The following is a 55,566-nucleotide window of genomic DNA, read 5'->3' as shown; positions in this document are numbered from 1 at the left end:
ATCAGCACAAATCTATTTTCTCACAGAGCGGATCAGATTAACAGCCCTCCAGCCATCAAAAACACCGGAAACTCAACGAACCCGAAAACCCATCACCCCACCATGACCGGAGCCCTGAGCACCCGGCTGGCGGCGATGTCGACGGCGGTGACCGAGGCCAGGATCTCCCACAGGAAGCCGGTTCTGCCCTCCCCCGGCCCGGGCGCCGCCTCCGCCACCGCCTTGGCCAGATCCAGCAGCGCCGGGACATCGCCGACGGCGGCATGGGCGGCTTCCAGGGTCGGGCCGATCGCGGCGAGGTCCGCCGTCGAGGAGCTGATCCTGACGGCCCGTGGTGGGTGGGCGTTGTGGTTCCCGTTCATGCGGAGGCCTGTTTTCCTTCGGGAAGTGCGTCTGGGTCCGTGCGCGTCAGCGGCCGCCGTCCGGCCGCGTTAGCAATCCAAGCATACTTAGCACTTCCCGCCGTGCGGCTTCCGCCGCCCGTACGGGCCTACCGCACGAGCGCCAGGGCGAACCCGTCCCAGCCCTTGGTGCCCACCGTCTGGATCACGGTCGCGTCCAGCCGCGGGTCCTCGCCCATCATCCGCAGCGCACTGACGATGCCGGGCGCGTTGACGGTGTCCAGGGACGGATCCAGCACGGCGCCTTCCCACACCACGTTGTCCATCACCACGGTGGTGCCGGGCCGGCCCAGCCGGATGGCCCAGTCCAGGTAGTGGGCGTCGTTTTCCTTGTCCGCATCGATGAAGACGAAATCGAAGGGCTCCGCGCCTTCCGCCTCAAGGGCGCCCAGGGTGTCCAGGGCGGCGCCGACCCGGATTTCCACCCTGGCGCCCAGGCCGGCCGCATCGACGTTGGCGCGGGCCACCCCGGCATGCTTGGGGAGGTATTCGCAGGTGACGAGCCGGCCGCCGTCGGGCAGTCCCTGGGCCATCCAGATGGTGCTGAATCCTGCCAGCGTTCCGATTTCCAGCACGCGGCGGGCGCCGGAGAGCTGGACCAGCAGCTTCAGCAGCTTGCCCGCATTGGGCGCCACCTCGATGGGTGGCATGCCCGCCTCGAGGGCGGCAGTCACGGCATTCTTAAGGGCACTGTCCGGGCGGACCACGACGTCGGACAGGAAGTCCTCGACGGCGGTCCAGCCGGGGGTGGTCTGGTGCTCGATCATGCCCCCAGTCTCGCAGTTGCCCGGGCCTGGCGGTAGCTTCCGGGGGAGGCTTAGCCCAGGTCCGGATCCGGGGATCCGCCGATGGCCTGCTCCAGCCGGTCCAGCTTGCCGGTGAGTTCCCCGGAGTAGCCGGGACGGATGTCCGCCTTGATCACCAGCGAGACCCGGCTGCCGTAGCGTCCCACGGCCTCCGTGGCCTGCCTGACCACCGCGAACACCTCGTCCCAGTCGCCCTCGATCGTGGTGAACATGGAATCCGTGTGGTTGGGCAGCCCGGATTCGCGGACGATCCGCACTGCCTCGGCGACGGCATCGTGGACGGAGGCGTCGTCCGCCGGGCCGTGGCCGGAATCAGGTCCTGCGGCCGGGGGCCGTCCCGAGGGTGCGACAGAGAATGCAAGCAACATGGCTCCAGTCTTTCATGTGCGGGCAGTACTGTTCCGTTCCGGCGGGGTGTCGGCGCGGGATGCGGATAGCGCGGGAGGCAAACACCCGGCTGCGGCGGCGGAGACCGTCATCCGGAGCTCGACGGCTGAATGACAAGGTGGGCCGCAGGTCCCGTTGCTACGCTAGGCAAATGGACCGCGCACTAGACCGCAGGCCGCTCCGCGCCGATGCTGCGCGGAACGTGGACAAGATCATCACCGCTGCCCGCCAATGCTTCCGCGAGTACGGACCGGAGGTGCCGCTACAGACCATCGCCGTCACGGCGGGGGTGGGCCCGGCGACCCTTTTCAGGAACTTCGCGGACAAGGAAGAGCTGGTACTTGCGGCGTTGAACCGGCAGCTCCGGCGCCTGGTGGATCCCGTCATCGATGAGGCTCTCGCCGGCCCGGATGCAGCCGAGGGACTCTTCCGCGTGATCGATGCCGTGATGGGGGTGGCCAGTGAGGAGGCCAACCTGCTGGACGCCGTGGCAGGCCGGCGGGGGCTGCTGACCGGCATCACCGGCGGCCTGATCGAATCCGTGGCTGTACTGCTGGGCCGCGGCCAGGGCCAGGGATCCCTCCGCGGTGACATTTCGATGACGGACCTGATCCGGCTACTGGCCATGCTGATCGGCGTCGTGGACACGATGGAGGCCGGTTCGGATGCCTGGCGGCGACCCGTCGCCCTCGTCGAGGACGCCATCCGCACGGAACGGCCCCACCGGCCGTTGCCGCTGCAGGCGCCGCTGCCCGGCACCTCGTTCGGCGCAGTGCTCGGCTAGCGCCGGCTCCCTCCAGGCTCAGTCCCAGCCCAGCAGCCGCAGCCCGGCGGCAGCGCCGGCGCCGGCGAGGACCACCACGAGGAACGGCGCACGGAACCACAGGGCGACGCCGGCCGCGGCCAGTGCTCCCAGCCGCGCGTCCAGCGTCAACGATTGGCCCGAGGCGGCAGTGTTGACGATCGTCAGCGACGCCAGCAGCCCGATGGTCATGGTTCCCGCGATCCTGGACATCCGGGGGTCGCGGAGCAGGCTGGCCGGTACCAGGTAGCCCAGCAGTTTCCAGGCGTAGGCCAGCAGGCAGGCGAGCAGCAGCCACATCCACAGGTTCATTCGGCACCCCCCGGGGGACGATCCGGGGGACGATCCGAGGGACGATTGGAATCAGGGCCGGAGTGATGGCCCGGGTGATGACCGGAGGGGTTCCCGGCGTAGGGTTCCACATCCGGTTCCAGGCCTTCGTCGCTGCGGCCGTGGCTGAACCAGCCGATCAGGGCCGCCACCACTGCCGCCACCAGGATGGGCACGCCGGCGGGCACGAACGGCACGGCCAGCACGGTGGCCAGTGCGCACACGACGGCGATCGCCATGGGTTCGCGGCCTTTGAGCCTCGGCCACAGCAGCCCAAGGAAGGCCGCCACCGCGGCGCCGTCGAGCCCCCATTGCTTGGGATCGCCCAGCGCACCGCCCGCCAGGGCGCCCACCGCGGTGAAGACGTTCCACAGCACGAAGATGCCGATCCCTGCGGTCCAGAAGCCGCGCTTCTGCTCGCCCGGGTCCGTCTGCCCGGTGCTGGTGGCGGTGGACTCGTCGATGGTCACCTGCGCGGCGGCGAACCTCAACCAGCCGCGTGGCCGCAGCAGGGCGTTGACCTGCATGCCGTAGATCCCGTTGCGCATGCCCAGCAGCGTGGCCGCCCCCATGGCGGCGACGCCGGAACCGCCCCCGGCCACCACCCCGATGAACGCGAACTGCGAACCGCCGCTGAACAGCAGCAGGCTCAAGGCCATGGTCTGCCAGAAGTCCAGCCCGGAGGTGACGGACAGGGCACCGAAGGATACGCCGTAGAGGCCGGTGGCGATGCTGATCGACAGCCCGACCCGCACGGCCGGGGACTGCAGGAGTTTCACGGCTGCGGCCTCATGCCGGGATCCCCGCGGCGGCCTTTCCGGGAGCCCGCAGGCTCCAGGCCCACGCGATGAGCGGGGCCTGCAGCGGCAGGCGCAGGGTGTGCACCGTGCGCCGGCGGGGGGATCCGTCCGGGCCATAGGCCTTGCGCAGGGCGTCGGCGTGCCCGGCGAGGAAGAGGGTAAACATGACGGCGACGCAACCCGCGGCGGCCCGGCGCGTGGCCGGGATCAGGAGCCCGACGGCGGCGCCCGCTTCCAGCAGCCCGCTTACCGCCACCCATTCCTCGCGGGACAGCACGGCGAGGGGTCCGTTTGCCCTGCCGCCGGAATCATCGCGGCAGAGAATGTCCGGAACCACCTGGTCATAAAACCCGGGATCCCGGAAGTGCTTCCCGGCGCTGGCCAGCAGCAGCGCGCTCAGGGCAGCCGCGGAGAGAGTCTGGGTGGCCCGGCTGGACCTGCTAAATGGCATGGAACCACTCAATCACAGCCGCCGGGAAGGCCGTAATCCCAGTCGTTCGCGTTAGCGTCTGAGCGGGTTGGCCTGCGGGCTCACCGCCGCTGCGCTCACCGCCGCCGGGGTTGGCCTGTGGGCAGATCAGGGCGGATCGACGGCGCCCATCCGCCCTGATCTGCCCATACCCGCCGCGGATCCGCGGCGGGTCCGCGGCCAACTGCGCACCGGCGGCAGCCGGCCCCTCAGCTGACCGGCTGGCTGCCTGCCGTGAGCTGGGCGAGGACCTCGGCCGGCCGGTTCGTGGTGATCTCCTGGATACCCAGGCCCTGGCACAGGGCCACGTCGTTTACCGAGTCCACGGTCCACACCCGGAAGCGCCGGCCGGACTCGAGCCAGCGCTGGACCGCACGCGCATGCTGGCGGACGTAATCGATGCCGGGTCCGGCCAGGCCTACCTCGCAGTCGTCCAGGATCCGTTCCGCCTCCGTCTGTGCCGCCTTCATGACGTTTGCCAGCGCCCCACCCGTGAGGGCCCCGAGGCCGAGTTCCTCACGGATTTCCGCCACGGTGACGTCGTCCACGAGCTGGCAGACGGCCTCCGCGGGAACCGACCGGAGCAGGTGCTGCACGGCGTCCGGGCTGAAGCTCATGAAGGACACCCGGATGTTGTCCAGCATCGACGTGGCGGGATTCCAGCCCTCGGCCGCCAGGACCTCGAGGACCCGGTCTTCAAGCTTGAGCTGGAAGGGGCTGGGGTGCTTGAGTTCGATCGCCAGGCCGATCTCACGGCCGGCCAGGCGCAGGAGGTCCAGCAGCTCGGGCAGCGTCAGCAGCTGCCCGGACCTGGCGCCGTACGCGTCCGGGATCCTCGCCCCCTTCCACGAGGAGAAGTCCAGCAGCCGGAGCTCCTCGAGGGTCCTCTCCGCCACGGGCCCGGTGCCGTCCGAGGTGCGGTCCAGGGTGGCATCGTGCAGCAGCACGGCGTGCTGGTCCCGGGTGAGGCGGATATCGCACTCGACGCCGTCGGCGCCGTCGGCGATCGCCTGCAGGTAGGCGGCGCGGGTGTGCTCGGCGAAGACCCCGCTGGAGCCCCGATGGGCGTAAACCAGCGGACGGGCGGGGAGGGACATGTCAATCGTCATCCTGACACGGTAGCGGACTGGCATTGCGCCCGCGGGACTAGGCTGGGCACATGCAGGTGAACACTGAGCCAAGTACCCGCCCGGAAGGCGCCAGCGGCACTGCAGGTGCGCCCGGCGCCCAGTCCGGCGTTCAGCCCGGCGCCCCGGCCCGCCGCTCCCCCGCGTCGAGCGACGCCGAAAAAGCTGCGGCACTGCGGAAAATGAAGCTGCTGGCGGTTTCGCTGCTGGTCGTGATGGCCGCCATCTTCGTTCTCGCCTTCGCGTTGCAGAAGCAGTATCCATGGCTCGAGTACGTCCGGGCCGCGGCCGAGGGCGGCATGGTGGGCGCCCTGGCCGACTGGTTCGCCGTCACGGCCCTGTTCAAGCACCCGATGGGCATCAAGATCCCGCATACCGCCATCATCCCGCACCGCAAGGACCAGATCGGCGCTTCGCTGGGCGAGTTCGTGGAGACCAACTTCCTCTCCGAGCAGGTGGTCCAGCAGAAACTGGCCAGCGTCGACATCGCCCGGAAGGCAGGCGCCTGGCTGTCCGGGCCCGGCGGCCCGGAGCGCGTCGCCAGGGAGGGCGCCGCCGTCATCCGCGGCGCGTTCAAGGTCCTGAACGACGACGACGTCCAGTCCGTGATCGAGGGCATGGTCCGCAAGCATCTGCTGGCTCCGCCGTGGGGGCCTCCGGTGGGCCGGCTGGCCGAGCGGATCTTCGCCGACGGCCACCACCACGCGCTCGTGGACCTGCTCGTGGACCGGTCGGTGGACTGGGTGCGGGACAACCATGAGACGGTCAGCAGGCTGGTCTCGGACCGCTCCCCGCAGTGGGTTCCGCAGTTCGTGGACGGCCTGGTGGGTGACCGGGTCTACGTTGAGGTCCTGAAGTTCACCAAGGCCGTGCAGTCCGATCCGCAGCACCAGGTCCGCCAGTCCATCGACAAGTACCTCAAGGAACTGGCGCAGGACCTCCAGCACGATCCCGTGATGATCGCCCGGGCCGAAGGCATCAAGGCGCAGGTCCTCGGCGACCCGGAGGTCCGCGAACTGGCGTCCCGCACGTGGGGCACCATCAAGGCGGCGCTGCTGGGCGCCGTCGACGATCCCCACAGCGAACTGACCGTCAAGTTCAAGGCGGCCGTGCACGACTTCGGCACCCGCCTGGTGGTCGATCCCGAGCTGGCCGGCAAGGTGAACACCTGGATCGGCGACGCCGCCGGCTACCTCGTGAAGACCTACCGCTCGGACATCGCCGGCGTGATCACCGAGACGGTGGCCCGCTGGGACGCGGAGGAGACGTCGCGGAAGATCGAACTCCAGATCGGCAAGGACCTGCAGTTCATCCGGATCAACGGCACCGTGGTGGGAGCCCTGGCCGGGCTGGCCATCTTCACGCTGGCACACCTGGTGTTCGGCTGACCACCTGCCAGGCGCGAACGGACACTTGAGGCCCCCTCCGGCCGCGTTTTGCGGGCCGGATCTGTCCGTTCGCGCTTCAGGCTGACGGGGTTCGGCTGCCCGGCCGCCGCCGGTCAGGCGAAGGGCTCCAGTTCCACCCCGGCGTCCGCGAGTGACTTGCGCACGACGGCGGCTACGGCCGCGGATCCGGGGGTGTCCGCCTGCAGGCACAGCGAATCCGGCCTGACGCGGATCACGGTGCCGTCGACCGCCTCGACTTCGCCCTTCGTGGCGAGCCGGACCGCCCGCCCGGCGATCTCGCCGGCGTCCTGCAGCAGGGCTCCTTCCTGCGGACGCGACACCAGGGTGCCGTCAGGCTGGTAGGCCCGGCCCGGGTAGGCCTCCCCGAACACGGGGTGCCCCGCCTCCCGTGCGGTTTCCAGCAGGGCGGAGCCGGGAAAACCGAGGACCGGCAGTCCTGGGTCGTAGGCCTGGATGGCGGAGATGACGGCGGCGGCGTGCTCGGCGTCGCGCACCGTGCGATCGTAGAGCGCCCCGTGCATCTTGACGTAGTCCACCGAGGCGCCCACCGCGTGGGCCACGCCGTCCAGCGCGCCGAGCTGGTACAGCACCGCGCCGAAAAGATCGTCGAAGGTCATGTCCAGGGAACGGAGGCCGAAGCCAGCCAGGTCCGGGTAGCCCAGATGCGCACCCACCCGGACGTCGAGTTCATAGGCGGCACGGCAGGTGTCCAGCATGGTCACGGGGTCTCCGGCGTGCAGACCGCAGGCCACGCTGGCGCTCGTGACCAGCGGGAACATGGCGGCGTCGTCCCCCATGGTCCAGGTGCCGAAGGACTCCCCCAGGTCAGCGTTCAGATCCAATGAATCAGCCTTTCGTAGGGGTGTCGGGAGACTGCGGTCCGGCGGAATGATCGCCGGGATCGGCAGGGGCTGGACCTGCGCCGGGACCGGGGCCGGTCCCGGGACCTGCGCCGGCGACGAGTTCGCCGGGAATGGTGTCCGGCATGGGGCCGAAAGCCTCCTTGGCGTTGGCGACGACGGCGCGCCCCATGACGCGGTTGCCGACCCCGCCCACCACGGCGCCGACGCCGAAGGGCAGCGCCCGCCCCAGGAGCGCCGTGCCCTGCCGCCGCAGCAGGCTGCGGAGGAAGGCCTTCTGGAGGTGGTCCCGCACGGAGCCGAACCCCGGGACGGATGTCTTGCGGGCGAACGCGGAGCCCCAGGCATCCGGGAGGCCCTTGCCCCTGCCCGCAGCCTGGCCGCTGAGGCTGCCCAGCAGGGCGGTGCCTTCCTCGCCCAGCATGATGGCCATCACCAGGGTGCTGGCCTTTTCCGGATCGACCAGGCGCACGCCGTGAAGTTCGGCCAGGGAGGTGGCGTAGAGGGCCGTGGCCTCCAGGAACGCCACGGTAGCCAGGGCGGAGAGGCCCAGGGCAGCGACGGTGCCGACACCCGGGATGACCGCGGATCCCCCGACCAGCGCGCCGCCGCCGGTGACGGCGGCCAGGTAGTCGCGTTCGAGCCTGTCGGCCAACTGGGCGGCTGTGGCCCGGGGATACCGGCGCTGCAGCCGGCGGATGTTGGCGAGCACCAGCGGCCGCTGGATTTCGATGGCCCGGAGGATCATGTTGTGGACGCCTGGTTTCGGATTTCCTTGCGCGTCGAAGACCGCTTTCTGGGCCGTCTTCTGGGCGATCTTCAGCGCGGGGTTCTTTCGCATGGCCATCTTCACCTCTCCTGGGAACGGGAACAGCGGGTCGCGGCACCTGGCCCGGACAGCTCTTGACTGTCACTCACCCTTAACACTAAGCCACCACACCCGTGGGCTACCGCCGGGTAGCGGCGGCGGTGCCGGCCCGGGTTCGACGTCGGACCTGCCCGGGGTGGGGCGAGCCAAAGGACGCGCCTAGACTGGATCCATGCGCGCGCTGAGGGCCCTGCGACCGTTCGCGCACCGGGAATACCGGGTGCTGATTCTGGCGCTGGCGATCTCCATCTTCGGCTCCGGAATGTGGGCCGTGGCGATGGTCTATGAGGTGATCCACCTCGGCGGCGGCCCGCTGGAGCTTTCCCTGGTGGCGACGGCCGGCAGCGCGGGGCTGGTGGCCTTTGTGCTCGCGGGCGGCATCGCGGCGGACCGGTTTCCGCAGCGGCTCCTGATCATCGGGGTTGAGGGCGCCAACCTGGCAGTCATTGCAAGCATCAGCGGGCTGGCCCTGCTCGGCTTGCTGCAGCTTTGGCACCTGGCACTCGGAACCTTCGTGCTGGGCGTCGGGGCGGCGTTCTTCTTCCCGGCCTACTCCGCAATCCTGCCCCGGATCCTGCCGCCGGAGGACCTGCTGGCAGCCAACGGCATGGAGGGGACCATCCGGCCGGTCCTGCAGCAGGCGGCCGGCCCGGCGGTTGCGGGCCTCCTGGTGGCGGCGCTGTCCCCCTCCCATGCGGTGACCGGGGTGGCGGCCTGCCATCTGCTGGCCTTCGGAATCCTGAACTTCCTCGGCCGCGACCTCGGACGGGCGCAGCAGGACCCCGGGCCCGGCGTGGACCGCGCCAGGACCTCGCTGCTCCAGGACCTCCGCGAGGGGGTGGGCTACACGGTCCGGACGCCCTGGCTCATGTGGACCCTGCTCTGGGCCTGCATCTCCGTGCTGTTCCTCATCGGCCCCATCGAAGTCCTGCTCCCCTTCGTGGTCCGGGACCAGCTCGGCGGCGATTCGCGCATGTTCGGCTTCGTGCTGGCGGTCATGGGCGTGGGAGGCGCCGCCGCCTCGCTGGCCACCGCCTGGTTCCCGCTGCCGCGCCGCTACCTCACGGTCATGATGGCTTGCTGGGGAGCGGGCAGCCTGCCGATCGCCGCCGTGGGAATCATGGACAGTTTCTGGTTGCTGGCCCTCGCCCTGCTCATTTTCGGCGCCACCGAAGGCGTGGGCATGGTCATCTGGGGGACGCTGCTGCAGCGCCGCGTGCCGCCGCAGCTGCTGGGACGGGTGTCCAGCCTGGATTTCTTCGTGTCCCTGGCCCTCATGCCGGTCTCGATGGCCCTGGCCGGCCCCGCCGCCGAAGTCGTGCCGCTGTGGCTCATTTTCCTGGCGGCCGGAGGCGTCTGCCCGGTCCTGGCCGTGGCGGCCATGGTGGTCGCCCGGATGCGCGACGACGAGCTCGCCCACCCGCTGGACCGGGGAGTGGACCGGGCCGGGGCGCGGCGCGGGTAGGCAGATCAGGGCGGATCGGCGCCGTCGATCCGCCCTGATCTGCCCACAGGCCAATCCCGGCGGCGGTCACCCGCGCCTCAGGCGCTGGCGCGCACAATCGGGATCGACGCCGTCGGAAGTCCGCTCGGGAAGACCGTAGGCTCGGGGGCCGCGACGGTTGCCAGCGGGACCTGCACCGGCTCGCTGCCGACGGTGACCAGTTCGCCCCGCACGTCGACGTCGAGCGGGCCACCCTCCCGGACGGCCAGGCTGAGGGAGCCCTGGTCCAGTTCGACGTGCAGCAGCCGGCCCCGGATCTTCAGGTGGAAAGCCAGCCCGTCCCAGTCCGCGGGCAGCCGCGGATCGAAATACGGCACGGCGGCCTGGTCGCGCAGGCCGGCGAAACCGCTGACAAGCGAACTCCACACCCCGCCGGTGGAGGCGATGTGCACGCCGTCGATCGTGTTGCCGTGCGTGTCGTCCAGGTCGATGAACAGCGCGTGGGTGAAGTGGTCAAGCGCGGCCTGCCCGTAGCCCACCTCCGCCGCCATGATGCCCTGGACGCAGGCGGACAGCGTGGAGTCGCCCGTGGTGATCGGGTCGTAGAAGTCGAAGGCCCGGCGCTTCTCCTCGGCCGTGAAGTCCTGCCACTGCAGGAACATCGCCAGCACGCTGTCGGCCTGCTTGAGGACCTGGTGCCGGTAGATCACGAGCGGGTGGAAGTTCAGCAGCAGCGGATACTTGGACCGGGGCGTGGACCAGTCCCACGGCTCCAGGGCCATGAAGTCGTTGTCCTGCGAGTGGACCTGGAGGTCCACGTCGTAGGGCATGTGCATCCGGTTGGCGGCCTGTTCCCAGCGCTGGCGTTCGGCGTCGTCGATCTCCGGGTGATCCAGCGCCGCCGCGGCGCGCAGGTTGAAGCGCGCCATGACGTTGGTGTACAGGTTGTCGTTGACGACGGCGGTGTACTCGTCGGGGCCCGTGACGCCGTGGATGTGGAACAGCCCGTGCTTGCCGAAGAAGCCCAGCGAGACCCACATCCGTGCGGTTTCGATCAGCAGTTCGGCGCCCAGGGTGTCCCGGAACTCCTCGTCCCCGCTGGCCCAGATGTAGCGGTTGGCCGCGAAGGCGATCGCGGCGGCGATGTGGAACTGGGCCGTGCCGGCGGCGTAGTAGGCGCTGGCCTCCAGCCCGTTGATGGTGCGCCACGGGAACAGGGCGCCGTCCACGCTCAGCTCCTTGGCGCGGATCTTCGCCTCGGGCAGCATCCCGTGGCGGAACTCGAGGACCTGGCGGGCGTTGCCCGGGCTGGTGTACGTCAGGTACGGCATCAGGTACACCTCCTGGTCCCAGAAGTAGTGGCCGTCGTAGCCCGAGCCGCTGACGCCCTTGGCCGGGATGCCGGCGACGTCGGCGCAGGCCGTGGCCTGCGCCAGCTGGAAGAGGTTCCAGCGGACGGCCTGCTGGAGTTCGGTCTGGCCGGCCAGGACGATGTCGCTCGTGGTCCAGTAGCCGCGGTAGTGCGCCGCGCTTTCGGCGAAGATCTCGCCGAGCTGCCTGAGCCCGGCTTCGGCGGCGCCGGCCAGGTCCTCGACGTTCTGCCCGACGGCGTAGCTGACGGTCTTCTCCAGCACGAACGGCACATCGGGGCCGACCGCCAGCACATAGCGGACGCTGCTTTCGTCCTGATCCACCAGGGTGTCGAAGGGCTGGACGCCGGCGGAGGTCCAGTGGTCCACGGCCATGCCGAGCCGCTGCCTGGATTCCGCGGCCTCCCAGGACAGCCGCAGGGAGCCGTCGCCGCCGTCGAGCCGCACGGGCAGCAGCACGCGCCCGGCGTGGCGGCCGGCGCGGCGCGGGTCATGCTCCGAGGGGTCGTCGACCGGCTGGTCCTGGCGGTTGATCACGGCGGACGTGACGTCGGCGGAGATGTCCCGGTCCGCTTCCAGCTCCAGCGAGATGCCCAGCGCGCCGCGGGACTCGTAGCCGACGGCGCGCCGTTCCGTGGTGGTGACCGTGGCACCGGAACGGCACCGCCAGGTGATCCGGCATTCGTAGATTCCGGTGGCGAAGTCAACCGAGCGCCGGTAGTCCAGGACGGTGGATTCGTCCAGGCTGAGCGTCTCGCCGTCGATAATCACGGTGAAGTTGTTGGCGTCGGGGATGTAGAGGATCCGCTGGCCGGTCCGGGCGAAGCCGTAGGCGTTTTCCGCGTGCTTGATGTCCCAGGTCTCGTGGAAGCCGTTGATGAAGCTGCCCGGAAGGTCGGCGTCGGCGGCCGCCCAGTGCGCGCCGCGGATGCCCAGGTGGCCGTTGCCGAGGCTGAAGAGGGTTTCCAGCGTGCCGGCGTTTCCGGGCACATGGACGGTTTCGACGAGCTGCCAGGGGTCGTTGGGGAACCGTGTGCGGTCCGAGGTGACGAGAGCCATGGTTGGGTTCCTTTGGCGGGTATCTGCTGCGGGTGACGGGGGTGCGGGCGGTGCGGGGGGCTGTGCGGGGGCTAGAGCAGTTCGGCGAGGTCGTTGACCACGAGGGTGGCGCCGGCGTCCAGCAGGGTCTGCCGGCCGGCTCCCCGGTCCACCCCGATCACGGAATGGAAGTTCCCCGCACTTCCGGCCTGGACGCCGGAGACGGCATCCTCTACGACGGCGCATTCCTCGCTGGGCAGGCCCAGCAGCCGCGCGGCGTACTCGTACGTGGCCGGGCTCGGCTTGCCGGCCAGCCCTTCGGCCACGGCGACGACGCCGTCCACCACCACCGGGAAGCAGCCGGACAGCCCCGCGGCCTTGAGCACGGCCGGGGCGTTGCGGGAGGAGGAGACGACGGCGAGCTTGAGTCCGCGGGTCCGCGCGGCTTCGATGAACCGCACCGAGCCCTTGTAGGGCGTGACGCCGCCGGCCGCGACGATGTCGTTGAACACCTTGTTCTTGCGGTTTCCCAGGCCGTGCACGGTGTCGTTCGCCGGATCGTCGTGCAGCGGGCCCTCGGCCAGGGCGATGTTGCGCGAGGCCAGGAAGTCGCGGACGCCGTCGAAACGGGGCTTGCCGTCGATGTGCTCGAAGTAGTCGCTTTCGCGGTAGCCGGCCGCCCCGGGGACAGAGCGGAGGAAGCCGTCGAAGAGTTCCTGCCAGGCGCGTTCGTGCACCACCGCAGTCGGCGTCAGGACGCCGTCGAGGTCGAAGAGGATGGCGGAGGCGCCGGTCCAGTTCGAGGCGGCGGTGTCGGGGAGCTCAGTCACGATTCGGTGTCCTTCCAGACGGTGGTCAAGGCAGGTCGGTGGTCAAGGCACGTTGGTGGTCGGGCAGGTCGGCGGTGATACGGGTCGGTGGTCATACGTGCGGCGGGGAAGCCGGCCGGCATCAACAGCGATGGGCCAGGACGCTCGCTGGCAGAGGTGGAGTTTTTCAATCAGCAGCGTGGCGGCGAAGGCGCCCTGATCGGCTACCGGCTGGGCGGTTGTGGTCAGTCCCGAGGTCAGTCCTGTGGTCAATCCGGCGGAGCCAGCTCATCTGATGATCGTCTCTATCCATGATGGACGCGTTTTTCGGCGCTGACAAACTGAGGCCCCTTAGGGGCGTCAGCGCGGCACGTCAGCGCAGCGCGTAGTGGCGCAGGAAGGCGCCGACGTCCACCAGCTCCGCCGCGGAGATGGAGTGCCCCATTCCGGGATAGGTCCGCGCCGTGAGCTGGGTGTTCCGCTCCAGCCATTCCCCGGTGTATTCGGTGGCGGGGCCGTTGATCACTGGATCCGCCCGGTCCCGGCCCCAGAAGAACGGCGGCGGCGAGTCGAAGGATTCGCTCATCGCCAGCAGCTCGTTGTCCAGGACAAACCCGGAAAGCCCGACGACGGCCCGGAACTGGGCCGGCCGGAGGCGCAGCAGCGTGCTCGCCATGGCCATTCCCTGCGAGTAGCCGAGCAGGCTGACGCTGCTGTGCCGGGCCTTGACCGAGTCAATCCAGGCGAAAACGGCGTTCGTGCTGGAGACGACGTCGGCGAAATCGTGGGTGAGGAAGTAGTCCAGCAGGAACCAGCCGTGGTGGTCCCCGATCACCTTCGGGCCGCGCAGGGCCGCGCAGCTGAACCCGGGCGGAAGGGAGCCGAACAGCTTCGCCATCCGCGATTCGTCCGTGCCGTAGCCGTGCATCATCACCAGCAGCGGGGTGCCGGCGCGTTCGTGTTCCGGCCTGGACCAGACGACTGTCTCCATCGGCCCAGCCTAGCTTTCTCCCGCGGCGGCGCCGCCTCAGCGGCCCCCAACCACAACGTTAGGAGCCGCTCACCCACGCCTCGTGACAACCGAACCTACATATCAGCGTTCCTTGGGGGTCCCGTCGGCGTTTTAATCGGATTTCCCGCCGTGGACCTGTTAATCGTTGGTCGTGAGTGATGATATCTGTGTGGCGGATGTAGAAAAATGGGCTGAGAGTCTCGATGAAATCGGTCGGGAAGGTCACGCCACGGGATCCCGGTCCGGAATCGGTAAACGATGCCCTCCATGACCAACCGGTGGTCCTGGAACGGCCGGCCACGGCTCCCGTCGGAACTGGGCATCAGCGATTCAATGCGCTCCCATTGGGCATCCGTCAGAACGGCAGTACGAGAGATCGTTCTTGCTTGCCAAAGTCTTTACGAACAAATCGGGAGACACGCCCAGCCCTGTTAAACGGACGACGGCGGCCGGGCGGCCGCCGTCGTCCGTCCCCGGAGCGCTCCCGCACCCCGTTTGCAGAGGGTCAGACCCGGTCTTCGTCGACCATGCGCGCCACGTGCAGGGTCAGGTAGGTGACCTCGTCCTCGGTGAGCGGTTCGCCGAGCCGCAGCTCGAGGACGGCCTGGAGCTTGAGGGCCGTGGAGTAGGCGTCCGGATAGGACTCCCGGATCGCCGCGCGCAGCTTGCTGGCCCCTTCCTCGAGCTGCTTGCCGGAGCCCGCACGCACGAAGAAGTAGCGCAGATGCGTAATGAACCGGGCGGCGTTGACCGTGTCCCGGTCGAAAGGGCGGTCGTAAGCCTTTTCGAGCACCTCGAAGAGCTGCGCAAAGACCCCCGTCATCTGGTAGGTATAGGAGAGGTCTCCCGTGGCGAAACCGGCATTGACGAGATGCAGCGCGATCGGCACGGCCTCGTCGTCGGCAAGCGGGGACTCGAGGCGTGCATTGACGTGGTCAAGGATGCGCCGCGCGGCCCGCAGTTCCGCCGGGTAGAGGTGGGACACTTCCGCCCGGAGAGGGTAGTCAAAGGGCACGCCCTGCTGGAGCCGTTTGATCGCGAAGCTGAGGTGGTCCGCGAGCGCCACGGACAGCACGGTACTGCCTGGGATGGGCAGCTCGGCACGCCCCGCCTCGAGGGCCTGTTCGGCCAGCACGAGATGCTCCGGCGGGATGGCGGCAACCATCGCTCCGAGGTGGTCGGGGTCGCGGCCGCCCTCAGGGACAAAGGTGCGCAGGACCTTCACAGGGTCGATCTTCTGGCCCGGCTTGGCTTGGAAGCCCAGGCCGCGGCCGGTGAGGATCACTTCGCGGCCGGTGTGGTCGCGCGAGAGGACCACGTTGTTGTTGAAGACGCGCAGGATTTCCACGTCGTTGTTTCTCCTGCCTTCGGTGGGTGACCCTTCGGTGGGTAAGGCGTGGCGGAGGTCGTCGGTGGCCTCCGCCCGAGGGGGTCAGTTCAGTGCCGCGCCGTTGCTCGCGATCACATCTCGGTACCACCCGAAGGACTTCTTCCGGTGCCGGTCCAAGGTGCCTGAGCCATCGTCGTTTCTGTCCACATAGATGAAACCGTAACGCTTGCTCATCTGGGCGGTCGAGGCACTGACGACGTCGATGCAGCCCCAGGAGGTATACCCCATGACCTCGGCGCCGTCGGCAATGGCCTCGCGGACCTGGACCAGGTGGTTGTTCATGTAGTCGATCCGGTAGTCATCCTCCACAGTCAAGACGCCGTCAGACTCCACCAGGACGTCCTTGGCACCCAAACCGTTCTCCACCACGAACAACGGCTTCTGCCAGCGTTCCCAGTAGTCATTCATGACAACCCGAAGGCCCTGCGGGTCAATCTGCCAGCCCCACTCTGAGGCCTCCAGGGTGGGGTTCGGGACACCACCCATGATGTTACCCGGACCCTTTTCCTGCTTGTCCGGGTCAGCCGTCTCGCAGATGCTCATGTAATAGCTGAAGGAGACGAAGTCCACCGTGTTCTTCAGGTCCTCGCGGTCCTGCTCCGTAATGTCCAGTTCGATGCCATTGTCACGGAAGTACCGCAGCAAGTAGCCGGGGTAGGCGCCGCGGCAGTGAATGTCGCCGAAAGCGTAGCTGGCGTGGGCCGTGTCCATGGCCCGCACCACGTCATCCGGGGACGGCGTGAGCGGGTACACCGGCAGCGCAAGGATCATGCAGCCCACCTGGGCTGCCGGCATGATCTCCCGCGCCAGCCGTGTGGCCCGGCCCGAGGCGACCAGTTCATGGTGGATGGCCTGGTACAGATCCGATTCCGTGAGCTCGGCGCGAGGCGTGGGAATGCCCCCTGACATGAAGGGCTCGTGCATGACCGAGTTGATCTCGTTGAAGGTCAGCCAGTACTTGACGCGGCTCCCGAAGCGTTCAAAGAGCACCCTGCAGTACCGCTCGTAGAAGCCAATCAGCGCCCGGTTGGTCCAGCCGCCGTAGCTGCGCGCCAGGTTCAGCGGCGTCTCATAGTGGCTGATGGTCACCATCGGCTCAATGCCGTGCTTCTCCAACTCATCGAGCACCCGGCTGTAGAACGCAATGCCTTCCTCGTTGGGCGCCTCGTCGTCGCCATTGGGGAAGATCCGGCTCCAGGCGATGGAGAACCGGTAGACCTTGAAACCCATCTCTGCAAAGAGCGCGATGTCCTCCGCGTAACGGTTGTAGAAGTCGATGGCCGATTGCTTGAGGTTGTCCGGCGTCGGCCCATCGGAAGGTGGCTGCGTGATGCCCTGGGGCATCACATCCTGGATGGACAAGCCCTTGCCGCCGTCGGAGTAGGCGCCCTCAATTTGATTGGCGGCAGTGGCGCCGCCCCAGAGGAATCCCTGGGGGAATGTCCCGGTGGCGGGTTTGGTGGCTGCGTGCGTCATGCTGCAGGTCCTTTCGTTGGTTAGAGTTCTACGTCCAGGGCGGGAACACCGTGTACCAGGTGTCCTTCACCCAGAGGCAGGACGGCAGTCAGGGCCTTGGTGTTGGTGACCACCACGATGGTCATGTCGTTGTATCCGGCTTCCCGGATTTTGGCACGGTCAATGGTTGCCAGCAGCTCGCCGGCTTCAACTCGCTGGCCGCGGGTTACTGCCGTCTGGAAGCCGTCGCCCTTCATCTGGACGGTGTCAATGCCGATGTGCACCAGGACTTCCACGCCGTCATCGGTCTTAATGCCGTAGGCGTGTCCGGTCTTCATCGCGACCTGGACCGTGCCTGCGACGGGCGAGTGGACGGTGTCCTCTTCCGGGAGGATGCCCAGCCCGGCGCCCATGGCGCCAGAGGCGAAAACCTTGTCCGGCACATCAGCCAGGGCGACGGCGGAACCTGTTACAGGGGCGAGAACCTTGACGCTGCCCAGTGCGGTGCCCGGGGTTGCAGCGTTTGCCTGCTTCGCCGTCGAGCCTTCATCGGCATGGTCGGGAACACCGGCGTCGTCCTTGTCCGTGTCAGGGGTTTCGCGCGGTCCGAAGAAGAAGGTCAGCAGGAAAGCAACGGCGATGGCCACGGCCGTTCCCAGTAGCAGCATGGCGAAGTTGCCGACTGCGGCGAAGGCCGGGAGCGAGATGAGGGACGGGAAGACGAAGGCCGAGGCGGCGCTTCCGCCGATGCCCACGATGGCCCCGCCCACGGCGCCGCCGGCGATGCCGAAGTAGAAGGGCTTCTTCAAGGGCAGGTTCACGCCGTAGATGCCCGGTTCGGTGACGCCTGCAAAGAATCCGGAAAACGCTGCGGGGGCGGCAACTTCGCGCCGGGCAGCGCTGTGGGAGCGCAGGGCAACGGCAAGCATGGCGCCGGACTGCGCAAGGACGGCTGGCACCAGCGGGCCCATCATGATGGAGTATCCATCGGTAGCCAGTGAATTGATCATGACCGGCACAAGGCCCCAATGCAGGCCGAAGAGTACAAAGACCTGCCAGAAGCCGCCCAGCAGCGCACCGGCCAGCCATGGGGCGAAGACGAAGACTGCGGTGATTCCGTTGGACAGGGCCTGGGCGAGGAGGACCGTCACCGGGCCCACCGTCATGAGTGTCAGCGGAACCATGATGGCCATGGTGAGCAGCGGGGTCATGAAGTTCCGGATGGCCGAGGGCAGGAACTTGAGCAGGAAGCGCTCCAAGTACCCCTGGAGCCAGACGGCGACGATGATCGGGATGACCGAACTGGTGTAGCTCATGATCACGAGCGGGATTCCGGCGAATTGCACCGGGGCTCCCGCAGTATTGAGCGCCACGATGGACGGGTACACCAGGGCGCCAGCGATCGCCATGGCGGTGAACTGGTTCGCCTTGAAGCGCTTGGCAGCAGTGATGGCCAGGAATAGTGGCAGGAAGTAGAACAGTGCGTCCGCGGCCGCGGACAGGATCACAAAAGTTTGGTTGCTGGGGGAGAGCCAGCCCAGGTTGCCGGCCAGGGCCAGGAAAGCCTTGAACAAGCCGGCACCGGCCAACGGCCACAGGATGGGAGAGAAGATCGCCGACACCATTTGGATGAAACGGTTGAACAGGTTGCCCTGCGCCGGGGCTGCCTCCTCGGTGCTGTCCTCATTGCCAAAGCGGCTGATCTTCCCGAGCTCCGCAAAGACCGTGGGGACGTCATTGCCAATGACCACCTGGTATTGGCCGCCTGCCTTCATGACCGTAATGACTCCGGGCAGCTTTTCGACGGCGGAGGTGTCGGCTTTTGCGTCGTCGCGCAGAGTCAGCCGCAAGCGGGTTGCGCAGTGGGTGGCACCTACTAGATTATCTTCTCCGCCGACACCCTCCAGGATGTCTGCGGCCAATGTCCGGTAATTCACGGAAGCCATGGCAGTCCTTTCTGTCCATTCCGTCTTTCGGGCACAAAAAAAGACCCAAGACGCACGTTTCCGTACGTCTCAGGTCTTGCCTCGTGTCCGAGTAACAATCCTTCAGGCAGCATTGCCTGCTTCAGCGAGACTACCCATGATTTGCATCACAGTCAAATCACCGCGTCAGCCCGAGCTCGGCGAAGGCGGCGACAAGCCCCTCTTGCTGCGGGGGAGCAGCCGTGCGGTCAGCGATGGCCATAAGCTCGGGTGCCGAGCCCTCAATGACGATGCCGATGCCTGCGAAAGCAATCATCTCCAGATCATTGGCACCATCCCCTACCGCGACTGTGTCCTCGCGGGCAATGCCAAAATGCGCCATCACGGACGCGACCCCGTCCGCCTTGCTGATGCCGCGCTGGAACAGTTCGCCGGCGTGGCCGCCTTCGTCGGCGATCGAATTGGCGACGACGTCGATGCCCTCGCCGATTTCCTCGACCAGCCGGTCCATAGCGACCGGGGAATCAAAGACGGAGACCTTGGCGAATCGCACCGCCGCGAAGTCGTCCCCGGACCGCAAGGAATCCAGGATGGCGCTGGATCCCGCCAGCTGGCCGTCCCGCGCGTGCCGGAAGTGCTCCTCGAGGATGGTGCGCAGACGCTCCGACGCCGTCGGCGGCACGTGGATCGACTCCTGCGCCTCGAGGATGTAGACGGCGTCGTGTGCATCGAGCGCCGCGACCGTCCTGGCCGCAAGGTCCGCCGGAAAGCGCCGGTCCACCAGCACCTCGCCCTCCACCTCGACGTAGGCTCCCGCGCTGGCCACGAGTCCATCGAACCCAGCACCGAGGATGCTCTGGGGCAGCATCGACACCGGGCGTCCGGTGCATAGCAGGACACGGTGACCGGCTTCCCGCGCCGCGCGCACGGCCCGCACGTGACCCTCGGGGACGATGCCGAAGTCGGCGTACGTGCCGTCCACGTCAAGGAATACGGCGCGGACGGTTCCAGTGGTGCCCGGTTCAGAAGTGTTTGGCTCAGAAGTTTTCGGCTCAGGGCTCATGATACGGGATCATACCGGTGCACCGCCGTCCCGCCTCAACCGGGTCTCAGTCCTTGGATTTGACGTGGCTCACACTGCTTCCGCACACTGGGACCGGATATGTAACTGGTCATCCAGGCAGGATCCGAACACCGGGAGTCACTGAACCCGGCGCTCGGGTCCTTTTTTGTTGCCAGAGAAAATGCGGTCTGGATCTCCCAAGGAGGAGAAATTGAGCAACCAAGTCTTCGCCCCGGCAACCCTGTCCATGAGCGCCCGCGCCCTGGCGTCCGTGGCCGCGGTCCTCGCCACCGTCACCGTCGCACAAGCCCGACAACTCGCCACCGCCGCCCTCGCCGCCCCCAGCGCCGCCGCAACCCGCCATACTGTCCGCGAACAACTACCCATCCTCGACGACCTCGGCCTCTAAACCCCAACCATCTTCCCGGAACCAAGGAGAAACCACATTGCCTGAACGCACCGCCACCATCGCCAGCCGCGTCGGCCTGCACGCCCGCCCCGCCGCGATCTTCGCCGAAGCCGCCGGCGAACTCGACCTCGACCTCGAAGTCACCATCGCCCGCCAAGGCGAACCCGCCGACGAAGCCCTCGACGCCGCCAGCATCCTCTCCCTCATGAGCCTCGGCGCCTCCCACGGCGACATCGTCGTCCTCCGCGCCGAAGGCACCGGAGCCGACGAAGCCCTCGACAACCTCGTCCAAATCCTCGAAACCGACCACGACGCCGAATAAGACCACCCGTCGGCGCTAATGGTCATTTTCGTTAGTTCGTCGGGGGTCAGGCGGGTCAACCGTGGCCCGCGGGCCGGCGGTCAGTCCGCCGTGATCACCAACGCGGTGCTGTGCCCGCCGAATCCGAAGGCGTTGGCGATGCCCGCCGTCGCCGACAGGCCCCAGACTGCTTCCGGAATGATGTTGAGGTCGATCCCGCCGTCCGGGTCTTCAAGGTTGCGCGTGCCCGGGAAGGCTCCGGTCCGCAACGCCTGGACCAGAACGACGGCGCCGAGCGCGCCGGCGCCGCCGAGAAGGTGCCCGGTAAGGGATTTCGTTGACGTGACGGGAACCCCGTTTCCGAGGACGGCCTTGATGGCTTCCGCTTCCAGGCGGTCCCCCACCGGTGTGGAGGTCGCGTGGGCGTGGACCACGCCGATGTCCCTGGGACCAAGGCCGGCGGCCGCAATCGCCTTTTCCATCACCCGGCGCTGCATTGCCGGATCAGCGGCGACGATGTCGACGGCGTCGGACGTGACCGCCGTCCCGGCCACCACGCCCAGGATTTCCGCCCCGCGGGCCCGGGCATGGTCTTCCCGTTCCAGCACCAGGATCCCGGCACCTTCGGCCAGCACGAATCCGTCGCGGTCCCGGTCGAAGGGCCGCGAGGCGGACTGCGGGTCCGCGTTGCGCGTGGACAAGGCCCGGATTTGCGCAAAACCGCTGATGACCAGGCCGTTAATGCAGGAATCCACGCCGCCGGCAACCACCACGTCCGCAGCACCGGCACGGATCATGTCGGCCGCCTGCGAGATGGCTTCCGCCCCGGAGGCGCAGGCGCTCACCGGGGTCCGTGCACCGCCTTTGGCGCCGATGTCCATGGACACCCAGGCGGAGGGGGCGTTCGTCATGATACGGGTGAGGGTGTGCGGGGAGACCCTGCGCGGGCCGCTGGCATCAAGCGTCCGGGCCTGCTCCAGCGTGGTGTCCAGGCCGCCGTAGCCGGAGCCGATCACCACTGCCAGCCGCTCCGGGTCCGCTTCGGGACGGCCGGCCTGCGCCCATGCTTCCCTGGCCGCGATTAGCGCGAGATGCCCGCACCGGTCCATCCTCCGGTATTCGGGAGTGGAGAGCAGCGACGGCACCTCCACTGTGACCCGGCCGGCCATGCGGACCGGCAGCTCCTGCGCCCAGTCCTCGTCCAGCGCCACGATTCCGGAGCGCCCGGCCAACAGTGCGGCCCAGGTCTCGGCCTTCGTGCCGCCTACCGGGGTCACCGCACCCAGTCCGGTGACAACGACTCTGGGGGGAACTTCAGACATTGGCAACCGTGTTTCTGTGAGTCCAGCGGGGAGCGCGGGGCCGGGCGCGCTTTGAAGGCCCGACGCCTTGCTTTAAGAGTACGTGCCACCGGCGGGGCCCGGCCGTCCGGTCCGCCAGATGCATGCCCGCCCGGCCCTGCCAGTCCATCCCGCCAAACCCGTCCCTGCCGCCAGGAGCATGTCCCGCGCCCGGGGCCACGAGTGGACATGATCCCGAACTGCCCATTCCCCGGCGCGACCACTGGGCATGTCCCCCGCGGACCCACCGGCCGGTTCTGCGTTCTTGTTGTTTTCCATTGACAAAGCCACAAGTTCAAAGATAAAGTCAATCAATTCCACTTTTTGGTGACGCGGGTCACTGGAGCGGACGAGGATCCACAGAGCCGCCGGCCGTGATTGACCGGGCAGCCAGCAGCACCGACGCAATGGAGGGCAAGTGTTCGCCGAGGAACGCCAACAGCTGATCGTGGGGTTGATTGCCACGAGCGGACGGGCCAGCGTCACGGACCTGGCCGAGCGCTTCAGCATCACCACCGAAACCGTCCGCCGGGACCTTGCCTCGCTCGAAGTCGCGGGCAGCGTCCGCCGCGTCCATGGCGGCGCGGTCTCCCCCGACCGTTTCAGCACCACGGAAGAAAGCATCCTCGAGCGGGCCGTCCAGCGGCAGCCGGAGAAAACCCGCATCGCCGAGGCCGCCCTGGCGCTCATCCCCCAGGGCCGCTCCGGCAGCGTCCTGATCGACGCCGGCTCCACCACCGAGGCCCTCGCCGAACTCCTGTCCGCCCGCACGGCCGCGACGGCCGGCGCCGCCTCACACGCCGACGTCGAACTCACCGTCATCACCCACGCGCTGCCCATCGCGGCAAAACTGTCCGGGGAACCCGGCATCGCCCTGCACCTGCTGGGCGGGAAGGTCCGCGGGCTCACCCAGGCCGCGGTCGGCCAGTCCACGGTGGAGGCCGCGCGCCGGATCCGCCCGGACATAGCCTTCATCGGCACCAACGGCATCCATGCGGCCTTCGGGCTGAGCACGCCCGATCCTGAAGAAGCCGCAGTCAAGGCCGCCTTCGTCCAATCAGCGCGCCGCATCGTGGTGCTGGCTGATTCCTCCAAGCTGGACGCCGAAACCCTCGTCCAGTTCGCCTCATTGAAAGATCTGGACACCTTGATCACAGACCGGAAACCCAGCCAAGGCCTCGCCGACGCCCTTGCGGATGCGGGAGTGGAGGTAGTGGTCGCATGATTGTCACACTGACCGCCAACCCGAGCCTGGACCGCACCGTGGCCCTGCCCGGGCCCCTGCTCCGCGGGGAAGTCCAGCGGGCCGTCTCCGTCCGGCAGGAATCGGGGGGCAAGGGAGTGAACGTCTCCCGCGCCCTCGCCGCCTCCGGACTGAAGACGATCGCCGTGCTGCCCGGCGGCGAGACCGATCCCGTGCTTGCCGGCCTGCGGGACGGCGATGTGCCGTTCGCCGCCCTGCCCATCGGCGATCCGCTGCGCAGCAATGTGGCGCTGACGGAGCCCGGCGGCGTCACCACGAAAATCAACGAGCCCGGGCCGGTGCTCAGCGACGACCAGCAGGAAGCCCTGATCGGGCTGCTGCTGGACCAGTCCCGCGGCGCCAGCTGGGTTGTCCTGGCAGGCTCGCTCCCGCCGGGATTTCCAGCCGACTTCTACGCCACCGTAACCCGGCGGTTGAGGTCACTCAATGACGGCAACGATGCGCCGCGCATCGTCGTCGACTCCTCCGGCAGCCCGCTCGCCGCCGTGGTCTCCGGCGACGCCTCCGGGAAGCCGGACCTGCTCAAACCCAACGCCGAGGAACTGGCGGAACTGGCTGCCGCAGCCGGGTTCGCCACGGACAAGTCCGCCGAGGAACTCGAAGCGGATCCGGAGGCTGCCGCGGCGGCCGCCGCCGCCGTCGTGCGTTCCGGCGTGGGCGCGGTACTGGCCACCCTCGGTTCCAAGGGTGCGGTGCTTGTAACGGCCGACGGCGCGTGGCTGGCCACGCATCCGCCGGTCAACGCGGTCAGTACTGTCGGCGCCGGGGATTCCTCGCTCGCCGGCTATCTGCTCGCCGCCAGCCGGGGCGCCGCCCCGGCCGACTGCCTCCGACAGGCGGTGGCCCATGGTGCCGCCGCCGCTTCCCTGCCGGGCTCCACCGTCCCGGCGGACCATCAAACCACCCCCGACGCCGTAACCATCACGGCACTGACGAAGGATTGACAGTGACTCAGCTCATTACCACCGAACTGGTCGAGCTCGACCAGGACCTGGGCGGTTCGCCCGAGGACGTGATCCGGCACCTGGCAGGCAGAGTTGCGGCCAACGGACGCGCCACCGAAGTCGAAGGCCTCTTCGCCGACGCCTTCGCCCGGGAGCAGAAGACCGCCACCGGCGTACCCGGCGGCATCGCGATCCCGCATTGCCGCTCGACGGCGGTCACCGAGCCCACCCTGGCCATGGCACGGCTCTCCCGGCCGGTCGATTTCGGCGCCAAGGACGGCCCGGCGGACCTCGTCTTCTTCATCGCCGCTCCCGAAGGCGCGGACCAGGAGCACCTCAAGCTGCTCTCCCGGCTGGCCCGCTCGCTGATCAAAAAGGACTTCCGGGCAGCCCTGCGTGATGCCGGTTCCCCGGCGGAGATCGTTGAACTGGTCGACGGCGCCCTCGCGGACAAACCCGCGGCCCACACCGCCGAAGCCCCGGCCGAAGCCGGCCTGTCAGCTAATGCCCCGGCCGCCCCGGCCGCTCCGGCCGCTCCTGCCACCGCCGCGGTTTCGACAGGCTCAACCACCGCCCCCAAGCGCCTCGTGGCAGTCACCGCCTGCCCCACCGGCATCGCCCACACCTACATGGCCGCCGATTCGCTGGTGGCCGCGGCCAAGGAAATGAGCGTGGACCTCCAGGTGGAGACCCAGGGTTCCTCCGGCGCCAAGCCGCTGGATCCCGCGGTCATCGCCGCCGCCGACGCCGTCATCTTCGCCGTCGATGTGGATGTCCGCGGCAAGGAGCGCTTCGCCGGCAAGCCGGTCATCAACGCCCCGGTCAAGCGCGGCATCGACGAGCCGGAGAAGATGGTCCAGGAGGCCCTGGCCGCAGCGGACAACCCGAACGCGCGCCGGGTGCCGCACTTCGGGGCCGAGGAGCAGGCCGAGCACGAGGCCGAGGAAAGGGGCGAGCACATCGGCCAGAAGCTGAAGAAGGCTCTCCTCACCGGTGTCAGCTACATGATCCCGTTCGTGGCGGGCGGCGGTCTGCTGATCGCCCTCGGGTTCCTCATGGGCGGCTACCTGATCACGAAGTACGCGGATGCGATCGTCGTGGACAACAGCCTCTTCAACCTGCCCACCCAGTTCCCGGACAACGCGTGGGGCCCGCTCGGCGCCTACCTCGGGGCCGTCCTGTTCAAGATCGGCGCATTGTCCCTCGGCTTCCTGGTTCCGGCGCTGGCCGGGTACATCGCCTTCGCCATCGCTGACCGGCCCGGCATCGCCCCCGGTTTCGTCGCAGGCGCCGTTGCCGGGTTCATGGGCGCCGGCTTCCTCGGCGGCATCGTCGGCGGCCTGCTCGCCGGGTATATCGCACACGTCATCGGCCGGATCCAGGTCGCCCGCTGGCTGCGTGGCCTCATGCCCGTGGTGATCATTCCGCTGGTCGCATCGCTCGTTGCCTCCGGCCTGATGTTCCTGATCCTGGGTGGACCGATCGTCGCGATCACCAAGGGTCTGAACACGTGGCTGTCCGGCCTGACCGGCGCCAGCGCCATCGCCCTCGGCGTGATCCTCGGCCTCATGATGTGCTTCGACCTCGGCGGACCCGTCAACAAGGTTGCCTACTCATTCGCCGTCGCCGGCCTCGGCGCCGCGACCCTGGAAAACCAGGCGCCGTGGCAGATCATGGCCGCGGTCATGGCCGCCGGCATGGTCCCGCCGCTGGCCATGGCACTCGCGTCGACCGTACTGGACAAGCAGCGCTTCAGCCTGGCCGAGCGTGAAAACGGCAAGGCCGCGTGGCTGCTGGGTGCCTCCTTCATCTCCGAAGGCGCCATCCCGTTCGCCGCGGCGGACCCGCTGCGCGTCATTCCGGCCAGCATGCTCGGCGGTGCAGTCACCGGCGCCATGTCGATGGCCTTCGGCGTCGGCTCCAAGGCACCGCACGGCGGATTCTTCGTCTTCTTCGCGATCGACAACTTCCTGATGTTCTTTGTCTCCATAGCGGTCGGAACCGTGGTGTCGGCCTTCGCCGTGATCGCGCTCAAGCGCTGGGCAGTCAAGAAGACCGTTGATACGGTTGAAGCGGTTCCCGTAACCGTCTGACCCGGTCCAGGAAATCCTTCCCCAAGCTGAACGTACTGATATTCAAGGAGCAGAAATGACCGAACGTAACGCCACCATTGCCAGCCGCGTGGGGCTGCATGCCCGTCCGGCAGCCATCTTTGCCGAGGCAGCAGGCGAGTTCGATCTCGAGATCACCATTGCCCGGCTGGGCGAACCGGAAGACGAGGCCATGGATGCCGCGAGCATCCTGTCCCTGATGAGCCTGGGAGCCGCCCACGGCGAGGTCGTGGTGTTGCGCGCCGAGGGGAAAGGCGCCGAAGCGGCCCTGGACCGCCTCGTCCAGGTCCTCGAGACGGACCACGACGCCGAGTAGCATCCCGCAGCGCAGAAGGCCCGGCCGCACCCCTGAAAAGGTGCGGCCGGGCCTTCGGCGTTCCGGAAGCAGGCCGCCCGTCGTCGTGGCCGCATCATGAAAAATCCTTCAACCTGCGGACGCGGTGCACAAGGTTTTCCAAACCGGGGCGTGTCAGGCTCCCCCGGTGGGAGCCGCAGAAGTGGCGGCTGACCATCGGCTCATGTTGAGGGGTTGGTAGTCGGGCTCAATCGCCCGGGGCGGCGCAGGATTGACGTGCCGTCGGTTCTCAGGCTGCCTGCGGCCCATGGGACTTCATCGGAGTGAAGTTTTTGGAGGCCGGAACCATGCGTTGTTTTCGGGGGAACGGGGGTCCAATACGACGCCCTGGCCTCCGCCACCGGCTTCTACACCTCTCATGGCTTCACGCCCAGCGGCACCGCACAGCTGCACCGGAACGGTTTCCAGGTGGTAATGGTCGCCGTCAATAGGGACCACTCGCCCACGGAAACGAGCCTGACCATCTCTGTCATCAAGGGGTAACCAGTCCGGCCACGCGGCCTCAAACCCTGGTCGGGCAGAACCCAATTTTTCCCAAGGTCCGCAAGTCACAGTGGCCGGGTGGGAATCGAAAGCAAATGCTCACCGCATAAGGCGGGGAGATTCCCCGTGATCGGGATCTTCATTCTTGGGGACCACGCACACGGGATCACCACCCTTGGCCGCAGGAGCCCTTCGGCCCGCATGAAGGAGGCACGCACAAATGTCCGAGAAATCCATAAACGCGGGGGGGCTGTCCCGCCGTACGCTCTTGCGGTTGGGGGCAGCGGGGGGAGCCGGTGCCGCGCTGGTCGCAGCAGAGGGCTGGGGCGGCCCTTTTCTGGCCCAGAGGGGTCTGCTCTCGGCCGACGGCGCTTTCGCCGCCTCGTCCACAAAGCTCGGTGACCTGTTGTTTTACACCGAGGCATTCCCGACGAGCCCGTTGATCCTGAAGCCGTTCGACGACATGCTGACGATCCCCAAGGCGCTGGCCCCGGTGTCGAAGTCGGACTTCAGCTCGTGGGCGAAGCCCCCGGGACCTGGCGTGGGCCAGCAGAACTCACTGGTCAACGAGCGGCACCAGATCTGGCCGTACACGATCGGCTATCCGGATCCGATCGTGTACAAGATCGACGTGCTGCTTCGGGCCCACGCGTTCACCAACTCGAAGGTGCTGCCGATTGATGCCATGGGCCGCCCGACGGTCTCGTTTGACGATCAGCGCAAATCGTACCCCGCGGGCACCGAACGGAGTCTGCCGTTCAGTACGATTTACGGCTTCAACGGAACGTTCCCCGGGCCCATGATCAACGCCGAGTACGGCAAACCGGTGCTCGTCCGCTTCGAGAACCATCTGGACGAGAACCCGATGTATCTTGACCGCCAGGACTTCGGGTCCCCGGACTGGTCGTTCCTGACCCACCTGCACAACGGGCACACCGCGCCCGAAAGCGACGGCAACCCGCACTATTCGATGACGTCCGGTCCCAAGCGCATGGGCTATTTGCCGCAGATGTTCGTCGACAACCTGTACCTGAACTGGCCCGCCGGTGGCGATGATCACGAGAAGCAGAGCTTCTTCTGGTTCCACGACCACCGGATGGACCACACCGGCTCCAACGTCTACAAGGGCCTGGTGGGCCTGTACCCCATCTACGACCCGAAGTACGGAATGGACATGGGAGACGAGCGCCAGGGCCTCCACCTGCCGGGCGTCCGCAAAGACAACTCGGACGGGTCCTTCGACGTCGAGTACGACATCCCGCTGGCCTTCTACGACACCCGCCTGGACGACGGCGTCACGGTGCACAAGGACGTCCACGACGGAATGGGCGAGTTCCCGGCCGCCCACAACCCGGCCAAGCACCCCGAATGGTGGGGCAAGACGTTTTTCAAGCACTTCCCCAACCACGGTTTCGTGGGCGACATCTTCACGGTCAACGGCACGGCAAACCCGGTGCTGGAGGTGAAGCGGCGCAAGTACCGCTTCCGGTTCCTGGACGCCTCGGTCTCGAGGATCTATGAGTTCAAGCTGATGAGCTCGACCCAGGGCCCGAAATCCTCGGCGTCGCTCGGCTACATCGGCGACGAACTCGAGGGCCAGTACCGCATCGAGGACGCGCAGCAGTGCATGAAGTTCACCCAGATCGCCTCCGACGGCGGACTCCTGCCGTTCCCGATCACCCGGGACTCGTTCGAACTGTGGCCGGCCAAGAGGCGCGAGGTCATCATCGACTTCACCCGGTACCAGGACGGCACGCCAACCACCAAGGGCGACGTCATCTACCTCACCAACGTCATGAAGATGCCCAACGGCCGGATGTGGTCCAACTCGTCGCGCTTCCTCCCTGATCCGGCGTACCGGGTGCCGGTCCTGAAGTTCGTGATCGGCGACGACGCGCCGGACGACAGCCAGATCCCGGCGCCCCAAATGCCCCTGCGTCCGCTCCCGCCGCTGCCGGGCAACTGGAAGAACCTGCTGGACAACCGCCTGATCTTCGAGGTGGAACGCGGCAGCCTGGGCGGCGAGATCGAATGGCTCATCAACGGCAAGCCGTTCGAGCCTTCCACCGTGGCCACGAGCCTGCTAAACAAAGCCGGCGCCACGCCGCTCGCCCAGCAGAAGAAGAACAGCTTCAACCTCTGGGAGATCCGCAACGGCGGCGGCGGCTGGGTGCACCCCTTCCACCTCCACATGGAGGAGCACCGCACCGTCATGCGCAACAACAAGGACGTGACCCGCGGAGACCCCTCGCATCCGGACGACGTCTCACGGGAGGACCTGGTGGCGCTCGATCCCGGTGAGGCGGTGATCATCTACCGCGGATTCCGGGACTTCGTCGGACCCTACGTGGCGCACTGCCACAACCTGGCCCACGAGGACCACGCCATGATGTTCGGCTGGGAGATCACGCCGTGACCGCCTCCCGCCCTTCCTAGTGGACCCGGGGCCGGCGTTTGCCGCGCCAGACAAGCCCGGCCCCGACAACGGACATGCGAGGTAATGGAAGATGATAGAGAAGACAGCACTCCCCAGCTCCGTCCACGGGCGAAGCGGCGTGGCCCCTGGCCGCCCGGCCGTCCCCTGGTTGACGGTCGTGTTGCTGGCCGTCGTGATGGCCTTCGCTGACGGCTTCTGGATGGTTGTGCTGCGGGGTGCCGTTGGTGCCATCGAGCGCACGCAGGAGCCCTTTGCGAGCTGGCTGCACGAGTCCACCGCAGTCCTCCCATTGTTCATGTTGGCCGTGCTGGCAGCCCTCACGCTGGCGCTGCGATGGTTCGGGCCGGTCCTCTCCAGGCCGCGTACGGTCATGGCCACGGGGCTCCTGGTCGCGGGGGCGGGCACACTTGTCGGCATCGCTGAGATTGCTGCCAGCTCCGCCTGGGACTACCAGCTGCAGCTCCAGCTCATGGACTCGATGCACCACGGCGGGGCGGCAAGCCCCGACCCAAGCCTAGGGCAGGCGTCCCTCGGGCTACAGCTTGCCGCACTCGGCTACGGCAGCGCGATAATCCTCGTCACCAACGTCGTGGCGATCGGCTGGGTGGTGGCGATCCGGGGCGGCCGGCTGGACGTCAGCCGAACACGACAACGCACGGCCCGCAGCGGCCGGATTGACCACCGACGTCTGTTTCTGGCTGCCGCGCTGTTCGGCAGCGCCGGCATCCACGCCGCCGTCGTACCCGGGCACCTGGCCGAGTGGCCCGCCGCCAGCCTGTTCTTCTGTGTCCTCGCAGCAGCAGAGCTCGCCGTTGGCCTCCTGCTGCTCGGCGGCAAGCGCACCCCGCTCCTGGCCGCCGTCGCACTCTCGATCGTGCCGCTGGCACTGTGGTCGTACTCCCGCACAGCCGGGCTGCCCTTCGGACCCGACGCCGGCGTCCCCGAAACGGTCGGCCTCGCTGACTGTGCTGCCGGTTTCCTGGAACTGGGCACCCTGCTGGCGGCCGTCGTCCTGCTCCGAGGCAAGGAACGGATCCCCGGACGCCCACTCGCATCAGCCCACATCCGCTCGCTCCCGGTGGTGGCGGCGATCGCCGTCAGCGTCCTGGGACTCGCAGGAACCAGCCCGGCCTGGTTCGACGATCCGGGAAATTCAGGAGGCGGGTCGGTTAACATGGCCCATCATTGAGACGCACGGAGCCGGACAGCGCACCGGCCGCGGGGTGCGCCGCGACGTTGGGCTCCAGGGCTCGTCTCCGAAGCTGCGGCCGCGGAACCGCGGAGGGACTGGCTGGACGATCCACGGAACAGCTGCTCGTAAGTGCTTGTCAGCACGAAGTGGCGCCGTTAGTTTGGAATCCGCGGCACAGCTTCCTGTGGACGGCCGCAGCTTGAGTTTCAAGCGAAGGAGATCACCAGTGGCAAGCGTGCAGGAAAGCATTGAAGTCGACGACGCCGGTCCGGCCACCGCCGCCGGCCCGCAGGGGGCGCGGTAGCCATGCCCACGAAGAAGAACGCCCCGCCGGGCTCCGAGAACCCCAGCATCAAGGACCCGGAACTGTACGAGGAACTCCGGCAGGACGGCGCCTCCAAACAGAAAGCGGCCCGCATCTCCAACGCCGCCGCAAAGCGGGGCCGTTCCGCCGTCGGGCGCAAGGGCGGCAAAGCCGGTGACTATGAGGACTGGACAGTCCCCCAACTGAAGCAACGCGCCAAGGAAATCGGCCTCACGGGCTACTCGGCGAAAAAGAAGAGCGAACTCATCTCCGCGCTCAGGAACTCCTGATCCCGATGCCGGCGGCTGGCAGGGACTGCCCTTCCGAAGCCTCAGGCCCCCTTGCGGGTGCTCTTGGCCGCAGCTTTAGGGGCGGCCCTGGCGGCCGTCCTCGACGAAGCCTTCGGGGCCGCCTTTGCGGCGGTCTTCGGGGCGGTTTTCACGGCGGCCTGGGCAGGCGCCGACTTCGGGGCGGTCTTTCCGGCAGGCTTGTCGGCGGGCTCGTCCTGATCGGACGACGCACCCCCGGCCCCGCGCTTCTTGTCCAGGCTCCGCTTGAGCGCCTCCATCAGGTCGATCACCTCGCCGTTGCCGGCTTCCGCGGCGGCGGCACCGAAGGTCTCCTCGGTGTCCAGCGACTCCCCCTTCTCCAGCTTCGCCTCGATGAGCTGGCGGAGCTGGACCTGGTAATCGTCCGTGAACTGTTCCGGTTCGAAGTCGGCGGCCATCGAATCCACCAGGGCGGCGGACATTTCCCGCTCCTGGGCGGAGATGCGGACGGAGGCTTCCAGGGCCGGGAAGCTGGCTTCGCGCACCTCGTCGGCCCAGAGCAGGGACTGCAGCATCAGCACGTCGTCGCGGATCCGCAGGGCACCCAGCCGGGTCTTCTCGCGCAGGGCAAACTGGACAATGGCCACCCGGTCCGTGTCCTCGAGGGCCCGGCGCAGCAGCACGTACGCCTTGGGCGACTTCGAGTCCGGTTCCAGGTAATAGCTCTTCTCGAACGTGATGGGATCGAGCTGCTCGGCCGGAACGAACTGCACCACTTCGATCTCATGGCTGTTCTCCGCGGGGATGGACTTGAGCTCCTCCCGGCTGAGGACGACGGTGCGGCCTTCGTCCTCGTAGGCCTTGTCGATGTCCTCGTAGTCCACGATCTTGCTGCACACCTCGCAGCGGCGCTGGTAGCGGATCCGTCCGCCGTCGGCGTTGTGGACCTGGTGCAGGCTGATGTCGTGGTCCTCGGTGGCGCTGTAGACCTTGACGGGGACGTTGACCAGCCCGAACGCTATCGCGCCTTTCCAGATGGCTCTCATGGATCAAGTGAACATCAGACTTGTGCGGAGGTGAAGCCTTTTGGCCAACGGTAAGACTCCGGCCAAGGATCCGGGCCCGTCCGGCGGCAGGCAGCGTGTCCGGGTCGGCGGCCGCGAACTGGTGGTGAGCAGCCTGGACAAGGTGATGTATCCGGAAACCGGCACCACCAAGGGCGACGTCCTGGCCTACTACGCGGCCGTGGCGCCGGTGCTGATCCCCGCCGCCGCCAACCGGCCCGCCACCCGGAAGCGCTGGGTGCACGGGGTGGGCACCGCGGAGGCCCCGGGCGAGATGTTCTTCCAGAAGAACCTGGACGACTCGACGCCCGGCTGGGTGCCCCGGGCCTCGATCGCTCACAAGGAGCGCACCAACCAGTACCCGCTCGTCAACGACGCGGCCACGCTGGCCTGGCTCGCGCAGATCGGTGCCCTGGAGATCCATGTGCCGCAGTGGCGCGTGGACTCGCACGGGAACGCGACGCCGCCGGACCGGCTGGTGCTGGACCTGGACCCGGGCGAGGGGGCGGGCCTGGCCGAATGCGCGGAGGTCGCCAGGCTGGCCCGCGCCATCCTGCAGGACGTGGGCCTGGACCCGGTGCCGGTGACCAGCGGCAGCAAGGGCATCCACCTCTACGCCGCGCTGGACGGGACCCAGAGTTCCGATCAGATCTCGGACTTCGCCCATGAACTGGCCCGGGCGCTGGAGGCCGACCATCCGGAGCTGGCGGTGAGCGACATGAAGAAGACGCTGCGCGCCGGCAAGGTCCTGGTGGACTGGAGCCAGAACAACGCCGCGAAAACCACCATCGTCCCCTATTCCCTGCGCGGGCGGCTGAAACCGATGGTGGCGGCCCCCCGGACCTGGCGCGAGCTCAGCTCCGCCTCGCTGCACCAGCTGGACTACCGGGAGGTGATGACGCGGGTGAAGGCAGGCAAGGACCCCTTCGCCGCGATCTCCGGGGGCGCCCGTCACGGCGGGCATCCCGAAACCGGCGCCGCGGGCAGCGCCAGCAGCGGTCGCGAGGGTCACGACGTCGGCGGTGAGGGCCAGGGCGGTGACGAGGACCCCCGCCTGGAGCGGTACCACAGCAAGCGGGACGCGGCCGCGACTCCCGAGCCGTTCACCGCGGAACGGCACAGCAGCGCGGCGGACGCCGGCACGCCCCGGGAAAAGTTCGTGATCCAGGAACACCACGCCCGCCGGCTGCACCACGACTTCCGGCTGGAGCGCGACGGTGTGCTGGTCTCCTGGGCCCTGCCCAGGGGCGTCCCCACCTCAGGCTCGCAGAACCACCTCGCGGTCCAGACCGAGGACCATCCGATGGACTACGCGGACTTCGAGGGCACCATCCCCAAGGGCCAGTACGGGGCCGGGACGGTCAGCATCTGGGATCGGGGGTACTACGAGTGCGAGAAATGGATCGCGGGCAAGGAGGTCATCGCCACTCTCACCGGCGGGGAGGGCGGCGGCCTGGGCGGCACCCGCAGGTTCGCGCTGATCCACACCGGCCAAGGCAACGACCAGTGGCTCATCCATCTGATGGACCTCCAGGGTTCGAAACACGGACACACCACCCCTCCGCCCGGGGACAGCGCGGAGACGGAGGAACCCGGGGCCGCCGCCGCTTCCGCCGGGTCCCCCGCTGCTGCCGCCGTCGCCACCCCTGCCCCCGGCTTCACGCCCATGCTCGCCAGCCCCGGAACACTCGCGGACCTGCCGGACAAGGACTGGCAGTTTGAACTCAAGTGGGACGGGGTGCGGGCCCTGATCATGGCTGATGCCACGAAGATCCGTCTCATCAGCCGCAACGGCAAAGATGTGTCCGCGACGTACCCGGAACTGACGGACCGCGCCTGCTGGCCTGAACAGGACTTCGTCGCCGACGGCGAGATCATCGCCCCCGGGCTCTCCGGCATGCCCGATTTTGGGCACCTGCAGGGACGGATGAAACTCACCCGGCCCGACGACGTCGCGAAGGCGCGTGCCTCCATCCCGGTGCGGCTGATGCTCTTCGATCTGCTGTCCGACGGCGGCGAAGACCTCCGCCGCCTGCCCCTGCGGGCCCGCCGGGCCCGCCTGGAGGCGTTCTTCCGGCCCTCCGGCTGCCCGGTGGAGCTCTCCGGAGTGATCGACGACGAGGCCCAGTACATCCTGGAGTCCGTCCGCGAACTGGGGATGGAGGGCGTCATGGCCAAGCGGACGGACGGCCGCTACGTCGGGCAGCGGAGCCAGTCCTGGCTCAAGCTGAAGTTCGAGCGCACCCAGGAAGTGGTGGTCGGCGGCTGGCGTACGGGGAAGGGCGAGCGGGAGCAGTCGGTGGGCTCGCTGCTGGTGGGGATCCCGGACGGCTCCAGGCTGCGCTACGTGGGGCGGGTGGGAACCGGCTTCAGCTCCCGCGAGCTCAAGGAACTGCGGCAGCAGCTGGACGCCCTGGGGCGCAAGACCTCGCCCTTCAAGGAGGTGCCGGCGGAAGACGCCTCCGATGCCCATTGGGTGAGCGCCAGGCTCGTCGGAGAAGTCAGCTACGGGGAATGGACGGGCAGCGGAAAACTCCGGCACCCGGTGTGGCGCGGCTGGCGGCTCGACAAGACACCGGCGGACGTGGTGGTGGAACAGGGATGAACGGCCGCCGCAGTGGCGCCACGCGCCAGGCGCCAGGCGCCACGCGCCACGAACGCTACGAAGGCGAGCGGAAGTCGCTGACCTCCGCGGCGGTGGGGTACGCCGTCTGGGTGCCCTTGCGGGTGGCCGCCATGGCAGCGGACACGGAGGCGTAGCGGGCGGCGTCCACCAGGGAGTCGCCGGCGGCCAGGCGTGCGGCCACCCCGCCGGTAAAGGCGTCGCCGGCGCCGGTGGTGTCCACGGCGTCCACCCGGGTGGGCGCAATCCGCACCGCCGGGGTGGCGGAGGTTGAGTCCAGCACCACGGAGCCCTGCGAGCCCAGCGTCACCAGCACCTGCGCCAGCCCGTGGGCGGCAAACTGCGCCACGGCGGGCTCCCACTCGGCCTCCGGCGCCTCCGGGGCGGGCATCGCGAAGCCGCCCAGGAATTGCGAGGCCTCGTGGGCGTTGACCAGCAGCACATCCGTCAGCCCCGCCAGCGCCTGCGGAATCTGCGCATACGGCGAGAGGTTCAGCAGCACCCGGGCGCCGGCGTCGTGCCCGGCCTGCGCGGCCGCCTGCACCGTCGCCAGCGGCACCTCCAGGCACAGCCCGACGACGGCGGCGCCGTCGAAGGCGGCCGCGTCCAGATGCTCAGGTGCCAGCGTTCCGTTGGCGCCGGCGGCGATGATGATCGAGTTCTCCCCGGCCGCGTCCACGGAAATCACCGCGACGCCGGTGGGCTCGGCCGTGTGCCGGACGCGTGCGACGTCCACGCCAGCCCCGGCAGTGGACGCCAGCAGCAGGGCGCCGTTCGCGTCATTGCCCACCGCGCCGATCAGCGTGACGGCGCCGCCCAGCCGGGCCGCGGCCACGGCCTGGTTGGCGCTCTTGCCGCCGGGGTTCACGGCAAAGCCGCTGCCGTGCAGGGTTTCGCCCGGCAGCGGCAGCCGCTCGGTGTAGATGGTCAGGTCCGCGTTCAGCGAGCCCACCACCACAATGCGGCCGGCGTTCGGGGTGTTGGTCGGTGCCTCCATGGTCAGTGCGCCACCTCGGCCTCAACCGGCTGGGGGATCAGCAGCGAGGCGCCCAGGGCCAGCGCGGTGACCACCAGGGCCACGACGACGGTGGCCAGGTAGGAGCCCGCGCCGCCCATGGAGCCCGCGGCCACCAGCACGGCCGGCAGCACCAGGAAGCTCAGCCCGGCGCCCAGGTTGAAGGCTCCGGCGTTCATGCCCGGCAGGAACCCGGGGTTGCCCTTGGGCGAGAGCACCACGCCCAGGCCGTTGAGCATGATGTTCACGGTGCCGGCGTACATGATGCCCAGCAGCACGGTGCCGGCGATCATCAGCCCCAGGCTGTGCAGGCCAAAGAAGCCGATGATGGCCAGCGCCACCAGCGAGCCCACCATGCCGATGCGCAGCACGCGGGTGTAGCCCAGCACGGGAGCCAGCCGGCCGCTGATCGGGCCGAACACCCAGCCCAGCAGGGCGTACGGGGTCAGGATCAGCAGCGACATCTCCGTGGCGCCGATCCCGAAACCGGGGTCCGCGGCCTGCACGAACGCGGGCACAATGCCGTTGATGACGGCAAAGATGCCCGTCATGGTCAGCGTGGTGGTCAGCAGCGGCGCCCAGGTGGCGCGCTGGCGCAGGTGCGCCACCTCCACCATGGGGTGCTTGGACCGCTTTTCCGTGTTCCAGAACAGCGCAAAGGCGGCGACGGCGACGACGGCCAGGCCCACGGACCAGGCCAGCGTTGCGGCGGAGAAGCCGGCCAGCAGGGCAGAGGCCTGGTTGAGCGCGGTCAGCAGGGCGCCCACGGCCACCACAATGAAGAACACGCCCGCCCAGTCCATCCTGGTGCCCTCGCCCGGCTTGCTTTCGCCGGCCAGCCAGACAATCAGGCCCGTGGCGACGACGGCCAGGGCCACCATCAGCCAGAAGATGCTGCGGAAGCCGAAGTGCTCGGCAAAGTAGCCGCCCACAAAGGAATCGACGCCGGCGATGCCGCCGTTGACGGCGGTGATGAGGCCCATCAGCACGCCGTACTTCTTGGGCTCGCTGACGGCCGAGCGCAGCATGATCAGGCACAGCGGCACGGTGGGGCCGCTGACGCCCTGGACGATGCGGCCCACAAAGAGCCAGGTGACGTCGGGGGCCAGGGCGGAAATCACGGAGCCCGCGGCCATCAGGACCATCATGATGACGAGGATCTTCTTGCGGCCCACGATGTCGCTCAGGCGCGGCAGGAACAGCGAGAACAGCGCTGCTGCGGTGAAGAAGGAGGTCTGGGACAGGCCAATGACGGCCTGGTCCGTGTGCAGTTCCCTGCCCATGGTGACCAGGGCGGGGCTGAGCATGGAGGCATTGAGCTGGAACGCCACGCAGGCGGCCAGCAGCGCCGTCATCAGCGCGGCGATGTTGGCGGTGCCGGGCTTGGAGCCGGTTAGAGAGGTGCTCACAGGTCAACCTCCCCGATCCGCACCAGGGCGTCCGTCACCAGGTTCCAGAACTTCGCATGGTCCAGGTCCACGGCCACGGACGTGTGGCAGTCGGCGGGGGCCGGGGCGCGGAAATCGGCCACGGTCATGCCGAGCGTCAGCGTGCCGGTGAGCTCGATGTCCACCGGAACCTTGCGGGTGGTCATGACGGTGGGGTCAATGACGTAGGCGACGGCGCAGGGATCGTGCACCGGCGGGTAGTCAAAGCCCTGGGCGTCCTTGTAGGTCTTGGTGAAGAACTCCATCAGTTCCATCACAAACTTGGCCGGCTTGGTGCCCACGGCCTCGATCTGCGCCACCACCTCAGGGGTGGCCAGCGCCTGGTGGGTCAGGTCCAGGCCCACCATGACCACGGGCCATTTCTCGTTGAAGACGATGTGCGCGGCCTCGGGGTCGATCTTGATGTTGAACTCGGCCACGGCGCTCCAGTTGCCCACGTGGTAGCCGCCGCCCATCAGGACAACCTCCTGCACGCGGTCAACAATGCGCGGCTCCTTGCGGGCGGCCATGGCAATGTTGGTCAGCCCCGCGGTGGGAACAAGGGTCACGGTGCCGGGCTCGTGGGCCATGATCGTCTCAATGATGAGGTCGACGGCGTGGCGCGGGTCCAGCTCGATCGTGGACTCGGGCTGGTCGGGGCCGTCCATGCCGGAGTCGCCGTGGATGTCGGGGGCGTTCTCGATGGTGCGCACCAGCGGGCGGTCGCAGCCGGCGGCGAACGGGACGCCGGTGATGCCGGCGATGGTGCCCACGGCCAGGGCATTGCGGGTCACCTTCGCCAGCGTCTGGTTGCCGACCACGGTAGTCACCGCCAGCAGCTCGATGTTCGGGTTGCCGTGCGCCAGCAGGAGGGCGACGGCGTCATCGTGGCCGGGATCGCAGTCCAGGATGATCTTGCGCGGTGTTGCGGATGTGACAGTCATGAGTACTCCACGTCTTTGGGGCCTCTGCACCGGGGCATGCAGAGTCATTTAGAAAAAGTGTGGCACCACATCGCCGTAACGTCAAGCGCTTAACGTGAGATGCGTCAAGCGCTTGATGCCATATCCGGCGTGGATCCCGCGAGGAACGCTGGCTGGCCGATACCATCGAGGCATGCGGTCCAACGACGAATCCACCCCCGAACCCCGTGCCACCCCCGCCCGTGCCATCCCCGCCCGTGCGGAGGCAACCGCCGTGGCCGGCATGCCCGGTGTGCGCGTCACGGCCGCCATGGTGGCCGCCCGGGCCGGCGTCTCGACCGCAACCGTCTCCCTCGTGGCCAACGGCAAGACGGAGGGACGCGTCTCGGCGGAGAACATCGCCCGCGTCACGGCCGCCATCGAGGAACTCGGCTATGTGGTGGACGGCATCGGCAGCTCGCTGGCCCGCGGCGGCAGCAATCTGGTCATTCTGGCCGCCCCCGACGTCGCCAACCCCTTCTTCGCCAAGGTGATCGGCGGCGTGCGCGCCGCCCTGGGCTCCGACTACCAGTTGCTGCTGGCGGTCAGCGACGCCGGACAGCTCCCCACCCCGGAGGAGGTCCGCGCGCTGATGTCGCTGCGGCCGGCCGGGCTGCTGGTGGATGCCCCGGACGCGGCGTTCCTGGACCGGCTGCACAGCACTGCCCCCGTGGTGCTGCTGGATGCGCCGGGGGTGGAACACTACGCCCCGTCCGTCAACCTTGATGTGGGCCACGGCGCCCGCGAGCTGGCCAAGCATCTGGCGGCCCTGGGCCATGTCCGGGTGGCGTATCTGGACAGCACCGGCGGGACGGCCACGTTCCGGGTGCGCCGGGAGGCGTTTCTGGCCCAGGCCGCCGCCAGCGGCATGGAGGTGCCCGACGGCGCCTTCGCCAGCACCCCCATCGACGTCGGCGCCGCGGCCGCCGCCTTTGCCGGCGCCTGGCCCGCCTGGCAGCGCAGCGGGATCACCGCCGTCGTCTGCTGCACGGACACCCACGCCTACGGCGTGCTCCAGGAGGCGCGGGTTGCCGGCGTCGCGATCCCGGGGCGGCTGGCCGTGGCCGGGTTCGACGATCTGCCGTATTCGGCCACCAGCAGCCCGGCACTGACCAGCGTGCACCTGCCGGCGGCGGCGCTCGGGGAGCAGGCAGGCAGGGCATTGAAGGAGCTGATGCGCGGCCGTGTGCTCGCCGAACCGCAGCGGACCCTGGCCAGCACGCTCATCGAGCGCGCCTCCACCACCGGGCAGGCGGGCAACCTCTAGCGTTCCTTGGGCGAACCGCTACTGGCCCACGCTCCTACGAGGAGTGCGGCATTTCCGGCCGTCCGGTCCGGTGGACAGCATTCACCGCGGCCTCATGGCCCGCCCGGCCAGGCTTGGTGTCATGTTCCTTGGGGTGGCGATGCTTGCCGCTGCCGTCCGGCCACTGCTGGCCCTCGGACGCCGGCGGCGGAACGTGGTGCACCGGTTCGGGGCCGGGGGCCTCGTCCATGGACCCGGCCAGGTGGCTGGCTACCTCAGGCTTGATCTCTTCGCCGGAGTGGTGTTCCGCCATGGCTCTTCCTTCCGCCGTGCATTATCGCTGTGATTGAATCACTGTGAATGGATCGCTGTGAATGGATCGCTGTGAAATGAAGTGTCCATCCATCGTAGGTCGGCACGCAGGAGATGTCTGCAGGAGTTACCAGCGGACTTTCTTCTCCGCGGGACCCTGCTTTCCGCTGACGTGGGTGGGCTTGTGGCTGTGCCCGACGCTCTGCGAGGAGGCGCCGCCGCGGGATTTGCTGGCGAGCATTTCCTTCTGGGCATCGCTGAGGCGCGATTTGATGCCCTTTTCCGGCTCGGCCGGCTTCCCGCCGTCGTTGCTTTCTGCCTTGTTGCTCTTCTTGCCGTCTTCGTCAGTCATGGAAGGATCTCCTTGTTTGGCCGCTTCGTGCGGCCTTTGCGTGCGGCCTTTTCAGGTGGCCTTTTTCAGGTGGCTGCCCGGCACCCCGATGGATCCACTCTAGGCGCTGCGCCAGCCCGCTGAATACCCTCATTCCGCGGTTCCGCAGGCGGCGATCCTGGGCGAAAACCGGCTGTCCGGCGTCGTCAGCGGAAAAATTTTGGCGGCGGCCCCGGGGATGCCCCCGGTTCCCAGCACCCGCGCGGTGAAACCGCGGAAAAGAAGTGCGCCAAACCGTCCCGATCCGGCGGCAAATCACCGGATCATACGGCACCGAACTCGGAAAATCCATAGATGTCGCGTAAAATTGAAGGCCTGCCCGGAGCGGGGCAGCCACACGTCGCAAGCAAATGACCTCCTTAGGAGCGGCCCAAATGCCCACAGACCGAAGCACGACCGACTCTTCAGCAGGCGTTTTGAACGCCCGCGGAACCAACCAGGCCACGCCCAAGGGTGTGAGAAAACCGAAGCTACGGACGCGCCGTCGACTCAAAGAGTCCGACGTCAACGTCGTTGACCAACCGATGCTCAAGAAAGCACTCGGCGGTACCATCGTGGGAAACACCATGGAGTGGTACGACGTCGGCGTGTTCGGCTACCTGATCACCACCATGGGACCGGTGTTCCTGCCCGAAGCGGATAAGACCGTGCAGACGCTGTTCCTGCTGGGAACCTTCGCCGCCACCTTCATTGCCCGCCCCCTTGGCGGAGTCATCTTCGGCTGGCTCGGCGACAAGATCGGCCGCCAGAAGGTCCTCGCCACGACATTGATGATCATGGCAGCCAGCACCTTCGCCGTCGGACTCCTGCCCGGCTACGCGCAGATCGGCATCTGGGCAGCAGCGCTCCTGGTTGTCCTCAAGCTCATCCAGGGCTTCTCCACCGGCGGCGAGTACGCCGGCGCCACGACCTTCGTCAGCGAGTACGCCCCGGACAAGCGCCGCGGTTTCTTCGCGAGCTTCCTGGACATGGGCAGCTACCTGGGCTTCGCCCTGGGTGCCGCCCTCGTTTCGGTGCTGCAGCTGACCCTGGGCCAGGACACCATGGAGCAGTGGGGCTGGAGGATCCCGTTCCTGCTTGCCGGCCCGCTGGGCCTGATCGCCGTCTACTTCCGTAGCAAGATCGAGGAATCCCCCCAGTTCCAGGCGACCCTGGATGCGCAGGAAGAATCCGCCAAGGGCGCTTCCGCGGACGATCCCGCCGCGTCCAAGGGCCCGGTGGGCATCGTGAAGGCCTACTGGCGTTCACTCATCGTTGCGATGATCCTCGTGGCAGCCGCGAACACCGCCGGCTACGCCCTGACGTCCTACATGCCGACGTACCTCACCGAGTCCAAGGGCTACGACCCTGTCCACGGGACCCTGCTGACCATCCCCGTGCTGGTCATCATGAGCCTGTGCATTCCGCTGACCGGCAAGCTCTCCGACAGGATCGGCCGCCGGCCCGTGCTCTGGATCGGCGCCATCAGCACCGTGGTCCTGGCTACCCCGGCGTTCCTGCTGATCGGCATCGGCGATGTCTGGTCCACGCTGGCCGGACTGTCGCTGATCGCCTTCCCGGTGGCGTTCTACGTGGCCAACCTCGCCTCTGCGCTGCCGGCGCAGTTCCCGACGTCGAGCCGCTACGGCGCCATGGGCATCGCCTACAACTTCGCCGTGGCGATCTTCGGCGGCACGACGCCGTTCATCGTTGCCGCCCTTATCGGCGCCACCGGCGATGACATGATGCCGGCGTACTACCTGATGGCAACCTCGGCGATCGGTGCGGTGGCGATCTACTTCCTGAAGGAATCGGCCCAGATGCCGCTGCCGGGTTCCATGCCCAGCGTGGACACCCAGGCCGAGGCGCGCGAGCTGGTCGCGACGCAGGACGAGAACCCGCTGATCGACCTGGAACACATGGACATGCCCTTCGTGGCGCCGGCCGCGGATTCCGCCGGGGATCGGGACGGCGTCAAAGTTCCCGTCGGGGTCTGAGCCTGCCCTGCTGGCAGCCCGGTCCGGAGCGTCCTGTTCCTGACCGCCCCATCCAGGCTCAGCAGTTCAAGCCCCGCCCGATGAGGCCTGCCCCGTGCGTCACTCCCTGGAGGAGGCGCACCGGGCAGGCCTCAGGCGTGGCCGGACCTTACCAGCTATGCCGTTTTCGGCGCCCTGACCGGCATGTACGGCCGCTCCGAACCGCCGCGGAGGAAGACGTCGCGCTTGTTGCCCGTGCTGCGCGGGAGCGCGTACCGGCTGAGCACTGGTCTTCACTGGCCGGATGGCCGTTCGAGCGACACGCGGGGGTCGTTCTCGGTACCGCTCACACAGGCTCCTATCCTGTTGCTATGGCGGCGGCCTACCGACGTCTGCGTATCCTGACCCCGAGCCTTGGGGCCTACTGCAGCGTGGTCGACGAGGAGTACCGGCCGCAGCGCCTTACCCCTAGATTTCCACGATTTGCCCTGGCAGAATCTGCTGGTCAGACGCAGTTCGTCGCTGCGGTCGTCCTTCACCGCGGTAAAGCCACCGACCGGGTCCGTGCCGGGATTTCCACCGATGGCCTGCGTAGGCAGCATCCCCACATCATTGGCTGCAGGGCAATGTCATCATCATCATGGAGCGCCCGCATCCGTCCGCGCCTGACTCGGCGCAGCGATTTTCGGCCCATTTTACCAAGGCTTGGTTCTCGCTCATGAAAGTCAGCTGTGTATTGCGTGGGCTGCTGATGCACCTCCGAGAGTCGAGAGGAGGTCATTCAAGACGGTCTGTTCGGTCGCCAGATTGGGAGTGCGCGAGCGAACTGCCTTCAGGACGGGATCGATCTGTTTGTCGATGTAGTTCCACGCGGCGCAGTCGGCAGCGTTCAGCGCAGATTGGTTGTCGTCCCAGGCGGTCTCGAGATCGGTAACGCGGGCCGCTGCTGCGGGCTGGTCGCCCTTCTTGACGAGGGCGAGGGTGTCGGAGGTGATGGTTCGGAACTCGGCCATGTTCGAGGCAGGGAAGTTTGCTTGCGCTGCCGCTTGGGCCTCAGGCTGGGTCGGCGCGACGGAGCCGGCACGACAGCCTGCTGCAGGGCTTGCTGCAGGGCTTTCGTCGGCGAGAGCGCTCGTGTGCGGGAGGCTGCTTGTGTGGGCGAGGAGCATGATGGTGGCGACCGCGACAACTGCCAGGATTCCCATCGCGGTCCGACGACGTCCGGGGGGCGCTGGAGGCGCTGTCTTGCCCGATGTGCGTTCGACTGTGTCGGTTTTGCTGATAGAGAGATACACGACGGTGGCGAGGATGGCCAAGAGGAAGATGATGCTCGTTGTGAGGGTGCCCAGGCCCAGCCCTCCCTCGGCGGCTGTGAGACCGAGCCAGTCTCCGATGTTCGCGCCGAGGGGACGGGTGAGGATGTAGGCGATCCAGAAGGCGAGTACTGGGTTGGCGCCGAATCGCCAGAGGGCGGTGACGATGCCGATGAGGACGAGGGGCAGCAGGATCGAAATGCCGGGTCCCCATCCGGTGAGTTCGAGGGTCCAGTCGCCCAGGGCCGTGCCGAGGGCGAAGGTCACGAGGACAGCGAGCCAGTAGAAGGCTTCGCGGGGCTTGGTGACGATGCTGTGGATGGAGAGGGTTCGTTCCTTGATGAACCAGATAGTGAAGACAACGGCGAGCATCGCTGAGAAGACGCTGGCGCTGATCCAGAGGGGTACGCCGGCTTGGTCTGTGAGGAGGTCGGTGTAGAGGGTTCCGGTGATACTCAGCACAACGACCATGAGCCAGTACGCGGCCGGGCGGTAGCGTCGGAGCCTCATCTGCACGGCAAGCACGACGGCGGTGACAACGGTGAAGATGATCGCGGTTTCGACGAGGCCGACTCCCAGGGCCACGTTGATGAAGTCGGCGAAGCTCTCTCCGACCGTGGTGCAGAGGATCTTGATGATCCAGAACCAGATCGTGATCTCGGGGACCTTGCTCAGCAGCCGCGTGGCTGTGGGCGGGGATGTCATCTCTCGTGTGCTCATGAACTGCACGATTCCAGTCGACGCTTCAGCGGAACTGCGAAAGCAAGCAGCTCGGTCTGAAAATTCTCACATAAATGCCCGTGGACGCGGTGGCCAGGGGTGAGCAGCACAAGGCCGAGCGCGAGGGCGACGACGCTCATCAGGCCGGTGCCGATCCAGACCACGCCGGAGACCATCAGGTCGAGGATGACCAGGTCCTAGACGTCCTCTCTGAGGCGAACAGGGCAGCCGGGGCCGTCATCCGCACAACCGGATACCTGACTCGGTCCACGCACGGCGGCGGATGTCGACGATCCCATGATCGTCTTCGACAGCCAGATTCCTCATCGCGCAGCTCCCCTTCCCCACCCCTGAGCGCCGGGATTCGACGCTACTGAGCGCGCACGTCGAGAGACTGCGAAACAGGGCCTTCACCATAATATTTTGCCCAGAAGCGCCACCACGATGCCCGCTTCGGCGAGAATTGCTCCATGGCTGAACTATCCGAACGTCCCGTCCGCGTACTGGTCGTCGAAGACGACACCGAACTCGGACCTCTCCTCGCCCGCGGCCTCACAGCAGAGGGCTACGAAGCGGACTGGATCGAAGACGGCCCGACGGCCCTGATCACGGCACAGGCAGCGGACTACGGCATAGCGGTGCTCGATGTGATGCTGCCGGGGATGTCCGGCTTCGAACTCTGCCGGCGACTACGCGAGGCCTCCCCAGCACTCATCATCCTGATGCTCACGGCCCGAGATGACGTCAGCGACCGCGTGAGGGGCCTGGACGCGGGCGCCGACGACTACCTCATCAAACCCTTCGCGTTCAACGAACTCGCAGCCCGGCTCCGGGCGCTCCGTCGCCGGGAGAGTCTGGCGCTCAGTCCCCGCATCGAGGTCGGCGAGCTGATCATCGACAGTCACGACCACGTAGTGCGAGCGGGCGAGAAGGTGGTTCCGCTGAGCCCGAAGGAATTCGCGCTGCTGCGATTTCTGGCCCAAAACGTCGACGAGACGGTGCGACGTGAGACGATCCTCTTGGAGATCTGGGGGACGGTTCATCACACCGATACGAATATCGTCGACCAGTACATCAGCTACCTCCGCCGCAAACTCGAACCCCTCCCGACCGAGGTGAGCCTGCGCACTGTACGAGGAGTCGGCTTCCAGCTTGCGCTCGACCGATGAAGGCCCTCAACAGACTCTCCATCCGCGCCCGGATCACCATGGGCACGCTGTTGCTGGCCGCCCTATTCTTCGGTAGCGTCGCCCTCGTCGTGCGGCAGCAGGTCGAAGGGATCATGCAAAACGCAGCGTTCGAAGTGCTCCAAAGCGACGCTACCCCGTTCGAGACGGCCATCCGGCAGGAGCCGAACGAACCCGGCGACAATCCCGGCGAAGGTCAGCTCGTCGCAGTCATCGATCCCGCCGGAACCACCCAGACTTCGACACTACCCGCTGCGATCACCTCGAATATGGCCCTCATCGACCTCGCCAGCACCGGCCCGCAGCAGCTGGTCGCGGGTGACGCCACCTACCTGGTCGCCGTCGAAACCGTCGAGACCGGCGCCGGAGACTGGACCATCATCTCGGCCCGCAACCAGCATGAATCCGCTCTGGTCTTCACCAACCTCACGACCGGCCTCACCCTCGGCCTCGGCGCCCTCACCCTTCTGTTCGGCGCTGTATCGTGGCGTCTGACCGGGGCCGCCCTCCGCCCAGTCACCCAGCTGCGCCGAAGCGCGGAAGCGATCGTCGCCTCCGGCACCGAAGAACTGCTGCCCGTGGGCCCAGCGAAGGATGAGATCAACGACCTCGCTACGACGCTCAACAGTCTCATCGACAACCTCCGCGCCTCGGCCGCCCGCGAACGACAGATGGTCTCGGACGCCAGCCACGAACTACGCACACCACTGGCTGTGCTGCAGGCGCAACTCGAGCTGCTCCGCACCGGCGACCGCAGCAGCATCGATTCCGACATCGTCGCCGCTGAACGGGCAACCCTCCGCCTCACGGAACTCGTAGAGAGCCTGCTCGAACTATCCCGCCTAGATGCTGGACGCCCGCCAACACCGGCCACCGTCGGCGCCCTCGTCGACGAGGCCGGCGAGGCAATCGACCGGGCGCGGCTCCGCGCAATGAGCGACGACGTCAAGATCGACCTGATCATGCCCGACCACACCGACCGCGCCGCCCCGATCGCGATGCCTGCACTCGTCTACGGGCGGGTGCTTGACAACCTGCTCTCGAACGCCCTCCGCGCCGTCGACGGGAAAGGACAGATTACCGCCACCATAAGGCAGGATCCCTCCCACCTCATCACCGTCGTCACCGACAACGGGCCTGGCATTGGCCCGGAGTTCCTTCGCCACGCATTCGACCGATTCTCGCAAGAAGGCAATGTGCGCGGCACCGCGAATGGCTCCGGTTTGGGTTTGGCAATCGCCGCCGCCGCCGCCGACTCAGTCAACGGCACCGTCACACTCGAGAATGCAGCCAACTCCGGCCTTATCGTGAGACTGACGATCCCCGTAACCCGGGAACGCCCCGACCCTCTCCGAGAAAACTTAGAGGTGGGGCCGAATAATGTAACTGCACCTGCCTTGGAGAGCAGCAGTCTCTCGAGGACGAGGACTGGCAGCTGAATCCGGAATCCGCGTTGTTCCCCGGCCACCGTGCGGCTCACCGACGAACCACGGCGACATTGCCCAGCTGGCGGTGAGACTACCGACTATTCGTGAGCCGAAAGGCGCAGCCACTTTTTGCCGACCCGAAAGGGGTCAAGGCTCAGGGGTAGCGCCAATAAGAAGCATAAATATGTCACGGCAGCCAATAGTTTCGTTCGATCTTCTCCGACGGGCGACGTGACCTGACACGTAGGGCGGGGCGGCACACTACGTGCCGCCCCGCCCACAAATGCAACGCCTAGCGATCTGTGCGGGGAAGCTCTCTCCGCAGCCCAAGGAGCACGCATGGCTGGATGGGCAAGACGGAATGCGAAACCATAGGGATCCTCATCTGCGGCACCAGGAACGACCGCAGCGTCCGGTACAGCCTGGGACGCTCCACCTCACCAATGGCCGTCTCCGCCTACAGCTACGACAACCTCCCCCAGCCGAACAACAAGCACTCCCAACGAAGGACACATCGTCGCAGCGCTGGAATGGGCCGAACCCGTAACGCGGATCTGTGCGGTCGTTCCACTGAATCGGCTGGGCGGGCGATGGGCCCGGGCGCGGCCAGCCTCGGCCACAGACATCGTGGATTTCATGAGCTCCCAGGCAGGAGGCCGCCGGTGGAGCATCCGCGACAGCCGCTTCGGCGAATTCCCCACCGGACGGGCGGCGGTCAGCCGATGGGTTCCGCCATTTGTTCCACGATGTAGGCCGCTTCGATGGAGTAGTCCGTGACGGGATCCGTCATCTCCACCTTCCAACTGCGGGCAAACTGGTCCACACCGCTGGTCATGGCCACCGTGCCGGATATCAGGACGGTGCCTGGCTGGTTCAGGCCGCGCTCGGAAAGGACCTCCAGCCAGTAATCCGGGGTCAGCAAAGCCCCCAGGGTGCTGTCCTGGATCAAGGTGTCAGCCTCATCCCCCTCACCGACCCACCCCTTCAGCGTGATCCGGTCCAGGTGGTGGCGCACGTCATCAAGCCGCCAGGCCTTGCGGCCAAGCACGTCAGGGCTCGCATTCTTGCTCCAGGCCACACCGTGTACTTCGAGGTCGCGGTCCGTGTGGTCGCAGGCCACCGTGAGCAGCACATCGTCCTCGGTGATCACCATCGCCCACTCGGCCTCCCCCGAGGTCCTTCCGTGCTGCACCCGGACTTCGGAGGCCTGCTGCGCAAGGTAGGGGGACACCGGATACAGCGCCGGGGTGGTGGTGGGTCCGGGGACGCCCAGCAGGGCAAGTTCTTCGATGTGGGCCTGCACTTCATCCTGCTCGCGGCCTGCGTAGCCGGCGTTCAGCAGGTGGGTGACCTCCACGTTTCGAGTGCTGCCATCGGGGAGTTCGAAGCTCAGCGTAGCCATGTGAGTCCATCCTTCGTGTGTTGGGACTGGGAAAAATTTACAAACCGGAAACCGTAAACAGTCGCCAATGTACATCCAGTATGCGTAATGTATACAACTAATGCCAGCGTGACAGGCATCACTTCGAAATCTTGTGGAGGACCATTATGGCCAACGCCCCCGTACAGGCACCCGGCGCGGCAGCGCGCCCGGGTGCGCCGATCCGCCCGCAGGGCCTATACAAGGCCTTTGCCGCCAGCCTCACCGGCACGGCGCTCGAGTGGTACGACTTCGCCGTCTACTCGGCGGCGGCCGCCGTCGTTTTCCCCATCGTCTTCTTCCCCTCATCGGATCCCATGACGGGAACCATCCTGGCGTTCTCGACCTACGCCGTGGGCTACATTTCCCGCCCCGTGGGCGGCATCGTCTTCGGCCGTCTCGGCGATCGCATCGGGCGCAAGAAAGTCCTTGTCGCGACCCTGATGATCATCGGCGTCGCGACCGTCCTGATCGGTGTGCTGCCAGGCTACGCGAGCATCGGCATTGCGGCCCCGATCATCCTGGTACTGCTCCGCTTTGCGCAGGGCGTGGGCGTGGGCGTCGGCGGCGAATGGGGCGGTGCCGTCCTGCTCTCCAGCGAGTACGGCGATCCCAACCGGCGCGGATTCTGGGCGTCCGCCGCCCAGGTGGGGCCGCCGGCCGGGAACCTCCTTGCCAATGGCGCCTTGGCAGTCCTGACGGTGGCTCTCTCCGAGGAACAGTTCGTCAGCTTTGGCTGGCGCATCGCCTTCATGTTGTCGGCACTGCTTGTGGGATTTGGACTGTGGATTCGGCTTAAACTCGAGGACACCCCCATTTTCAAAGCGATCGAAGCGCACGGTGAGCAGCCCGACGCCCCCATCCGTGAGGTTTTCAGCAAGGAACTTCGCCCCCTGATCGCCGCCATCCTCTGCCGCGTGGGACCCGACGTCGTCTACGCGCTGTTCACGGTCTTCACCTTGACCTACGGCATCCAGGTTCTCGGCTACCAGCGGAGCCAGGTGCTCACGGCAGTCCTCATCGGATCCGCGTTCCAGCTGTTCATGATTCCCCTTGCAGGCGCAGTCTCCGACCGGATCAATCGCCGGCTGGTCTACGGCGCCGCGGCCGTCGTGGGCGCGGCCTGGACCTTCATCTTCTTCGGTGTCCTGGGTGGCAAGAACGAGCCGATGCTGATCATCGGCATTGCGCTGGGCCTGATGTCGCACTCCTTCATGTACGGACCGCAGGCGGCCTTCATCGTGGAGCAGTTCTCGCCCCGGCTGCGCTCCACCGGCAGCTCACTGGCCTACACCTTCGCCGGGGTGATCGGCGGCGCCATCGCCCCTCTGATGTTCACCCTGCTCCTGTCGCAGTTCGGCACCTGGATTCCCGTAGCGATTTATGTGGCTGTCGCCGTTGCCGTGACGCTGACCGGACTCGCCCTTGGACGCAACTCCAACACCACCGAGGACGAGGACTACCGTCTGCTCCTCGACGGTTCCTCCACCGCCGGCAAGCTGGCGGGCATGGGCGGGGACAACGTCGCTGCCAACAACTAGGTGCGGAGCAGGATGTCCCGCGTAACCGCCAGATGATGATCGATCGCCTCCTGAGCTCTCGCGGCGTCGCCGGACACCAGGGCATCCAGAATGCCCTGGTGCTCGGCACAGACGTCATGGCGGCGGCCGGCGGTCCGGAACAGGGCAGAGATTCCCACCAGGATCTGGCGGACGTGAAGTTTGCTGTAGGTCCGGGAGATCAGCGCATTTCCCGCGGCGTCGATGAGCTGCTGGTGGAACAGGGTGTCCAGCCGGATGAACTCCCTGGCGGACTCGGGCTCGAGGGTGTCGGGCAGGGCCTCCTGAAGGGCCAGGGTCTCCCGCATCTCAGCGGCAGGCACCCTTCCCTCGGCGATGACCAGCCCCGCCGCATGGCGTTCAAGGACGCCGCGGAGCTCCATCAGCTCGGAGACTTCCCGGCCGGTGACCAGCGGCACGTAGGCCCCGCGCTGGGGAATCAGCTCCACCAGACCGTCGGCGACCAGCAACAGCAACGCCTCGCGCACAGGGGTGCGGGAGACGCCGATGTCGGCCGCGAGCTCCTGTTCGTTGAGGAACCTGCCCTGCACCTCCGGGTCGATCAGGACGTTCTCACGCAGATACGCGTAGGCCTTTTCCCGGCCTGAGGAGGCCGGCCCCGAATTTTTTCGCATACATTATGTATACAACACACTGGAGTAAACCCATGCGTATAGCAGTCGCCCAAATCATCACAGGAGCGGATCCGGCAGACAACCTGGAGCTGATCCGAGACTACGCCACCCGCGCCCAAGCCGCGGGCGCCGAGCTCGCAGTCTTCCCGGAAGCTGCCATGCGTGCCTTCGGGAATTCACTTGCCGACATTGCCGAGCCGCTCGATGGCCCGTGGGCCAACGCCGTCCGCGGAATCGCCGGGGAGTTGGGGATCACGATTGTGGCGGGCATGTTCACCCCGGGGCGGGACGGCCGGGTGCGGAACACCTTGTTGGTGACCGGCCCGGACACCAACACCTCCTACGACAAGATCCACCTCTTTGACGCCTTCGGCTTCACGGAGTCGGATACGGTCGACGCCGGCACCTCCCCCGTGACGTTTGAGGTCAACGGGACGGTCCTCGGCCTGGCCACCTGCTACGACGTGCGCTTCCCGGCCCTCTTCGCCGCCAATGCCCGGGCCGGTGCCCAGATCAACATCGTCTGCGCCTCCTGGGGGGCCGGTCCCGGAAAAGCGGAACAGTGGGACCTGCTGGTCCGCGCCCGGGCCGTGGACAGCACCACGTTCGTCGTGGCGTGCGGACAGGGCGACCCCGCCAGTATCGGCCGGGGGTCCGCGGATTCCGCACCCACCGGCATCGGACGCAGCGCCGTGGTCTCCCCGCTCGGCACACCCCTCGTCACTCTCGGCCGCGAACCGCAACTGGCCCTGATCGACATCGACCCCTCCGAAATAGCGGCCGTCCGCTCCAAACTGCCCGTGCTGGCCAACGCGCGAGCCCTATAGCAAGTTTCCTGAAAGACCAGTCAGGACTGAAGGTCGTCTAAGCGAGGGCCAGCGACTCGAATTGCTAAGCCGTTGCCGTGCATTGCGATGTGATCTGATCTGATCAACATTCGGCGGCTTCAATGATGCATAGGGGTCGGGGAAGATGACCAGAACGGCGGCGACTGTGCAGGGACGGGAATATTGAACAAGCCAGAAAAAGAATTCCACCAACCGGCCGGTGAATGGCAGCCGCTGGGACTCAAGAACAACGGCATCTGGGATCAGATACTTGCGCAGGACCCCGGCAGCGGGGATGCTACCCTGCTCCAGCGATATGAGGCTGGTGCCGCTACTCCTCCGGAAACGATCGCCCATGAGTACTGGGAAGAAGTCATGATACTTTCCGGAGAATTGACCGACCTGACACTCGGGCACACCTTCACGGCCGGGATGTATGCGTGCCGGCCGCCCGGTATGAAACATGGACCCTATCGAAGTGGATCGGGTTGCAGCATGCTGGTGTTCATCCGGTACACACGCGAAACCGCCTCGTAATTTGCAACACAACAGTCAGGAGGCGGCCCACCCCAACCGGATGTCCTTTTTCATCTAACTTGACGCAGTCACAGACCCCTGACCTGAGGTGCGACAACTGTAGTGGAATCTCATGCCATGGAATTGTTCATTTCAGTTGTCGCATCGCAGCGAATCGTGTCGTCGATTTCCGGGACCAGAGCGGCTGGTGGCCGCCTGCCGGTCTGGCCTCCCTGCGGATATTCACCGTCACGGACGTGAACATGGGTCAACTGTAATGACTCCGGCATCATAATGCGTCAAGAAGCGTGACCGTGCGTCAAGTTAGATGGAAAGGGACAAGATCTATGATGCACTGGCGGCGGACCAGCCGCGGCATGGCCAAAGCCAGGCCATTGTTGCCGCCTCAAGACTGTTTGACTATGTCGAATCTTCGACGTCTCTTAGTTGCGGAACAGCATCCAAGGATCCGTCGGGTGGGGGCCGGCCTACTCCGGGACCACCAGCGCCGGGGTGTCCTTGCGCAGCGTTTCGCCCCGGAAGAAGCCCGGCCGGCGCAAGTACGTGATGGCCATGACCACCAGGCCCAACGCCAGCAGACCAATCCCGATCACGAACACCAGCCCGATCCCGAACAGCTCCGAGCCGCTGCCGAATTCGGGGGCCCAGCTGTCCACCGCCGTCTGGAAGAACACCACGGTGAGGACCAGGCCGCCCAGCACCGGGAACAGCAGCCGCATGAAGAAGTTCCGGACGCTGGAGAACAGGCTGTGCCGGAAGTACCAAGTGCAGGCGAACGCCGTGAGGGCGTAGTAGAAGCAGATCATGAGCCCCAGCGCCAGGATGGTGTCATTGAGGACGTTCTCGCTGACCACCTTCATCACGGCGTAGAACCCGCCGGAGATGGCGCCGGCCATGATCGTGGCATAGCCCGGCGAACCGAAGCGCTTGCTCACCGTCGCGAAGCGCGGCGGCAGCGCCCCGTAGTGGCCCATGGCCAGCAGACTGCGCGCGGGGGATGCCATGGTGGACTGCAGGGACGATGCGGTGCCCGACAGCACGGCCAGGGACATCAGGATGGCCAGCGGGCCCATCACCGGAGAGGCGAGGGCGGCGAAGGCGTTCGACTGGTTGTCCGGGTTGTTCAGTCCGATGCCGTCGGCTCCGGTGCCGGCCACCATCATGGTGGCCACGATCACGGCGATGTACAGGCCGAGGACGGCGATGGCCGTCGTCGTGCCGGCCTTGCCGGCGGTGCCCTTGCCGCCCTTGGTCTCCTCGTTCACCGTCAGGCACACGTCCCAGCCCCAGTAGACGAAGACTGCCAGGGACATGCCGGCGGCAAACTGGTCGAACCCGGAGATCTTGGCCGGATTGAACCAGTCCCAGCTGAAGCCGATGGCCGTGGGGGTGTCGCCGGAAGTGGCGTGGGCGACCGCCATGACAATGAACAGGCCCAGCACCAGCACCTGGAACCCCACCATGGAGTACTGCACCAGCTTGGTGGCGTGCAGGCCGCGGTAGCTGACCCAGACCGCCAGCGCCACGAAGGCCAGACACGTGGCGATGTTCAGCGCCTTGTTGCCGGTAAGGTCAGCCAGCGCGGGATCGTTGAACACCTGGGCCAGGAAGAGGTAGAAGAAGTCCACCGCGACGCCGGCCAGGTTGGAGAGCACAATGATGTTCGCCGCCAGCAGTCCCCAGCCGCCCATCCAGCCGACGAACGGGCCGAAGGCCTTGGTGGTCCAGGTGAAGGTGGTGCCGCTGTCCGGGGAATCGGCGTTCAGTTCGCGGTAGGCGAACGCCACCAGGATCATGGGGATGAACGCGATGATGAAGATGGCCGGCAGCTGCAGGCCGACAGCGTTGACGGTTGGGCCCAGCGAGCTGGTCAGGCTGTAGGCGGGCGCCACTGAGGAGATGCCCAGGACGACGACGGCGAGCAGACCCAGTTGGCCACCCTTGAGTCCCTTCCCTGTGATGCCGTGTTTGGTGTCGGCCGGGTCGTGCGGCTCGGGCTGATGGTGGCGCCCCGCCGGGGCTTGCCGGTCCGGCGTGTACTGGTCTGCGACGGGAGCGTCCCACGGCGGATCTTGGCTGGTCATTCGACTCATGATCGGGCCTTTCTAGGCAGGCGGTGAATCCAGCAGCGGTTCCTGCTGGGTGGTGCAGCGGATGCCTCCGCCGCGGGCAAATAGTTTGCATGCGTCCGCACTGACTGCGCGGCGGCCCGGCCGGGCTCGGCGGGAACGGCAAGTACCTTGTCATCCTTTGGATCTTCGAAGCTGCAGGCGATGACGCCCTTGGTGACGACGAGGTGGTTAATGGGCTGTAGTCCACATGTTCTTCCTCGTCCCCCCGGGCGGCTCGGGGTCCAGCGCGGCCGCGTCCGGGATCCAGCAGATGGACCCGATTCCCGGGACCCGGGCACGTTATCGGCGGATCCAGTCAAGCGTGATTACTAGGTGAGTTGTGGATCACAAAATGAACTGAATTCATTTAGTATGGGGTCTGCACCAACACCTACGCAAGGGGAAACCAACATTATTCATATTTTGCGGGGAAGGTCCCCTGTAGCGGCCACTGACGGCACGGCCCTTATTCCCTGTGAAATGGCGGCAACAGCCAGATGGATGGCCCGCCGGCAGCCGGGAGGGGCTCGACGGTTGGCGGAGCGCCATGTGCTTCGAGGAGATGGTCGTGCTGGCCCTGTAGCGGCTGCGCCGCCGGCGCCCACCCGGCCGACGGTCCGCCGCGGCCGCGTCTGGGCCTCCGTAGGTGTCATACCCACGGAGTCAGAATGAGTGCCGAGGTGTATTGCGATCGCGGCTGCCCACCCGGCCCTCCGATTAGCTGGCCGTTTTTTTAGGGGGCAGTCCTAGGTCCGTACAGGTCAGAGAGGCGACTGATTTCCCATGAACGGCCGCGCCCTCGTCCTTGCCGGATCAGCGAACCTGAGCCACGGGTTCGAGGCGAAGACCCATGTGCCCTTGGTCTCGACTGCCGGTGGCCTGTCGAGGCCGCCGAGGCGCATTCTGGGTGGAAGATTCGGGGGGCACCTTCCGCTTTACTGTCCCCTCCACGGGCGTGATATCGTCCAGGGGGTCGTAGAAGATTCCGTGGTTCATTTCGTTCATTCTGTTGAGTGAAATCGCGTAAGGCTGGGGGATCAGCGTGCGCTGAGTTGCGACTCTGTATGGCTCGTTTCTTCAGCTGCGCCGGCTGCGGCGACGATGCGGGCCGCCGTCCGGCGCCCCATCCGCACGGCGCCGTCGACGTGCTGGTAGCCCTCGGCGGCAAGGTCGGAGGAGGACCAGTAGATCGGGCCCACCGGGGTGTGCTGGTCCTTGCCGTAGCGGTGGAGGCCGCCGAGGTCGTAGCTGGAGGCGTAGGCGCCGCGGGTCCATTCCTCCGAGCCCCAGTCGGACTCGTAGTAGACCTCAGGCGTCAGGGCCTTCCCGCCGAGGAAGCCCGCGATCGAGACCAGGACGGCCCGCTTGCGGACTTCGGCGCGGAGCGCGAACACCGCGTCGGCCTTCTCATCCGAGATGAAGCCGACCAGGGTGCCGCGCGGATCCTCATGGTTGGTGTTGTCGTAGACCTCCTGGACCAGGGATCCGGCGCCGAAGCCGGTGCCGGACAGTCCGTCTTCACGCCAGAACGGCGAGCTGTAGACGGCGTGGACCTTGATGACCAGGCCGAGTGACTGGTGCTGGTGCATCTGGTGCTGGCGGCGGGGCAGCGGCGGGTTGAAGGAAACCCGGGAGTACAGGTTCGGCGGGACGGCCATGAT

General features: G+C 67.2%; 49 protein-coding genes and 1 pseudogene. 20 read left to right on the top strand and 30 right to left on the bottom strand.

What is annotated here, in order from left to right; translation table 11 throughout:
* Positions 1-92 precede the first annotated feature (92 nt).
* The 3 genes from J9611_RS12940 to J9611_RS12930 form a co-directional block, all read right to left on the bottom strand.
* Complete coding sequence (locus J9611_RS12940; protein ID WP_211880725.1) at positions 93-362, bottom strand: hypothetical protein; 270 nt, start codon at positions 360-362, stop codon at positions 93-95.
* 128 nt (positions 363-490) lie between these two features.
* On the bottom strand, positions 491-1,168 hold the full coding sequence (locus J9611_RS12935) for an O-methyltransferase (RefSeq protein ID WP_211880724.1): 678 nt from the start codon (positions 1,166-1,168) through the stop codon (positions 491-493).
* Positions 1,169-1,218: 50 nt separating this feature from the next.
* Positions 1,219-1,575 carry a thiamine-binding protein gene (locus J9611_RS12930; RefSeq protein ID WP_211880723.1) on the bottom strand — a complete coding sequence of 119 codons (357 nt, stop codon included), beginning with the start codon at positions 1,573-1,575 and terminating at the stop codon, positions 1,219-1,221.
* A 170-nt stretch (positions 1,576-1,745) separates the two neighbouring features.
* Here J9611_RS12930 and J9611_RS12925 point away from each other — a divergent pair, with 170 nt between their 5' ends.
* Positions 1,746-2,378, top strand: coding sequence for a TetR/AcrR family transcriptional regulator (locus tag J9611_RS12925; protein WP_211880722.1), 633 nt, complete (start codon positions 1,746-1,748; stop codon positions 2,376-2,378).
* Positions 2,379-2,396: 18 nt separating this feature from the next.
* Here J9611_RS12925 and J9611_RS12920 read toward each other — a convergent pair whose 3' ends face one another.
* The 4 genes from J9611_RS12920 to J9611_RS12905 form a co-directional block, all read right to left on the bottom strand.
* Positions 2,397-2,708 (bottom strand): AzlD domain-containing protein, encoded by a 312-nt coding sequence (locus J9611_RS12920; protein WP_211880721.1) that lies wholly within the window; start codon positions 2,706-2,708, stop codon positions 2,397-2,399.
* Positions 2,705-3,505 (bottom strand): AzlC family ABC transporter permease, encoded by an 801-nt coding sequence (locus tag J9611_RS12915; protein WP_211880720.1) that lies wholly within the window; start codon positions 3,503-3,505, stop codon positions 2,705-2,707. The genes J9611_RS12920 and J9611_RS12915 overlap by 4 nt, the downstream gene beginning before the upstream one ends.
* A 10-nt stretch (positions 3,506-3,515) precedes the next feature.
* Positions 3,516-3,977: a DoxX family protein gene (locus J9611_RS12910; RefSeq protein ID WP_211880719.1), complete on the bottom strand. Its 462-nt coding sequence runs from the start codon at positions 3,975-3,977 to the stop codon at positions 3,516-3,518.
* Between the two features lie 227 nt (positions 3,978-4,204).
* On the bottom strand, positions 4,205-5,104 hold the full coding sequence (locus J9611_RS12905; RefSeq protein WP_211880718.1) for a glycerophosphodiester phosphodiesterase: 900 nt from the start codon (positions 5,102-5,104) through the stop codon (positions 4,205-4,207).
* A gap of 50 nt (positions 5,105-5,154) precedes the next feature.
* Here J9611_RS12905 and J9611_RS12900 point away from each other — a divergent pair, with 50 nt between their 5' ends.
* Positions 5,155-6,510: a DUF445 domain-containing protein gene (locus J9611_RS12900; RefSeq protein ID WP_211880717.1), complete on the top strand. Its 1,356-nt coding sequence runs from the start codon at positions 5,155-5,157 to the stop codon at positions 6,508-6,510.
* Between the two features lie 113 nt (positions 6,511-6,623).
* On the opposite strand, the gene J9611_RS12895 is transcribed toward J9611_RS12900, so the two are convergent.
* Entirely contained in the window at positions 6,624-7,373 is a 750-nt protein-coding gene (locus J9611_RS12895) for a LamB/YcsF family protein (protein WP_211880716.1), read from the bottom strand.
* 4 nt (positions 7,374-7,377) lie between these two features.
* Positions 7,378-8,238, bottom strand: coding sequence for a hypothetical protein (locus tag J9611_RS12890; protein WP_246527769.1), 861 nt, complete (start codon positions 8,236-8,238; stop codon positions 7,378-7,380).
* Positions 8,239-8,431: 193 nt separating this feature from the next.
* On the opposite strand from J9611_RS12890, the gene J9611_RS12885 reads away from it, so the two are divergent.
* Entirely contained in the window at positions 8,432-9,724 is a 1,293-nt protein-coding gene (locus tag J9611_RS12885; protein ID WP_211880715.1) for an MFS transporter, read from the top strand.
* Between the two features lie 77 nt (positions 9,725-9,801).
* Here the strand turns inward: J9611_RS12885 and J9611_RS12880 are convergent, their stop codons facing one another.
* From J9611_RS12880 to J9611_RS12845, 8 genes and pseudogenes are all read right to left on the bottom strand, one after another.
* Complete coding sequence (locus tag J9611_RS12880; protein WP_211880714.1) at positions 9,802-12,132, bottom strand: glycoside hydrolase family 65 protein; 2,331 nt, start codon at positions 12,130-12,132, stop codon at positions 9,802-9,804.
* A 71-nt stretch (positions 12,133-12,203) separates the two neighbouring features.
* The gene (locus J9611_RS12875) at positions 12,204-12,941 is read right to left on the bottom strand and encodes an HAD family hydrolase (RefSeq protein ID WP_211880713.1); all 738 of its coding nucleotides are present in this window, start codon (positions 12,939-12,941) and stop codon (positions 12,204-12,206) included.
* A 352-nt stretch (positions 12,942-13,293) separates the two neighbouring features.
* Positions 13,294-13,911 carry an alpha/beta hydrolase gene (locus J9611_RS12870; RefSeq protein ID WP_211880712.1) on the bottom strand — a complete coding sequence of 206 codons (618 nt, stop codon included), beginning with the start codon at positions 13,909-13,911 and terminating at the stop codon, positions 13,294-13,296.
* 227 nt (positions 13,912-14,138) lie between these two features.
* Positions 14,139-14,309, bottom strand: a pseudogene (locus J9611_RS21935) (transposase); the annotation flags it as partial.
* A gap of 128 nt (positions 14,310-14,437) precedes the next feature.
* Entirely contained in the window at positions 14,438-15,280 is an 843-nt protein-coding gene (locus J9611_RS12860; RefSeq protein WP_211880710.1) for a PRD domain-containing protein, read from the bottom strand.
* Positions 15,281-15,364: 84 nt separating this feature from the next.
* Positions 15,365-16,798, bottom strand: a complete 1,434-nt coding sequence (locus J9611_RS12855; RefSeq protein ID WP_211880709.1) for a glycoside hydrolase family 1 protein — start codon at positions 16,796-16,798, stop codon at positions 15,365-15,367.
* A gap of 20 nt (positions 16,799-16,818) precedes the next feature.
* Positions 16,819-18,723 (bottom strand): beta-glucoside-specific PTS transporter subunit IIABC, encoded by a 1,905-nt coding sequence (locus J9611_RS12850; RefSeq protein ID WP_211880708.1) that lies wholly within the window; start codon positions 18,721-18,723, stop codon positions 16,819-16,821.
* Positions 18,724-18,880: 157 nt separating this feature from the next.
* A complete protein-coding gene (locus J9611_RS12845) occupies positions 18,881-19,765 on the bottom strand; it encodes an HAD-IIB family hydrolase (protein WP_211880707.1) in 885 nt (294 codons plus the stop codon).
* A gap of 211 nt (positions 19,766-19,976) precedes the next feature.
* Here J9611_RS12845 and J9611_RS12840 point away from each other — a divergent pair, with 211 nt between their 5' ends.
* Entirely contained in the window at positions 19,977-20,174 is a 198-nt protein-coding gene (locus J9611_RS12840) for a hypothetical protein (RefSeq protein WP_211880706.1), read from the top strand.
* 37 nt (positions 20,175-20,211) lie between these two features.
* Positions 20,212-20,496, top strand: coding sequence for an HPr family phosphocarrier protein (locus J9611_RS12835; protein ID WP_211880705.1), 285 nt, complete (start codon positions 20,212-20,214; stop codon positions 20,494-20,496).
* A gap of 80 nt (positions 20,497-20,576) precedes the next feature.
* On the opposite strand, the gene J9611_RS12830 is transcribed toward J9611_RS12835, so the two are convergent.
* Positions 20,577-21,797: a beta-ketoacyl-[acyl-carrier-protein] synthase family protein gene (locus J9611_RS12830; protein ID WP_211880704.1), complete on the bottom strand. Its 1,221-nt coding sequence runs from the start codon at positions 21,795-21,797 to the stop codon at positions 20,577-20,579.
* A gap of 436 nt (positions 21,798-22,233) precedes the next feature.
* Between J9611_RS12830 and J9611_RS12825 the strand changes: the two genes are divergently transcribed.
* The 7 genes from J9611_RS12825 (at position 22,234) to J9611_RS12795 (ending at position 31,195) form a co-directional block, all read left to right on the top strand.
* Positions 22,234-23,040 carry a DeoR/GlpR family DNA-binding transcription regulator gene (locus J9611_RS12825; protein WP_211880703.1) on the top strand — a complete coding sequence of 269 codons (807 nt, stop codon included), beginning with the start codon at positions 22,234-22,236 and terminating at the stop codon, positions 23,038-23,040.
* Entirely contained in the window at positions 23,037-24,023 is a 987-nt protein-coding gene (locus J9611_RS12820) for a 1-phosphofructokinase family hexose kinase (protein WP_211880702.1), read from the top strand. The genes J9611_RS12825 and J9611_RS12820 overlap by 4 nt, the downstream gene beginning before the upstream one ends.
* 2 nt (positions 24,024-24,025) lie before the next feature.
* Positions 24,026-26,116, top strand: coding sequence for a PTS fructose transporter subunit IIABC (locus J9611_RS12815; RefSeq protein ID WP_211880701.1), 2,091 nt, complete (start codon positions 24,026-24,028; stop codon positions 26,114-26,116).
* A 55-nt stretch (positions 26,117-26,171) separates the two neighbouring features.
* Positions 26,172-26,450 carry an HPr family phosphocarrier protein gene (locus J9611_RS12810; RefSeq protein WP_211880700.1) on the top strand — a complete coding sequence of 93 codons (279 nt, stop codon included), beginning with the start codon at positions 26,172-26,174 and terminating at the stop codon, positions 26,448-26,450.
* Between the two features lie 742 nt (positions 26,451-27,192).
* Positions 27,193-29,388, top strand: coding sequence for a multicopper oxidase family protein (locus J9611_RS12805; protein ID WP_211880699.1), 2,196 nt, complete (start codon positions 27,193-27,195; stop codon positions 29,386-29,388).
* A gap of 91 nt (positions 29,389-29,479) precedes the next feature.
* Positions 29,480-30,598, top strand: coding sequence for a hypothetical protein (locus J9611_RS12800; protein ID WP_211880698.1), 1,119 nt, complete (start codon positions 29,480-29,482; stop codon positions 30,596-30,598).
* Between the two features lie 309 nt (positions 30,599-30,907).
* Positions 30,908-31,195, top strand: a complete 288-nt coding sequence (locus tag J9611_RS12795) for a DUF7218 family protein (protein ID WP_211880697.1) — start codon at positions 30,908-30,910, stop codon at positions 31,193-31,195.
* Positions 31,196-31,236: 41 nt separating this feature from the next.
* On the opposite strand, the gene ku is transcribed toward J9611_RS12795, so the two are convergent.
* Entirely contained in the window at positions 31,237-32,220 is a 984-nt protein-coding gene (gene ku / locus J9611_RS12790; RefSeq protein ID WP_211880696.1) for a non-homologous end joining protein Ku, read from the bottom strand.
* 145 nt (positions 32,221-32,365) lie between these two features.
* On the opposite strand from ku, the gene J9611_RS12785 reads away from it, so the two are divergent.
* Positions 32,366-34,843: an ATP-dependent DNA ligase gene (locus J9611_RS12785; protein ID WP_246527770.1), complete on the top strand. Its 2,478-nt coding sequence runs from the start codon at positions 32,366-32,368 to the stop codon at positions 34,841-34,843.
* A 55-nt stretch (positions 34,844-34,898) separates the two neighbouring features.
* On the opposite strand, the gene J9611_RS12780 is transcribed toward J9611_RS12785, so the two are convergent.
* From J9611_RS12780 to uriH, 3 genes are read right to left on the bottom strand one after another with little or no spacing between them, the layout of a single operon-like run.
* Positions 34,899-35,858 (bottom strand): ribokinase, encoded by a 960-nt coding sequence (locus tag J9611_RS12780; protein ID WP_211880694.1) that lies wholly within the window; start codon positions 35,856-35,858, stop codon positions 34,899-34,901.
* Positions 35,859-35,860: 2 nt separating this feature from the next.
* Complete coding sequence (gene uriT / locus J9611_RS12775; RefSeq protein WP_443701381.1) at positions 35,861-37,285, bottom strand: uridine transporter UriT; 1,425 nt, start codon at positions 37,283-37,285, stop codon at positions 35,861-35,863.
* Positions 37,282-38,247, bottom strand: a complete 966-nt coding sequence (gene uriH / locus J9611_RS12770; protein WP_211880693.1) for a uridine-preferring nucleoside hydrolase UriH — start codon at positions 38,245-38,247, stop codon at positions 37,282-37,284. The genes uriT and uriH overlap by 4 nt, the downstream gene beginning before the upstream one ends.
* A 289-nt stretch (positions 38,248-38,536) precedes the next feature.
* On the opposite strand from uriH, the gene J9611_RS12765 reads away from it, so the two are divergent.
* Entirely contained in the window at positions 38,537-39,532 is a 996-nt protein-coding gene (locus J9611_RS12765) for a LacI family DNA-binding transcriptional regulator (RefSeq protein WP_211880727.1), read from the top strand.
* Between the two features lie 34 nt (positions 39,533-39,566).
* Here J9611_RS12765 and J9611_RS12760 read toward each other — a convergent pair whose 3' ends face one another.
* Together J9611_RS12760 and J9611_RS12755 are read right to left on the bottom strand one after the other, a co-directional pair.
* Entirely contained in the window at positions 39,567-39,824 is a 258-nt protein-coding gene (locus tag J9611_RS12760) for a hypothetical protein (protein WP_211880692.1), read from the bottom strand.
* Positions 39,825-39,950: 126 nt separating this feature from the next.
* A complete protein-coding gene (locus J9611_RS12755; RefSeq protein WP_211880729.1) occupies positions 39,951-40,175 on the bottom strand; it encodes a hypothetical protein in 225 nt (74 codons plus the stop codon).
* Positions 40,176-40,588: 413 nt separating this feature from the next.
* Between J9611_RS12755 and J9611_RS12750 the strand changes: the two genes are divergently transcribed.
* Positions 40,589-42,190, top strand: a complete 1,602-nt coding sequence (locus tag J9611_RS12750) for an MFS transporter (protein WP_211880690.1) — start codon at positions 40,589-40,591, stop codon at positions 42,188-42,190.
* Positions 42,191-42,894: 704 nt separating this feature from the next.
* Here the strand turns inward: J9611_RS12750 and J9611_RS12745 are convergent.
* Positions 42,895-44,202, bottom strand: coding sequence for a COG4705 family protein (locus J9611_RS12745; protein WP_246527767.1), 1,308 nt, complete (start codon positions 44,200-44,202; stop codon positions 42,895-42,897).
* Positions 44,199-44,378, bottom strand: coding sequence for a hypothetical protein (locus tag J9611_RS12740; protein ID WP_211880688.1), 180 nt, complete (start codon positions 44,376-44,378; stop codon positions 44,199-44,201). The genes J9611_RS12745 and J9611_RS12740 overlap by 4 nt, the downstream gene beginning before the upstream one ends.
* 294 nt (positions 44,379-44,672) lie before the next feature.
* On the opposite strand from J9611_RS12740, the gene J9611_RS12735 reads away from it, so the two are divergent.
* Complete coding sequence (locus tag J9611_RS12735; protein ID WP_211880686.1) at positions 44,673-45,371, top strand: response regulator transcription factor; 699 nt, start codon at positions 44,673-44,675, stop codon at positions 45,369-45,371.
* Complete coding sequence (locus J9611_RS12730; RefSeq protein WP_211880684.1) at positions 45,368-46,828, top strand: sensor histidine kinase; 1,461 nt, start codon at positions 45,368-45,370, stop codon at positions 46,826-46,828. Before J9611_RS12735 ends, J9611_RS12730 begins: the two co-directional genes overlap by 4 nt.
* Before the next feature lie 703 nt (positions 46,829-47,531).
* On the opposite strand, the gene J9611_RS12720 is transcribed toward J9611_RS12730, so the two are convergent.
* Positions 47,532-48,218, bottom strand: coding sequence for a DUF2848 domain-containing protein (locus J9611_RS12720; RefSeq protein ID WP_211880682.1), 687 nt, complete (start codon positions 48,216-48,218; stop codon positions 47,532-47,534).
* A 146-nt stretch (positions 48,219-48,364) separates the two neighbouring features.
* On the opposite strand from J9611_RS12720, the gene J9611_RS12715 reads away from it, so the two are divergent.
* Complete coding sequence (locus J9611_RS12715) at positions 48,365-49,777, top strand: MFS transporter (RefSeq protein WP_211880680.1); 1,413 nt, start codon at positions 48,365-48,367, stop codon at positions 49,775-49,777.
* Here the strand turns inward: J9611_RS12715 and J9611_RS12710 are convergent.
* Entirely contained in the window at positions 49,774-50,430 is a 657-nt protein-coding gene (locus tag J9611_RS12710; RefSeq protein WP_211880678.1) for a GntR family transcriptional regulator, read from the bottom strand. The genes J9611_RS12715 and J9611_RS12710 overlap by 4 nt on opposite strands.
* 32 nt (positions 50,431-50,462) lie before the next feature.
* On the opposite strand from J9611_RS12710, the gene J9611_RS12705 reads away from it, so the two are divergent.
* Positions 50,463-51,257 (top strand): carbon-nitrogen hydrolase family protein, encoded by a 795-nt coding sequence (locus tag J9611_RS12705; RefSeq protein ID WP_211880677.1) that lies wholly within the window; start codon positions 50,463-50,465, stop codon positions 51,255-51,257.
* Between the two features lie 183 nt (positions 51,258-51,440).
* Positions 51,441-51,794, top strand: a complete 354-nt coding sequence (locus J9611_RS12700) for a cupin domain-containing protein (protein ID WP_211880675.1) — start codon at positions 51,441-51,443, stop codon at positions 51,792-51,794.
* Between the two features lie 467 nt (positions 51,795-52,261).
* On the opposite strand, the gene J9611_RS12695 is transcribed toward J9611_RS12700, so the two are convergent.
* Both J9611_RS12695 and J9611_RS12690 read right to left on the bottom strand, forming a co-directional pair.
* Entirely contained in the window at positions 52,262-53,878 is a 1,617-nt protein-coding gene (locus J9611_RS12695) for an APC family permease (protein ID WP_211880673.1), read from the bottom strand.
* A 1,064-nt stretch (positions 53,879-54,942) separates the two neighbouring features.
* Positions 54,943-55,566, bottom strand: a 624-nt coding sequence (locus J9611_RS12690) for a flavin monoamine oxidase family protein (RefSeq protein ID WP_211880671.1), incomplete at its 5' end; no start/stop codon positions are given.

The organism is Pseudarthrobacter albicanus, from assembly GCF_018224015.1.
GTDB lineage: Bacteria > Actinomycetota > Actinomycetes > Actinomycetales > Micrococcaceae > Arthrobacter > Arthrobacter albicanus.
The sequence above is the reverse complement of the archived record's forward strand: the minus strand, read 5'-3'. Positions and strand labels throughout refer to the sequence as shown.

Bases quoted from the DNA above. Each gene is read 5' to 3' on its own strand.
- J9611_RS12940 (WP_211880725.1), bottom strand. From the start codon at position 362: ATGAACGGGAACCACAACGCCCACCCACCACGGGCCGTCAGGATCAGC.
- J9611_RS12935 (WP_211880724.1), bottom strand. From the start codon at position 1,168: ATGATCGAGCACCAGACCACCCCCGGCTGGACCGCCGTCGAGGACTTC.
- J9611_RS12930 (WP_211880723.1), bottom strand. From the start codon at position 1,575: ATGTTGCTTGCATTCTCTGTCGCACCCTCGGGACGGCCCCCGGCCGCA.
- J9611_RS12925 (WP_211880722.1), top strand. From the start codon at position 1,746: ATGGACCGCGCACTAGACCGCAGGCCGCTCCGCGCCGATGCTGCGCGG.
- J9611_RS12920 (WP_211880721.1), bottom strand. From the start codon at position 2,708: ATGAACCTGTGGATGTGGCTGCTGCTCGCCTGCCTGCTGGCCTACGCC.
- J9611_RS12910 (WP_211880719.1), bottom strand. From the start codon at position 3,977: ATGCCATTTAGCAGGTCCAGCCGGGCCACCCAGACTCTCTCCGCGGCT.
- J9611_RS12905 (WP_211880718.1), bottom strand. From the start codon at position 5,104: ATGACGATTGACATGTCCCTCCCCGCCCGTCCGCTGGTTTACGCCCAT.
- J9611_RS12900 (WP_211880717.1), top strand. From the start codon at position 5,155: ATGCAGGTGAACACTGAGCCAAGTACCCGCCCGGAAGGCGCCAGCGGC.
- J9611_RS12890 (WP_246527769.1), bottom strand. From the start codon at position 8,238: ATGGCCATGCGAAAGAACCCCGCGCTGAAGATCGCCCAGAAGACGGCC.
- J9611_RS12885 (WP_211880715.1), top strand. From the start codon at position 8,432: ATGCGCGCGCTGAGGGCCCTGCGACCGTTCGCGCACCGGGAATACCGG.
- J9611_RS12880 (WP_211880714.1), bottom strand. From the start codon at position 12,132: ATGGCTCTCGTCACCTCGGACCGCACACGGTTCCCCAACGACCCCTGG.
- J9611_RS12870 (WP_211880712.1), bottom strand. From the start codon at position 13,911: ATGGAGACAGTCGTCTGGTCCAGGCCGGAACACGAACGCGCCGGCACC.
- J9611_RS12855 (WP_211880709.1), bottom strand. From the start codon at position 16,798: ATGACGCACGCAGCCACCAAACCCGCCACCGGGACATTCCCCCAGGGA.
- J9611_RS12850 (WP_211880708.1), bottom strand. From the start codon at position 18,723: ATGGCTTCCGTGAATTACCGGACATTGGCCGCAGACATCCTGGAGGGT.
- J9611_RS12845 (WP_211880707.1), bottom strand. From the start codon at position 19,765: ATGAGCCCTGAGCCGAAAACTTCTGAGCCAAACACTTCTGAACCGGGC.
- J9611_RS12830 (WP_211880704.1), bottom strand. From the start codon at position 21,797: ATGTCTGAAGTTCCCCCCAGAGTCGTTGTCACCGGACTGGGTGCGGTG.
- J9611_RS12820 (WP_211880702.1), top strand. From the start codon at position 23,037: ATGATTGTCACACTGACCGCCAACCCGAGCCTGGACCGCACCGTGGCC.
- J9611_RS12810 (WP_211880700.1), top strand. From the start codon at position 26,172: ATGACCGAACGTAACGCCACCATTGCCAGCCGCGTGGGGCTGCATGCC.
- J9611_RS12805 (WP_211880699.1), top strand. From the start codon at position 27,193: ATGTCCGAGAAATCCATAAACGCGGGGGGGCTGTCCCGCCGTACGCTC.
- J9611_RS12800 (WP_211880698.1), top strand. From the start codon at position 29,480: ATGATAGAGAAGACAGCACTCCCCAGCTCCGTCCACGGGCGAAGCGGC.
- J9611_RS12795 (WP_211880697.1), top strand. From the start codon at position 30,908: ATGCCCACGAAGAAGAACGCCCCGCCGGGCTCCGAGAACCCCAGCATC.
- ku (WP_211880696.1), bottom strand. From the start codon at position 32,220: ATGAGAGCCATCTGGAAAGGCGCGATAGCGTTCGGGCTGGTCAACGTC.
- J9611_RS12785 (WP_246527770.1), top strand. From the start codon at position 32,366: ATGTATCCGGAAACCGGCACCACCAAGGGCGACGTCCTGGCCTACTAC.
- J9611_RS12780 (WP_211880694.1), bottom strand. From the start codon at position 35,858: ATGGAGGCACCGACCAACACCCCGAACGCCGGCCGCATTGTGGTGGTG.
- uriH (WP_211880693.1), bottom strand. From the start codon at position 38,247: ATGACTGTCACATCCGCAACACCGCGCAAGATCATCCTGGACTGCGAT.
- J9611_RS12765 (WP_211880727.1), top strand. From the start codon at position 38,537: ATGGTGGCCGCCCGGGCCGGCGTCTCGACCGCAACCGTCTCCCTCGTG.
- J9611_RS12760 (WP_211880692.1), bottom strand. From the start codon at position 39,824: ATGGCGGAACACCACTCCGGCGAAGAGATCAAGCCTGAGGTAGCCAGC.
- J9611_RS12755 (WP_211880729.1), bottom strand. From the start codon at position 40,175: ATGACTGACGAAGACGGCAAGAAGAGCAACAAGGCAGAAAGCAACGAC.
- J9611_RS12750 (WP_211880690.1), top strand. From the start codon at position 40,589: ATGCCCACAGACCGAAGCACGACCGACTCTTCAGCAGGCGTTTTGAAC.
- J9611_RS12745 (WP_246527767.1), bottom strand. From the start codon at position 44,202: ATGAGCACACGAGAGATGACATCCCCGCCCACAGCCACGCGGCTGCTG.
- J9611_RS12740 (WP_211880688.1), bottom strand. From the start codon at position 44,378: ATGGTCTCCGGCGTGGTCTGGATCGGCACCGGCCTGATGAGCGTCGTC.
- J9611_RS12735 (WP_211880686.1), top strand. From the start codon at position 44,673: ATGGCTGAACTATCCGAACGTCCCGTCCGCGTACTGGTCGTCGAAGAC.
- J9611_RS12730 (WP_211880684.1), top strand. From the start codon at position 45,368: ATGAAGGCCCTCAACAGACTCTCCATCCGCGCCCGGATCACCATGGGC.
- J9611_RS12720 (WP_211880682.1), bottom strand. From the start codon at position 48,218: ATGGCTACGCTGAGCTTCGAACTCCCCGATGGCAGCACTCGAAACGTG.
- J9611_RS12715 (WP_211880680.1), top strand. From the start codon at position 48,365: ATGGCCAACGCCCCCGTACAGGCACCCGGCGCGGCAGCGCGCCCGGGT.
- J9611_RS12710 (WP_211880678.1), bottom strand. From the start codon at position 50,430: ATGCGAAAAAATTCGGGGCCGGCCTCCTCAGGCCGGGAAAAGGCCTAC.
- J9611_RS12705 (WP_211880677.1), top strand. From the start codon at position 50,463: ATGCGTATAGCAGTCGCCCAAATCATCACAGGAGCGGATCCGGCAGAC.
- J9611_RS12695 (WP_211880673.1), bottom strand. From the start codon at position 53,878: ATGACCAGCCAAGATCCGCCGTGGGACGCTCCCGTCGCAGACCAGTAC.